Source organism: Leisingera daeponensis DSM 23529, assembly GCF_000473145.1.
Lineage (GTDB): Bacteria > Pseudomonadota > Alphaproteobacteria > Rhodobacterales > Rhodobacteraceae > Leisingera > Leisingera daeponensis.
Genome location: NZ_KI421500.1, coordinates 1,338,632 through 1,393,375, shown reverse-complemented (window position 1 = coordinate 1,393,375; position 54,744 = coordinate 1,338,632). Strand labels below are relative to the sequence as shown.

At 65.2% G+C, this 54,744-nt stretch carries 55 protein-coding genes (2 of these 55 only partly in view); 21 read left to right on the top strand and 34 right to left on the bottom strand.

Annotated features, from left to right (window positions below; all coding sequences use genetic code 11):
- On the top strand, positions 1-1,332 hold the 3' portion of the coding sequence (locus tag DAEP_RS0107115) for a bifunctional metallophosphatase/5'-nucleotidase (protein ID WP_027244178.1). It extends 249 nt beyond the left edge of the window; only the last 1,332 of its 1,581 coding nucleotides appear in the window; its start codon lies off the left edge, out of view; the stop codon is at positions 1,330-1,332.
- A gap of 164 nt (positions 1,333-1,496) precedes the next feature.
- Entirely contained in the window at positions 1,497-1,805 is a 309-nt protein-coding gene (locus DAEP_RS0107110; RefSeq protein WP_027244177.1) for a DnaJ family domain-containing protein, read from the top strand.
- A gap of 6 nt (positions 1,806-1,811) precedes the next feature.
- Here the strand turns inward: DAEP_RS0107110 and DAEP_RS0107105 are convergent, their stop codons facing one another.
- Positions 1,812-3,560 carry a tetratricopeptide repeat-containing sulfotransferase family protein gene (locus DAEP_RS0107105; protein WP_027244176.1) on the bottom strand — a complete coding sequence of 583 codons (1,749 nt, stop codon included), beginning with the start codon at positions 3,558-3,560 and terminating at the stop codon, positions 1,812-1,814.
- A gap of 89 nt (positions 3,561-3,649) precedes the next feature.
- Here DAEP_RS0107105 and DAEP_RS0107100 point away from each other — a divergent pair, with 89 nt between their 5' ends.
- The gene (locus DAEP_RS0107100) at positions 3,650-4,339 is read left to right on the top strand and encodes an SOS response-associated peptidase (protein WP_036760499.1); all 690 of its coding nucleotides are present in this window, start codon (positions 3,650-3,652) and stop codon (positions 4,337-4,339) included.
- A 4-nt stretch (positions 4,340-4,343) separates the two neighbouring features.
- On the opposite strand, the gene DAEP_RS0107095 is transcribed toward DAEP_RS0107100, so the two are convergent.
- Entirely contained in the window at positions 4,344-4,835 is a 492-nt protein-coding gene (locus tag DAEP_RS0107095) for a MarR family winged helix-turn-helix transcriptional regulator (protein ID WP_027244174.1), read from the bottom strand.
- 164 nt (positions 4,836-4,999) lie between these two features.
- On the opposite strand from DAEP_RS0107095, the gene mnmH reads away from it, so the two are divergent.
- On the top strand, positions 5,000-6,052 hold the full coding sequence (mnmH, locus tag DAEP_RS0107090) for a tRNA 2-selenouridine(34) synthase MnmH (RefSeq protein WP_027244173.1): 1,053 nt from the start codon (positions 5,000-5,002) through the stop codon (positions 6,050-6,052).
- 81 nt (positions 6,053-6,133) lie between these two features.
- Here mnmH and selD read toward each other — a convergent pair whose 3' ends face one another.
- The 7 genes from selD to DAEP_RS0107055 are packed head-to-tail and all read right to left on the bottom strand — an operon-like array spanning position 6,134 to position 14,268.
- Positions 6,134-8,296 carry a selenide, water dikinase SelD gene (selD, locus tag DAEP_RS0107085; protein ID WP_027244172.1) on the bottom strand — a complete coding sequence of 721 codons (2,163 nt, stop codon included), beginning with the start codon at positions 8,294-8,296 and terminating at the stop codon, positions 6,134-6,136.
- Positions 8,297-8,344: 48 nt separating this feature from the next.
- A complete protein-coding gene (locus DAEP_RS0107080) occupies positions 8,345-8,743 on the bottom strand; it encodes a Na+/H+ antiporter subunit G (RefSeq protein ID WP_027244171.1) in 399 nt (132 codons plus the stop codon).
- 9 nt (positions 8,744-8,752) lie between these two features.
- On the bottom strand, positions 8,753-9,022 hold the full coding sequence (locus tag DAEP_RS0107075) for a K+/H+ antiporter subunit F (protein WP_008555504.1): 270 nt from the start codon (positions 9,020-9,022) through the stop codon (positions 8,753-8,755).
- Positions 9,019-9,516, bottom strand: coding sequence for a Na+/H+ antiporter subunit E (locus DAEP_RS0107070; protein ID WP_008556500.1), 498 nt, complete (start codon positions 9,514-9,516; stop codon positions 9,019-9,021). Before DAEP_RS0107070 ends, DAEP_RS0107075 begins: the two co-directional genes overlap by 4 nt.
- Positions 9,513-11,051: a monovalent cation/H+ antiporter subunit D gene (locus tag DAEP_RS0107065; RefSeq protein ID WP_027244170.1), complete on the bottom strand. Its 1,539-nt coding sequence runs from the start codon at positions 11,049-11,051 to the stop codon at positions 9,513-9,515. Before DAEP_RS0107065 ends, DAEP_RS0107070 begins: the two co-directional genes overlap by 4 nt.
- Complete coding sequence (locus DAEP_RS0107060; RefSeq protein WP_027244169.1) at positions 11,051-11,404, bottom strand: Na+/H+ antiporter subunit C; 354 nt, start codon at positions 11,402-11,404, stop codon at positions 11,051-11,053. The genes DAEP_RS0107065 and DAEP_RS0107060 overlap by 1 nt, the downstream gene beginning before the upstream one ends.
- 2 nt (positions 11,405-11,406) lie before the next feature.
- Positions 11,407-14,268 carry a monovalent cation/H+ antiporter subunit A gene (locus tag DAEP_RS0107055; RefSeq protein ID WP_008557966.1) on the bottom strand — a complete coding sequence of 954 codons (2,862 nt, stop codon included), beginning with the start codon at positions 14,266-14,268 and terminating at the stop codon, positions 11,407-11,409.
- Between the two features lie 281 nt (positions 14,269-14,549).
- Between DAEP_RS0107055 and DAEP_RS0107050 the strand changes: the two genes are divergently transcribed.
- Positions 14,550-15,023, top strand: a complete 474-nt coding sequence (locus DAEP_RS0107050) for a rhodanese-like domain-containing protein (RefSeq protein ID WP_027244168.1) — start codon at positions 14,550-14,552, stop codon at positions 15,021-15,023.
- Between the two features lie 194 nt (positions 15,024-15,217).
- Here DAEP_RS0107050 and mdoH read toward each other — a convergent pair whose 3' ends face one another.
- The 11 genes from mdoH to DAEP_RS0106995 form a co-directional block, all read right to left on the bottom strand.
- Positions 15,218-17,095: a glucans biosynthesis glucosyltransferase MdoH gene (mdoH, locus tag DAEP_RS0107045; RefSeq protein ID WP_008553298.1), complete on the bottom strand. Its 1,878-nt coding sequence runs from the start codon at positions 17,093-17,095 to the stop codon at positions 15,218-15,220.
- Positions 17,092-18,600: an OpgD/OpgG family glucan biosynthesis protein gene (locus DAEP_RS0107040; RefSeq protein ID WP_027244167.1), complete on the bottom strand. Its 1,509-nt coding sequence runs from the start codon at positions 18,598-18,600 to the stop codon at positions 17,092-17,094. The genes mdoH and DAEP_RS0107040 overlap by 4 nt, the downstream gene beginning before the upstream one ends.
- Positions 18,597-19,859, bottom strand: a complete 1,263-nt coding sequence (locus DAEP_RS0107035) for an OpgC family protein (RefSeq protein WP_027244166.1) — start codon at positions 19,857-19,859, stop codon at positions 18,597-18,599. The genes DAEP_RS0107040 and DAEP_RS0107035 overlap by 4 nt, the downstream gene beginning before the upstream one ends.
- A 25-nt stretch (positions 19,860-19,884) precedes the next feature.
- On the bottom strand, positions 19,885-21,246 hold the full coding sequence (locus tag DAEP_RS0107030) for a tetratricopeptide repeat protein (protein WP_027244165.1): 1,362 nt from the start codon (positions 21,244-21,246) through the stop codon (positions 19,885-19,887).
- Between the two features lie 261 nt (positions 21,247-21,507).
- A complete protein-coding gene (locus tag DAEP_RS0107025; RefSeq protein WP_027244164.1) occupies positions 21,508-22,707 on the bottom strand; it encodes a CaiB/BaiF CoA transferase family protein in 1,200 nt (399 codons plus the stop codon).
- Positions 22,694-24,307 carry a thiamine pyrophosphate-binding protein gene (locus DAEP_RS0107020; RefSeq protein WP_027244163.1) on the bottom strand — a complete coding sequence of 538 codons (1,614 nt, stop codon included), beginning with the start codon at positions 24,305-24,307 and terminating at the stop codon, positions 22,694-22,696. Before DAEP_RS0107020 ends, DAEP_RS0107025 begins: the two co-directional genes overlap by 14 nt.
- 157 nt (positions 24,308-24,464) lie before the next feature.
- Positions 24,465-24,935, bottom strand: a complete 471-nt coding sequence (locus tag DAEP_RS0107015) for a DUF302 domain-containing protein (protein WP_008555142.1) — start codon at positions 24,933-24,935, stop codon at positions 24,465-24,467.
- Between the two features lie 154 nt (positions 24,936-25,089).
- Positions 25,090-27,123, bottom strand: coding sequence for a PhoX family protein (locus DAEP_RS0107010; protein ID WP_027244161.1), 2,034 nt, complete (start codon positions 27,121-27,123; stop codon positions 25,090-25,092).
- A 171-nt stretch (positions 27,124-27,294) separates the two neighbouring features.
- Entirely contained in the window at positions 27,295-28,353 is a 1,059-nt protein-coding gene (locus tag DAEP_RS0107005; protein ID WP_027244160.1) for a YeeE/YedE family protein, read from the bottom strand.
- 20 nt (positions 28,354-28,373) lie between these two features.
- Positions 28,374-28,712: an ArsR/SmtB family transcription factor gene (locus tag DAEP_RS0107000; protein ID WP_008557810.1), complete on the bottom strand. Its 339-nt coding sequence runs from the start codon at positions 28,710-28,712 to the stop codon at positions 28,374-28,376.
- Positions 28,713-28,772: 60 nt separating this feature from the next.
- Complete coding sequence (locus DAEP_RS0106995; RefSeq protein WP_027244159.1) at positions 28,773-29,156, bottom strand: thioredoxin domain-containing protein; 384 nt, start codon at positions 29,154-29,156, stop codon at positions 28,773-28,775.
- Between the two features lie 110 nt (positions 29,157-29,266).
- On the opposite strand from DAEP_RS0106995, the gene DAEP_RS0106990 reads away from it, so the two are divergent.
- The 9 genes from DAEP_RS0106990 (at position 29,267) to DAEP_RS0106950 (ending at position 37,210) form a co-directional block, all read left to right on the top strand.
- Complete coding sequence (locus DAEP_RS0106990; protein ID WP_027244158.1) at positions 29,267-30,004, top strand: cytochrome c biogenesis CcdA family protein; 738 nt, start codon at positions 29,267-29,269, stop codon at positions 30,002-30,004.
- Between the two features lie 46 nt (positions 30,005-30,050).
- The gene (locus DAEP_RS0106985; protein ID WP_154665036.1) at positions 30,051-30,605 is read left to right on the top strand and encodes a thioredoxin family protein; all 555 of its coding nucleotides are present in this window, start codon (positions 30,051-30,053) and stop codon (positions 30,603-30,605) included.
- 127 nt (positions 30,606-30,732) lie between these two features.
- On the top strand, positions 30,733-31,209 hold the full coding sequence (gene soxX / locus DAEP_RS0106980; protein ID WP_008555216.1) for a sulfur oxidation c-type cytochrome SoxX: 477 nt from the start codon (positions 30,733-30,735) through the stop codon (positions 31,207-31,209).
- 57 nt (positions 31,210-31,266) lie between these two features.
- A complete protein-coding gene (gene soxY, locus DAEP_RS0106975; RefSeq protein ID WP_027237976.1) occupies positions 31,267-31,683 on the top strand; it encodes a thiosulfate oxidation carrier protein SoxY in 417 nt (138 codons plus the stop codon).
- Positions 31,684-31,727: 44 nt separating this feature from the next.
- Entirely contained in the window at positions 31,728-32,057 is a 330-nt protein-coding gene (soxZ, locus tag DAEP_RS0106970; protein ID WP_008553802.1) for a thiosulfate oxidation carrier complex protein SoxZ, read from the top strand.
- Between the two features lie 75 nt (positions 32,058-32,132).
- Positions 32,133-32,984, top strand: a complete 852-nt coding sequence (gene soxA, locus DAEP_RS0106965) for a sulfur oxidation c-type cytochrome SoxA (protein WP_008557182.1) — start codon at positions 32,133-32,135, stop codon at positions 32,982-32,984.
- A 99-nt stretch (positions 32,985-33,083) separates the two neighbouring features.
- Positions 33,084-34,781 (top strand): thiosulfohydrolase SoxB, encoded by a 1,698-nt coding sequence (gene soxB / locus DAEP_RS0106960; protein WP_027244156.1) that lies wholly within the window; start codon positions 33,084-33,086, stop codon positions 34,779-34,781.
- A gap of 115 nt (positions 34,782-34,896) precedes the next feature.
- Positions 34,897-36,168 (top strand): sulfite dehydrogenase, encoded by a 1,272-nt coding sequence (soxC, locus tag DAEP_RS0106955; protein WP_027244155.1) that lies wholly within the window; start codon positions 34,897-34,899, stop codon positions 36,166-36,168.
- Positions 36,152-37,210 (top strand): c-type cytochrome, encoded by a 1,059-nt coding sequence (locus DAEP_RS0106950; RefSeq protein ID WP_027244154.1) that lies wholly within the window; start codon positions 36,152-36,154, stop codon positions 37,208-37,210. The genes soxC and DAEP_RS0106950 overlap by 17 nt, the downstream gene beginning before the upstream one ends.
- A 67-nt stretch (positions 37,211-37,277) precedes the next feature.
- Here DAEP_RS0106950 and DAEP_RS22495 read toward each other — a convergent pair whose 3' ends face one another.
- Both DAEP_RS22495 and DAEP_RS0106940 read right to left on the bottom strand, forming a co-directional pair.
- A complete protein-coding gene (locus tag DAEP_RS22495) occupies positions 37,278-38,717 on the bottom strand; it encodes a hypothetical protein (protein WP_051337330.1) in 1,440 nt (479 codons plus the stop codon).
- Positions 38,718-38,934: 217 nt separating this feature from the next.
- Positions 38,935-39,942: a GlxA family transcriptional regulator gene (locus tag DAEP_RS0106940; protein WP_008556481.1), complete on the bottom strand. Its 1,008-nt coding sequence runs from the start codon at positions 39,940-39,942 to the stop codon at positions 38,935-38,937.
- 246 nt (positions 39,943-40,188) lie between these two features.
- Here DAEP_RS0106940 and DAEP_RS0106935 point away from each other — a divergent pair, with 246 nt between their 5' ends.
- The 6 genes from DAEP_RS0106935 (at position 40,189) to DAEP_RS0106910 (ending at position 44,118) form a co-directional block, all read left to right on the top strand.
- Positions 40,189-40,821 (top strand): ATP-dependent Clp protease proteolytic subunit, encoded by a 633-nt coding sequence (locus DAEP_RS0106935; protein ID WP_027244153.1) that lies wholly within the window; start codon positions 40,189-40,191, stop codon positions 40,819-40,821.
- Positions 40,822-40,970: 149 nt separating this feature from the next.
- Positions 40,971-42,239, top strand: coding sequence for an ATP-dependent Clp protease ATP-binding subunit ClpX (clpX, locus tag DAEP_RS0106930; protein ID WP_008553562.1), 1,269 nt, complete (start codon positions 40,971-40,973; stop codon positions 42,237-42,239).
- A gap of 141 nt (positions 42,240-42,380) precedes the next feature.
- Positions 42,381-42,746, top strand: coding sequence for a RidA family protein (locus tag DAEP_RS0106925; protein ID WP_027244152.1), 366 nt, complete (start codon positions 42,381-42,383; stop codon positions 42,744-42,746).
- Positions 42,747-42,881: 135 nt separating this feature from the next.
- Complete coding sequence (locus DAEP_RS0106920; protein WP_008556089.1) at positions 42,882-43,268, top strand: NADH:ubiquinone oxidoreductase subunit NDUFA12; 387 nt, start codon at positions 42,882-42,884, stop codon at positions 43,266-43,268.
- A 23-nt stretch (positions 43,269-43,291) separates the two neighbouring features.
- The gene (mlaD, locus tag DAEP_RS0106915) at positions 43,292-43,744 is read left to right on the top strand and encodes an outer membrane lipid asymmetry maintenance protein MlaD (RefSeq protein WP_008557477.1); all 453 of its coding nucleotides are present in this window, start codon (positions 43,292-43,294) and stop codon (positions 43,742-43,744) included.
- On the top strand, positions 43,741-44,118 hold the full coding sequence (locus tag DAEP_RS0106910) for a DUF2155 domain-containing protein (RefSeq protein WP_008554851.1): 378 nt from the start codon (positions 43,741-43,743) through the stop codon (positions 44,116-44,118). Before mlaD ends, DAEP_RS0106910 begins: the two co-directional genes overlap by 4 nt.
- Here the strand turns inward: DAEP_RS0106910 and aat are convergent.
- From aat to DAEP_RS0106890, 4 genes are all read right to left on the bottom strand, one after another.
- Entirely contained in the window at positions 44,082-44,714 is a 633-nt protein-coding gene (gene aat / locus DAEP_RS0106905; RefSeq protein ID WP_027244151.1) for a leucyl/phenylalanyl-tRNA--protein transferase, read from the bottom strand. The two genes, DAEP_RS0106910 and aat, sit on opposite strands and share 37 nt — an antisense overlap.
- A 74-nt stretch (positions 44,715-44,788) precedes the next feature.
- The gene (gene accC / locus DAEP_RS0106900; RefSeq protein WP_008555244.1) at positions 44,789-46,138 is read right to left on the bottom strand and encodes an acetyl-CoA carboxylase biotin carboxylase subunit; all 1,350 of its coding nucleotides are present in this window, start codon (positions 46,136-46,138) and stop codon (positions 44,789-44,791) included.
- A gap of 9 nt (positions 46,139-46,147) precedes the next feature.
- A complete protein-coding gene (gene accB / locus DAEP_RS0106895; RefSeq protein ID WP_027244150.1) occupies positions 46,148-46,642 on the bottom strand; it encodes an acetyl-CoA carboxylase biotin carboxyl carrier protein in 495 nt (164 codons plus the stop codon).
- Positions 46,643-46,821: 179 nt separating this feature from the next.
- Positions 46,822-47,358: a LuxR C-terminal-related transcriptional regulator gene (locus DAEP_RS0106890; RefSeq protein WP_027244149.1), complete on the bottom strand. Its 537-nt coding sequence runs from the start codon at positions 47,356-47,358 to the stop codon at positions 46,822-46,824.
- A gap of 95 nt (positions 47,359-47,453) precedes the next feature.
- Between DAEP_RS0106890 and DAEP_RS0106885 the strand changes: the two genes are divergently transcribed.
- Positions 47,454-48,950, top strand: coding sequence for a class I adenylate-forming enzyme family protein (locus tag DAEP_RS0106885; RefSeq protein WP_027244148.1), 1,497 nt, complete (start codon positions 47,454-47,456; stop codon positions 48,948-48,950).
- 10 nt (positions 48,951-48,960) lie between these two features.
- Here the strand turns inward: DAEP_RS0106885 and DAEP_RS0106880 are convergent, their stop codons facing one another.
- The 8 genes from DAEP_RS0106880 to DAEP_RS0106845 form a co-directional block, all read right to left on the bottom strand.
- The gene (locus DAEP_RS0106880; RefSeq protein WP_027244147.1) at positions 48,961-49,509 is read right to left on the bottom strand and encodes a helix-turn-helix transcriptional regulator; all 549 of its coding nucleotides are present in this window, start codon (positions 49,507-49,509) and stop codon (positions 48,961-48,963) included.
- On the bottom strand, positions 49,509-50,048 hold the full coding sequence (locus DAEP_RS0106875; RefSeq protein WP_027244146.1) for a cytochrome b/b6 domain-containing protein: 540 nt from the start codon (positions 50,046-50,048) through the stop codon (positions 49,509-49,511). The genes DAEP_RS0106880 and DAEP_RS0106875 overlap by 1 nt, the downstream gene beginning before the upstream one ends.
- 60 nt (positions 50,049-50,108) lie before the next feature.
- The gene (locus tag DAEP_RS0106870) at positions 50,109-50,360 is read right to left on the bottom strand and encodes a PepSY domain-containing protein (RefSeq protein WP_027244145.1); all 252 of its coding nucleotides are present in this window, start codon (positions 50,358-50,360) and stop codon (positions 50,109-50,111) included.
- Positions 50,361-50,639: 279 nt separating this feature from the next.
- A complete protein-coding gene (locus tag DAEP_RS0106865; RefSeq protein ID WP_008554892.1) occupies positions 50,640-51,395 on the bottom strand; it encodes an ABC transporter ATP-binding protein in 756 nt (251 codons plus the stop codon).
- Positions 51,396-51,407: 12 nt separating this feature from the next.
- Positions 51,408-52,163, bottom strand: coding sequence for an ABC transporter ATP-binding protein (locus DAEP_RS0106860; RefSeq protein ID WP_008557057.1), 756 nt, complete (start codon positions 52,161-52,163; stop codon positions 51,408-51,410).
- A gap of 12 nt (positions 52,164-52,175) precedes the next feature.
- Positions 52,176-53,381: a branched-chain amino acid ABC transporter permease gene (locus tag DAEP_RS0106855; protein WP_027244144.1), complete on the bottom strand. Its 1,206-nt coding sequence runs from the start codon at positions 53,379-53,381 to the stop codon at positions 52,176-52,178.
- 3 nt (positions 53,382-53,384) lie between these two features.
- Positions 53,385-54,407: a branched-chain amino acid ABC transporter permease gene (locus DAEP_RS0106850; RefSeq protein ID WP_027244143.1), complete on the bottom strand. Its 1,023-nt coding sequence runs from the start codon at positions 54,405-54,407 to the stop codon at positions 53,385-53,387.
- A gap of 130 nt (positions 54,408-54,537) precedes the next feature.
- Positions 54,538-54,744, bottom strand: the 3' end of a protein-coding gene (locus DAEP_RS0106845) for a substrate-binding protein (RefSeq protein WP_027244142.1). 1,140 nt of this gene lie beyond the right edge of the window; the window shows 207 of its 1,347 coding nt (coding positions 1,141-1,347); its start codon lies off the right edge, out of view — the gene reads right to left on this strand; the stop codon is at positions 54,538-54,540.

Here is a 54,744-nt window from a genome sequence, read left to right as displayed (position 1 = left end):
GGCGACCAGTTCCAGGGCTCGCTGTTTTATACCTACTACAAGGGCAAGGCCGCGGCGGAGTTCATGACCAAGCTGGGCTATGACGGGATGACCGTCGGCAACCACGAGTTCGACGACGGCCCGGAGGTGCTGCGCGGGTTCATGGATGCGGTGGGCTTTCCGGTCCTGATGTCCAATGCGGATGTGTCCGCGGAACCGGCGCTGGCGGATGTGCTGAAGAAATCCACGGTGATCGAGCGCGGCGGCGAGAAGATCGGCCTCATCGGCCTGACGCCGGAGGACACGCATGAGCTGGCAAGCCCCGGCAAGAACGTGCAGTTCTCCGACCCGGTCGCGGCGGTGCAGGCAGAGGTTGACAGGCTGACTGCCGAGGGCGTGAACAAGATCGTGGTTCTCAGCCACTCCGGCTATGGCGTGGATCAGCGGGTGGCGGCGGAGACCACCGGGGTGGATGTGATCGTCGGCGGGCATTCGAACACCTACCTGTCCAACACCTCCGAGAAGGCCGCAGGCCCGTATCCGACCGTGGTGAACGGGGTGCAGATCGTGCAGGCCTATGCCTATGGCAAGTTCCTGGGCGAGCTGACCGTGACCTTCGACGATGCGGGCAATGTGATCCGCGCGGAAGGCGAGCCGCTGATCATGGATGCCGCTGTCAGTGAGGATGCGGCAACGCTGGACCGGATCGCGGAACTGGCGCAGCCGCTGGATGAGATCCGCAACAAGGTGGTGGCGGAGGCCGCTGAACCCATCGAAGGCAGCCGCGATGTCTGCCGGGTGCAGGAGTGCCAGATGGGCAATCTGGTGGCCGATGCGATGCTGGACCGGGTCAAGGATCAGGGCGTGACCATCGCCATCGCCAACTCCGGCGGGATCCGCGCGAGCCTGGATGCAGGCGAAGTCACCATGGGCGAGGTGCTGACCATCCTGCCGTTCCAGAACACGCTGTCGACCTTTGAGATTGACGGCAAGACGCTGGTCGAGGCGCTGGAGAACGGTGTCAGCCAGGTGGAGGACGTCAAGGGCCGCTTCCCGCAGGTGGCGGGGCTGACGTTCAGCTGGGATGCTTCCGTGGCTCCGAACGAGGGCCGGGTCAAGGATGTGATGGTGGCGGAGGGCGCGGGCTTTGTGCCCATTGATCCGGCCAAGACCTATGTGGTGGTCACCAACGATTACGTCCGCAACGGCGGCGACGGCTATGCGATGTTCGAAGGCGACGACAAGAACGCCTACGACTTCGGCCCGGATCTGGCGGATGTGCTGGCGGAATATCTGGCGGCGCAAGGCCCCTATACGCCCTATACCGACGGGCGGATTGCGCGGGTGAAATAAGCCGCGGCGCATAGGTCCGGACCGGACCCAATGTTTCGCGCGCGAAACATTCGGGCAGGAGGGCTGCCGCATTATTTTCAGGCATTCTTAACCTTCGCCACCCCTTTGTTAACGGAGTGGCGGGGGGCTTTCCCACCGCGGGCGCGCATGGCAGAATGCGGGTCATGGACCACCCGCTGATCGACCTCATCAACGCCCGGATCGAAGCCGCTGAGAAGGACGGCGCCTTTGACAACCTGCAAGGCGCGGGCAAGCCGCTGCCGCAGTGCGATGACCCGGAAAACGCGCTGCTGAACCGGCTGGTGCGCGAAAGCGGCGGGGTGCCGGAGTTCGTCAGCCTGTCGCGCGAGTTGCAGCGGCTGCGGGCGGAGCTGCACGAGACCGGCGACCGCAGCCGCCGGCAGGAGATCCTGAAAGAAATGTCGATGATGGATGCGCGGATCGAGATCGCGCGCAAAGCCTACACCAAGTAGCCCCTGTTACCCTTTGATTTCCGGCCAGATTTCCGGGTCCAGCCCGTCGATGAAGGGCGTCAGAAGGTCGGCGTATTGCTCCCACTTGCCGATCGAGCGGGTGTGCGCCGTCTGCCTTACCTGGGTGTTCGACAGCGTCAGCACCTGGCCCTCGTGCCGTTCCGGGTGGGCCATGTCCTCGACCCACTCCAGCCCGCAAAACTCCGCCAGCTTGCGGCTTTCGCCGCCGATATCCGCAACGAAGTCTTCATAGCGCAGATCATAGATCCGCCCCGGCATCACCTGGCGCCAGTGCTGCATCAGCCGGCCATAAAGGTTGAAGCGGTGCGCCATCGCCCTCAGGTCGTAGGCATAGGTGAGCGAGCTGCCGGAGAAATAGCCGCGCCAGATCGACAGCGCCACGTCGCGCGGGTCGCGGCAAAGATGAACAAACCGTGCATCCGGGTAGGCGGTGCCAAGGTGGCCCAGCAGGCGGTAGTTGTCGGGCATCTTGTCGACATAGGCCGCCGTGCCTTCGGGCATATCGGGCAGGCGGCTGATGTCCTCGGCCACGAAAGTGCGGGCGGCCTCGGGCGTGAAGTCCTGATCCTTGTCCAGATAGGGGTGCAGCAGGAAGGCCGGCACGCCGCGTTCACCCAGCGGGAACACATCCGGGTGCAGGCCGATCACGGTTTCGGTCAGGGTGGTGCCGGAGCGCGGCATCCCCACCACATAGATCGGGCGGGGGCCTTCGGGCGCGGTGTCCGCCGGGGTGACCGCCTCCGGGAAGGCCGCCATGATGCGGGTGAACTGGCGCTCGCTCTCTTCGTAGTCGTAGGGGGTCTGCGCCGCCATGCAGGCGTTCGCCTCGTCATTATGGGCGGCGAAGGCCTCCTTGTCGCCGGCCTGATCGGCAATCCGGGCGAGGGCGAAACTGGCGTTGGCGCGGTCGAGCGAGCGGGGCGCGGCGGTTTTCAGTGCCTTCTGCGCGACGGGCAGCAGCTCCGCGTTCTGCTCGCGGCTGCTGATCCGGGCCAGCATCTCCAGCACCTGTGTGTCCTTGGGGTCCAGCTCCATCAGCGCCAGGCACTGCTCGCGCGCGGCGGCCGTCTCGCCGTTGGAGATCAGCTGGCTGGCCAGGCGGCGGCGCGCCTCGGCGTTCTGGGGGGCCACGGCGACGGCCTTCTCAGCGGCCTCGGTGGCCTCGTCCTGCCGCATCAGGCGCGCCAGCAGCAGGCTGGCGTTCTGGAGCGCGTCGGCGTCGTTGGGGTTCACCTTGAGCGCCGCCTGATAGTCCGCCAGCGTTGCCTTTTCATCGCCCAGCGTGTTCCAGGCGGTGGCGCGCAGCCGCAGCATCCGCGGCTGGCGCGGGTCGCGGGCCAGCGCGGCGGTGGCGGTCTCGATCGCGGCCTCGGGCGCGTTCATCACCAGATGCGCCTGCGCCTGAAGATACAGCGCCGCCTGATCGCCGGGCTGGTCCTTCAGCACCCGCTCCAGCAGCTTCATCGCGGGTTCACCCTGCTGCAGGAACAGAAGCGTCTGCGCCAGGTTCTTGCGCGCGTCGTGAAAGCCGGGGGCGAGCGCCAGCGCTTTCTTGAAGTAGGGCACGGCATCGCGGTGCTTGCCGAGGCCCGACAGGGAGATGCCCGCAATGTTGGGAAAATCCGGGTGGCTCTTGTGCCGCTTCATGCCGCCCTTGGACTGTTTCAGCGCCTGTTTGAACTTGCCCTGGTTGAGAAAACCCAGGGCGGACTGGAGATCGTTCTGGAGAGTCATGAGGCCTATCTATCATCCTGTCGGGCGGCTGAAAATCCGGGGCCGCGGGAGGCTTTGCAAATGCGCCGCGGCCTGGGTTAGAAATCAGCATGTGCGGACGATTTGCCATAACCCTGCCCAGTGATGCAATGGCGCAGCTGTTTGCGGCGAAGCCTGCCAATGATCTGCCCAAGGTGCCGAACTTCAATGTCTGCCCGACCAATCCGGTGCATGTGGTGCAGGCGGGCGCGGGCGGGCGGCAGCTGGTTGCCATGCGCTGGGGGTTCCTGCCGCATTGGTACAAGACGCAAACCGCCGGCCCGCTGCTGATCAATGCGCGGGCGGAGACGATTGCGGAAAAGCCCGCCTTTGCCGCCGCGGCCCGTGAGCGGCGGTGCCTGATCCCGGCCAGCGGGTTCTATGAATGGACCAAGTCGGAGGGCGGCGCCCGGCTGCCCTGGTACATCCACCGCAGCAACGGTGCGCCGATTGCCTTTGCCGCGGTGTGGCAAAGCTGGGGCGCGGACGATCCGGTCAAGACTTGCGCGATCGTGACCACCGCCGCCAATCAGGGGATGTCGGCGATCCACCACCGGATGCCGCTGATCCTGGAGCCGCAGGACTGGGGGAAATGGCTGGGCGAGGAGGGCCATGGCGCCGCAACGCTGATGCAGCCGGGGGCGGAGGGCGTGCTGGTCTATCACCGGGCCGATCCGGCGGTGAACTCCAACCGGGCTGAGGGGCCGGAGCTGATCGAGCCGTTTGAGCCGGGCGATACCCCGCGCGGCCGCCTGATCTGAGCGCTTATTCGGCGGCCTGGCTGCTGGGCAGGTCGCGCTGCGGTGCCCGGCTCAGCTCATTGGCGGCGAGTGTTGCCTTGCGCAGCAGGGCCACGAAGGTTTCCTGCTCCGCCGCGGTGAGGCCGGTGAAGATCGCGGGCTGGGCGGCCCGGACGACCGGCAGGATCCGCTCCAGCAGCGCCTCGCCGTCGCGGGTCAGGCTGACCTCGCGGGCGCGGCGGTCGGCAGCGGACACCCGGCGTGCCACCAATCCCTTGTCCACCAGCCGGTCCACCACCTTGCCCAGCGTTGCGCGGTCATAGGCGATCAGACCCGCGACAGAGGCCTGATCGATGCCCGGATGGCGGCGGATGGCGGCCATGGCGGAGAACTGCACGGGGGTGAGGTCGATGCCTTCGGCCGCCATCCGCTCCATGAACTGGGCGACGGAGATCTGGTGCAGCCGCCGGATCAGGTGGCCGGGCAGCGCGTGAATGTCCAAAGGGTCGGTGTCCATCGGTCCTGGTCCTTGCCGCTGTGGCAGCGCCGGGGCTTCTGCCCGGGCCGGTCTGTTCGCTCCGGTTTGCCTTACTGCCCCGTGCGCAGTGCGCGCAAGTATTATTGCCGCAGGCCGGCCGTTTGCGGCTTTTCCTTGCGCATGGGCCGCGGTAGGCATGGGCCATGGCGCTGACATTCACATCCCTGCAAGAGTTCTATGCCCACGGGTTCGACACCGTGATCGACGTGCGCAGCCCGGCGGAATACGCCGAGGACCATGTGCCGGGCGCGATCAGCCTGCCGGTGCTGGACAACGAGGAACGGGCTGAGGTCGGCACCATCTACGTGCAAGAGAGCCCCTTCAAGGCGCGCAAGCTGGGGGCGGCGATGGTGTTCCGCAATGCCGCCAGCCACATCGAGCAGAGCCTGAGCCACCATGAGGGCAGCTGGAAACCGCTGGTCTATTGCTGGCGCGGCGGCCAGCGGTCGGGGTCGTTCACCTGGATGCTGCAGCAGATCGGCTGGCGCGCCGAGGTGGTGCAGGGCGGCTATCAGAGCTACCGCCGGCTGGTGAATGCGGCGCTCTACCAGACCGCGCTGCCGCACCGCTTGGTGGCGCTGGACGGCTATACCGGATCGGCCAAGACCGAGGTGCTGAAACGCGCCGGCGGCTTGGGCGTGCAGGTGCTGGACCTGGAGGGGCTGGCCAATCACCGCGGCTCCCTGCTGGGCGATATGCCCACGCCGCAGCCCTCGCAGAAGGGGTTCGAGTCCGCTGTGGCGGGCGCTCTGATGAAACTGGACCCGGCCCGGCCGGTGCTGGTGGAGGCGGAGTCGAGCAAGATCGGCCAGCGGATCATTCCGCCCGCGGTCTGGGATGCGATGAAGCAGGCCCCCAGGATCGAACTGCAGGTGCCGGTGGCGGCGCGCTGCCGCTATCTGGTTGAGGCCTACGACGACATCCTGTCAGACGCGGAGCGGCTGCGCGAAAAGCTGGGGCCGCTGCGCGCCCACCGCTCCGGCGCGGTGGTGGACGGCTGGTTTGCCAGCATTGAGGCCGGGGACAAGGCCGCTTTGACCGAAGCGCTGATGGTGGAGCATTACGATCCCGCCTACCGCAAATCCCGGACCGCGATCGGGGCGGAGGTCGCTGCCACGGTGGCGGCTGACACGCTGGATGACGCGGGGCTGGATGCCGCTGCCGCGCAGGTGGCGGAGGCCATGTCCGGTCTTTGACAGGGGGGCTCCCGCCCGTCGCCGGGGCCGCTGCGAGGCCCCGCTCCCGTTGGGCGCGGCGCTGCGCTGGCGCGCAGCGGGTCAGGCGCTGAGAGTGATGGCCCCGGCCCCTTCTGTGATCTTCCCGATGAGGGCGGCCGGGTATCCGGCGTCGCGCAGCTGCTTCAGCAGGGCGTCGGCCTGATCTGCGGCCACCGCTGCCAAGAGACCGCCCGCGGTTTGCGGGTCAAACAGCAGATCCTGCCAGCCGGTGGTTTTCAGCTCCGGCAGCGCCGCTTGGTTCGCGGCCAGCAGCGAGGAGCGGACGCCGCGGTCTGCCAGATCCGCGGCGCCTTGCATCAGGGGCACATGGCCAGTGAACACCTCCGCGCCCGTTCGGGACGCCTCGCAGATGCCGAGCAGGTGGCCGAGAAGGCCGAAGCCGGTCACGTCGGTCATCGCATGGGCGTCCTGCAGGATACGGGCAGCCTCGCCCTGCGGCTGGCTCATCTGATCCAGTGCCGCGGCCACCCTGCCGCCATCGGCTTCGCCTGCCATTTCGGCGGCCATCAGCACGCCGGAGCCGAGGGGCTTGGTCAGGATCAGCGCATCGCCCGGTTTGGCGCCGGCAAGGGTGATCGGCAGGCGGGGGCAGAGGCCGGTGACGGTGAAGCCCACGGTCAGCTCATCCCCGAGCGAGGTGTGGCCGCCGATGATGGCGGCACCGGCCTGTTGCATGACTTCGGCGGCGGTGGCCATGATTTCCTGCAGGGTGCGGCTTTGCAGCTCCGGCGACATGCGCGGCAGGATCAGGCTGGCGGTGGCCGCCTGCGGCTCTGCGCCCATTGCCCAGATGTCCCCCAGCGCGTGCACGGCGGCGATGCGGGCCATCATCACCGGGTCGTTGGTGAAGCTGCGCAGGTGGTCGGTGCTGATCACTTGTTGCGCGCCGCCGGTGGTCAGCAGGGCGGCGTCGTCGCCGGGCAGCGGCGTGATGTCCGCGCGCTCCGCCGTGCCAAGCCCCGCGAGCGTGCCGAGCAGCGCGCCGCGCCCGACCTTGGCGCCGCAGCCGCCGCACAGGGGCTTGTCGCCCAGCGCCTCCTCCATGCCGATCGTGTGTTCGGCGGGCAGCGGTGGCGGGTCCATCGCGGGCAGGTCGCGGAATTTCTCCATGAAGGCCTGGTCGATGCGGTCCTTCCAGCTCCACATCACCGGCCCCGCCAGCGTCGTGCCGAAGCGCTCCCCCAGGGCTTCCTTGGCGCCCATGGAGATCAGTTTCAGGTAGTCCTTCTGCGGGCGGTATTTGCGCAGCGGATCGCCGGTCAGGGTGCTGCGCAGATTGTGGGCGAGCACAGGCGCCTGGCGCACCGCATAGACGCCGGCCTTGGGGCGCGGGGCAAAATCCATATGGGCGCAGTCGCCCGCGGCAAAGACATTCGGCACGGAGCTTTGCAGGGTTTCACTGACCCGGATGAAGCCGTCCTGCAGGTCAAGCCCGCTGTCCGCGAGCCAACCGTAGGGGCGGGCGCCGGCGGCGCCGGTGGTGAAGTCCGACAGCACCTCGCGCCCGTCCTGCAGGACGAGATAGCCGTCTTCGACCCGCTCGACCGGCGCGTTTTCCTCCAGCCGGACGCCGTGTTCGACCAGGGCGCGCAGGAGCTTGCGGCGGGCGGTCTCTCCGATCGCGCGCAAGGCCTGATCGCTGTCGATCAGCGTCGCCTGAGACAGGCGGCCGCGGGATTTGAGGGCATAGGCCATGGCCAGGATCAGCTCTGCTCCGGCGCCCCCGCCGCCGATCACGGCGGCATGGGCGGGGCCGCTGCCATCGCGGAAGGCGGCCCACTGCGCGGCGAACCGGCCGAGCGGCTTGGCCGGGATGCCGTGTTCGGCAAAGCCCGGCAGGTCCGGCATGGCGGAGGTGATGCCGATGTCGACCGAGGCCACGTCATAGGCAACCGGCGGGCGGCCCGGCACATGCACCCGCTGGGCAGCGGTGTCGATATGCTCAGCCGCACCCAGCACCACACGGGCACCGGCGAAGCGGGCGAGGCGCACCAGGTCGATGTCCAGCTCTTCGCGCGCGTAATGGCCTGCGACGAAACCGGGCAGCATCCCGGAATAGGGCGCGGAAGGTCCGGGGTTGATGACCGTCAGCCGGGCGCCGGGCAGGGGGCGCATGCCCCATTTGCGCAGCACCAGCGCGTGGGTGTGGCCGCCGCCGATCAGCACCAGATCGCGGGTGAGCGGCAATCGGGAGGAGTCCATATGCTGTCCTGTCTTTGCAGCGGGCCGGTTTCCGGCTGGGGCCTGCGCTTATTGCGCGGCGTCCGGGCGGCCTGCGCTTCTGCGTTCCTCGTCCTCCGGCTTGTCATGGGTGGCCCAATGGTCATCCTCGCCCGCCGGGGGCATGGTTTCGCGGGTTTCTTGCCGGTGAATATGCACCTTGGCAATGAAATTCGCGGTGATCGGCGCGGTCAGGAACAGGAACAGGGTGATCATCAGCTCATGGATCGAGACATGTTCTTCGAACACCGCCGCATGCAGGAGCGAGGCCAGCAGCACGCCGCCGACCCCCAGGGTGGTGGCCTTGGTCGGCGCGTGCAGCCGCGACATCGGGTCGTTGAGCTTGATCAGCCCGTAGGAGCCGACAATGCCGAAGATCCCGGCCATCACCAGAAACGCGGCAACAAGGAATTCAAACAGGCTTGCCATCTTGTCCCCTCACTCGATGATGTTGCCGCGCAGGATGAAGCGCGCATAGGCCACGGTGGAGACAAAGCCGAGCATGGCGATGATCATCGCGGCCTCAAAGAACATCTCGGTCCCCAGCGCGAGGCCGTAGAGGACCATCAGGGCGATGGCGTTGATGAACATGGTATCGAGCGCCAGGATGCGGTCGGCGATATCCGGGGCGGTGACGATCTTCCACAGGTTCATCAGCATCGCCAGGGCGAAGCAGGCAAAGGCGAAGTAGGCAGCGTTTTCGATCATTCGAAGATCTCCATCAGCCGGCGCTCATAGCGCTGTTTGATCTCGTCGCGCACCGCGTCCGGGTCGGGCGCGTCCAGGCAGTGAACCAGCAGGGCGTGGCCCGCGTCCGAGATATCCGCCGACAGGGTGCCCGGCGTCATGGTGATGGTGCCGGCCAGGGCGGTGATCGCCTCGGGCGTTTTCAGGTCCAGCGGGATGGTGATCCAGTTGGGGCGGCGGTCGGCATTGGGTTTGAACAGAACGATGCGGGCGACGATGATATTGGCCTGCACGATGTCCATCAGCACGACAAGGATGTATTCCGCGATCTTCAGCGGTTTGCTGAGCCGCGGCCGGTTGGGCCAGTAGGGCTGGGTGAAAAACGGGATCAGAACCCCCAGCATGAAGCCGAAGAGCAGCGAGTTCAGCGACCAACCGTTGACCAGCAGCAGCCAGGTGAGGGTCAGCAGCAGCGTGAGATAGGGGTGCGGCAGCAGCCGCTGGAACAGTTTCATTTCGCCTCCTCCCCAAGCACGGTACCGATATAGGCCTCAGGCGCAAAGAGCTGCGCTGCGGTTGCCTCGGCATAGCGGGTGGCAGGTCCCGCAAACACTGTGAGCGCCACCAGCCCCGCCAGCAGCCCGAAGCAGGCCACAAACGGCAGATGCGCGGGCCGGGCTGCAAGGGACTCCTGCGGCGGTTCGGCGCTGGTGCCGGTGTTCTCCTTCGGCAGGCCGTGGCCCTTCCAGAACAGCAGCGAGCCTGCGCGCGCCATGCCGATGATGGTGATCAGCGAGCCGGTCAGGATCACCGCCCAGATCCAGGTGGCAAGCTCAGAGCCGCGGGTGGCATCCAGCACCAGCAGCTTGCCCAGGAATCCCGACAGCGGCGGCATCCCCGCCAGCGCGATGGCGGCAGCAAAGAAAAGCGCCGAGATCAGCCCGGTCTGCGGCATCGGCAGCTGCGGCATGATCCAGCCGCCCTGCCGCTCCATCACCAGGTCGGCGACCAGGAACAGCAGCGCCGCGGCCAGGGTGGAATGCACCAGGTAGTAGAGCGCGGCGGCGGTGGCGGTCTGGGTGAACAGCGACACCGCGATCAGCAGCGTGCCCATCGAGGCAATGGCGCCAAAGGCGGCCAGGCGGCCGATCTTGTTGGATCCCAGCACACCGACCGCGCCGGCAATCAGCGTCAGCAGCGCGGCGGGCAGCAGCCAGTATTCGGTCAGCCCGGCGGTGGCCTCGACCTCGGGGCCGAACACCAGCGTGTACATGCGCAGGATCGAATAGGCGCCGACCTTGGTCATGATGGCAAACAGCGCCGCCACCGGCATCGGCGCGTTGGCATAGGCCGAGGGCAGCCAGAAATGCAGCGGCAGCAGCGCCGCCTTGATGGCAAAGACCAGCAACAGCATCACCGCGCCCGCCCGCAGCAGGGCGGTATCCTCCGCCGGGATCTGCGCGACCTTCACGGCGAGGTCGGCCATGTTCAGCGTGCCGGTCACCGCATAAAGCGTGCCAAGCGCGAACAGGAACAAAGTGGAGCCAAGAAGGTTGAACACCACGTACTGGACGCCGGCCTGAAACCGGCGGGTGCCGCCGGAGTGGATCATCAGCCCGTAGGAGGCGATCAGCAGCACCTCGAAGAAAACGAAAAGGTTGAAGGCGTCGCCGGTCAGGAAGGCGCCCATGATGCCCATCAGCTGGAACTGGAACAGCGCGTGGAAGTTGCTGCCGCGGGTGTCCCAGCCCGACCCGATGGCGTAAAGCAGCACCGGCAGCGCCAAGAGCGAGGTGAGCACGATCATCATGCCCGACAGCCGGTCCAGCACCAGCACGATGCCGAATGGCGCGGGCCAGTCGCCGAGTTCATAGACCTTGACGGTTCCGTCCGCCGCCTGGGCGGCCAGGGCCAGGGTCACGCCGGCCAGCAGCACCGCACTGGCGACCGAGAAAATCCGCTGCAGGTCCAGGTGGTGGCGCAGCACCATGATGATGAACGGCGCAACCAGGGCAGGCAGCACCACCGGCGCGATCAGAAGGTGCTGCATCATGCGTCCTCTCCTGCGCCTTCTGCCTCAGCGGGCAGAGCGGTGCGGTCATCGCGCGAGGACAGGAAGGCCCCCAGCGCGATCATCACCACCACCGCGGTCATGCCGAAGGAGATCACGATGGCGGTCAGCACCAGCGCCTGCGGCAGCGGATCGGTATAGGCGACCTCCTCGTATTTGTTGAGGATCGGGGGGGCGGCGGTCATCAGCCGCCCGGAGGCAAACAGGAAGACGTTCACCGCATAGGTGATCAGCGACAGGCCGAGGATCACCGGGAAGCTGCGGCGGCGCAGGATCAGATAGATGCCGGCCGCAGTCAGGATGCCCACGGCCGAGGCGACGAGAAGTTCCATGCTTATCCCTCCGTCCCGGTCTTGGCCGCGTCCTCGCGGGCCGGGTTGATGTCCATCGCGTGTTCAGAGCTGATGCCCGGCTGCCAGGCAAAGCGCGACAGGCTTTCCAGCGCCAAGAGCACCGCGCCGACCACCGCCAGGAAGACGCCAAGGTCAAAGAGCGCGGCGGTGGCCCATTCGAACTCCTCCAGCGGCGGCCAGTGGATGTAGCCGAAGGCGCTGGTCAGGAACGGCATCCCGTTGAACCAGGCGCCCATGCCGGTGGCGGCGGCGATCAGCACGCCGGAGCCGATGATGGCGTGGTAGGGGTAGCGCTGCCGCTCGGTCGCCCACGCAAAGCCCGAGGCCATGTATTGCATGATGATCGCAATTGCCGCGACCAGCCCCGCGATGAAGCCGCCGCCCGGCAGGTTGTGGCCGCGGAAGAAGATATAGGCGGCCACCATCAGCGCCAGCGGCATCATCACCCGGGTTGCCACCACCATCATCAGCGGGTGGCTGTCGCCCGCCCGCGGCGAATCCGGCTCGCGGTTCAGAAGGTAGGCGCGCACGCGGGAGCCCAGCACCGCCTCGGTCAGGGCAAAGATCACCATGGCGGCGATCCCCAGCACGATGATCTCGCCAAAGGTGTCATAACCGCGGAAGTCGACCAGGATCACGTTCACCACGTTGGTGCCGCCGCCGCCCTTGTAGGAGTTGGCGAGATGGAAGTCCGATATCGTCGGGAAGGCAAAGTCGCGCATCAGGAGCGCATAGATCAGCCCGCCCGCGCCAAGCCCCGCGACCACCGAAATCGCGCCGTCGCGCACACGGGTCAGCACCGGGGTTTCGGCCGGGGTTTCCTTGGGCATGAAGTTCAGTGCCAGCAGCATCAGGATGATGGTCACCACCTCGACCGAGATCTGGGTCAGCGCCAGGTCCGGTGCTGAGAGGTAGTTGAACGACATCGACACCACCAGGCCCACCACGCCGATCAGCACCAGCGCCAGCAGCCGGTTGCGGTGCTTCACCACGATGAACAGCGTGGCCACCACCAGAGCGAACCAGCCGGTCACGGGCAGCAGGCCGGGCTGTTGCAAGGCGCGCGTCGGCGCGCCCAGGGTGCCGCCGCGATAGGCCAGGTAGGCGATCACCACGGTGAAGGCGACCATCACCGCGGAATACCGGGTGAGGGCGCCGTTGTGCAGGCCGCCGGTCACTGCCTGGCTGAGGCGGGTGAAGGCGCCGATAAGGCCCTCGAAGATCACCTTGGCCTCGGGCCGCGGGGCCGCGTCCCAGGCGCGGGCCAGCGGCTTGTGCAGCGCCAGCAGCACCGCACCGCCGATCACCGCAGCGATCGACATATAAAGCGCCGGGGTCAGCCCGTGCCACAGCTTGAGCGAGTAATAGGGCAGTTTCTCTCCGCCGATCACCGCGCTGGCGGCGGTGGCCACCATCGGGCCAGCGATCTTGGCAGAGGCAAGGCCGATCAGCACCACCAGCAGCACCAGGAAGGCAGGGCCTACCCACATGCCGGTGTTGGGGTCATGCGGGTGGCCGGGGTAATCCTCGCGCTTGGGTCCAAGGAAGACATGGGCGATGAAGCGGAAGGAATAGGCCGCCGAGAACACAGCCGCCGCGGTCACCAGCGCGGGCACGATCAGGTGCGAGCCGTTCCAGAGGGTGTGCGAGGCCTCCTCCAGCATCATCTCCTTGGACAGGAAGCCGTTCAGCGGGGGGACGCCCGCCATCGACAGCGCCGCCACCGTGCCGATGGTGAAGGTGACGGGCATCAGGTGGCGCAACCCGCCGAGCCGTTTGATATCGCGGGTGCCTGCCTCATGGTCGACAATGCCCGCGGTCATGAACAGCGCCGCCTTGAAGGTCGCGTGGTTGATGATGTGAAAGACAGCCGCCACCGCGGCGAATTTGGTCCCGAACCCCAGGAGCATGGTGATGAGGCCGAGGTGGCTGACGGTGGAAAACGCCAAGAGCGCCTTGAGGTCGTCCTTGAACAGCGCAATCACAGCGCCCAGCAGCATGGTGACAAGGCCGGTGGTGGCAACGATGTAGAACCATTCAGGCGTGCCGGCCAGAACCGGCCAGAGGCGGGCCATCAGGAACAGGCCGGCCTTCACCATGGTGGCGGAGTGCAGATAGGCCGACACCGGCGTCGGCGCTGCCATCGCGTGCGGCAGCCAGAAGTGGAAGGGGAACTGCGCCGATTTGGTGAAGGCTCCGATCAGGATCAGGATCAGCGCGGGCAGATACAGGGGCGAGGCCTGAATAGCCTCCTTGTTTTGCAGGATCACGCTGAGGTCATAGGACCCTGCGATATGGCCCAGCAGCAGCATCCCCGCGATCATCGCCAGCCCGCCGGAGCCGGTCACGGCCAGCGCCATGCGGGCGCCCTGGCGGCCTTCTGGCAGGTGCTTCCAATAGCCGATCAGCAGGAAGGAGCTGAGCGAGGTAAGCTCCCAGAATACCAGCAGAAGCAGGATGTTGTCGGACAGAACGATGCCAACCATAGCGCCCTGGAACAGCAGCAGGTAGCTGTAGAACTGGCCCATCGGGTCTTCGCGCGACAGGTAGAAACGGGCGTAGAGGATGATCAGGAGGCCGATGCCAAGGATCATCGCCGCAAACAGGAATCCCAGCCCGTCGAGGAAGAAATGGGCGTTGAGGCCAAGGGCGGGCAGCCAGTCCACGGCGGCAAAGACCGTCTCGCCGCGGAAGATGGCGGGGATATGCAGCATCAGCCCGGTAAAGGCGAGGAACGTGGTCAGCCCGGCGGCCGAAGCAGCGGCATTGCGTCCGGCGCGGATTAACAGCGCTGGAAAGACGGCTCCGAGAAAGGGCAGGGCCGCAATCAGGAATAGGGACACGTGCAGGTCTCCTGTCGGGTTGGCGCGTCGATATTTTTTTAGTCCAGTGCTAAGCAATTTTTCAGCACAGAACCACCCCCGCCGCCCCGGATACTGTAAGAATGCCGCAGCTCCGGGGCAGAATTGGTACGATTGTTGCGCCTATATTTGGGCGGCTTGCGCGCAATAACAAGAACTTGACTGGCCTAAGCTGGCCATTTCTGGTGATTGGCGGCTGCCAAGCTGCTAAATCTGGGGCAGGAGTGCAGTTCAGCGGTGGCAAACCCAACAGCGGAGGCGAGATGCCCGGTACAGAGGCGGACAAACCAAACCTGACGCGGCGGCTGATGCTGCTGGGCGGGGCCGCGGCGGCCGGCGGCTTTGGCTACTGGTGGCACCGCCGCCAGCCGCCCGCGCATGATCAGCCGCGGCTGACGGCGGCAGAGGCGTTTGCGGCGGCCCGGGACGGCGGCATCATCCTGGTGGATATCCGCACCCCGCAGGAATGGCGCGCGTCGGGGGTGCCGGCGGGCAGCCATCAGATCGACATGCGGCGCGCGGATTTCATCGCGGCCCTGCAGGCGGTGGCGGGGCCGGACCGCACGGTGCCGGTGGCGCTGATTTGCGCCCGCGGGGTGCGTTCGGCGCGGCTGACGCTGGCGCTGGCAGAGGCGGGTTTCACGAATGTGATCGATGTGCCCGAAGGTATGCTGGGCTCTGCCGCGGGGCCGGGCTGGATCGCGGGCAACCTGCCGGTGGCGCGGTGGCAAGGATGACAGCAGCCCTGAAGGCGCGCGCGCTGACGCCCTGGCGGCGGCAGGTCTGCTGATGCGGGGGCGGGGTCCAGATCCGCCCTGGCGAGGGTCGCAGGCCGCACCGCGCATCAGCGCGGTGCCGGGCCCAAGGCTGCCAAGGGTGTCCCGGCGCAGCCGGGGCACCCTGCGGGCGCGGGAGCCGCTTGGCCGCGGGCTTACTCTGCCGGGGTGCCGCGGACGGTGCTGCCGTCCAGCAGCGCCTTCAGCTCGGCGCGGGCGGCACGGGCGGCGCGGGTGATCTGGGGTTCGGTGAACTCCTCCCGCGTGGCCATCCAGTGGCGGATGCGGTTCACCGTCTTGACGCCCGACAGCGCCGACAGCGGCACCGCCAGCACCAGCGACAGCGCGATCGGCGCCAGCCACAGCGACACGGTGCCGGTCAGGATCCCGGCCCAGAGCGCGACGCCGCTGACGGTTTCCAGCGCGTGGCAGGTGATCAGCGTGCGCAGGGAGTAGCTGCCGCCGTCGCGCGCTTGGGGCGCCCAGCCGCGCTGCAGGCCAAGGGCGGTGCGGAACACCGCGATCATCTGCTGCACCATCAGGATCGGCGCATAGAGAATGGCCAGAACCACCTCGGACAGGAAGGACAGCGCGAAATGCACCGGGCCGCCGTATTCGGAAAACCGGCTGCCAGTGAGCGGCAGCGCTGCCGCGGCCAGCAGCTTGGGGGCCAGCAGCATGGCGTAGATCAGGATGATCACCAGCACGTGCTTAGGCTCGGACATGTCGGGCCAGTTGGGGCGGAAGGGGTTGGCCTCGCTGAAGTAGCTGATCACTGAGGCTTCCTCGCTGCGGCCGATGACGGCCCAAAGGACCAGCAGCGCAAACCAAACCGGTGCCATCAGATAGCCGATGGCGCCCGCAAACAGGTGGAAGCGGGAGATCGCGCGGAAGCCCTTGGCGTGCAGCAGGTTGAGATGCTGCAGGTTGCCCTGGCACCAGCGGCGGTCGCGCAGGATGTGGTCGATCAGGGTGGCGGGGGTTTCCTCATACGACCCGCGGATGCGGGGCAGGAAGCGCACGGACCAGCCGGCCCGGCGCAACAGGCCTGCCTCGACGAAATCATGGCTCATGATCAGCTTGTCGCCGCCGCCAAAGCGTGAGCGCAGCAGCGGCAGGCCCGCGCAGGCGGCAAAGGCGCGGGTGCGGATGATCGCGTTATGGCCCCAGTAGTTGCCCTCGTGCCCGGCCCAGCGGGCCAGGCCCTCGGCCAGGGCGAGGCCGTAGACGCCGTTCGCGAACTGCTGCATGCGGCCAAAGACCGATTGTGCGCCGATGAGCTGCGGATAGCTCTGGATCAGGCCGGCGCCCGGGTCGCGGGCCAGCGCGTCGGCCAGCCGGGCAATGGCGCGGCCGGTCATCAGGCTGTCGGCGTCCAGCACCAGCATCGCCTCGTAGCCCGCGCCCCAGCGGCGCACCCAGTCGGAGATATTGCCGACCTTGCGGCCCTCGTTGTCGGCGCGGCGGCGGTAGTAGAGTTCGGTGCCTTCCGGCAGCATGGTGCGCAGCGCCTCGACGCTGGCGCGCTCCTGTTCGGCAATCGCGTCGTCGCGGGTGTCCGAGAGGATGAACATCGCGTATTCATGCAGGCCGCCGCGGCCGTGCAGTTCCTGCAGCATGGTCTGGGCGTTGCCCAGCACATACCAAGGCACCTCGTTGTAGACCGGCATCAGCAGCGCGACCTTCATCGGGCGGGCGGCGCCGCGGGCGGCGGTGCGCTCGCGGCGGGACAGGCCATAGAGGCCCAGCAGCACCGTGGAGACGGTGAAGGCGATCCAGAAGAAGTTGAAGGCGATCAGCGCCAGCAGAATCATCTCCAGCACCGAAAAACCGCCGTCGGCGAACCAGCCCTGCATCACCCAGGTCAGAACGCCGGTGGCTGCCATTGCGGGCGAGAACGCCAGCAGCCGCCACAGCGCCACCTGGCGCGGCGCGGCATCGCCGGGGGCGGCGGCGTCGCGGAAGTCCTTGCTGAAGTCCTGCTCCGGCATCGCCAGGGGCTGTTCCGGAGGCATCAGATCACTTGCAGTCATGCGGTCCACCTGTAAAGCCAGACCTCGGAAGCGGGGCTGCCGTCTTTCCTGAGCTGGGCGCGAAGTTCGATGTGATCCTGATCGCCAGGATCAAAGTTGAAGGCCAGCCGCAGTCCGCCGGTTTCCGGGTTGCGCTGCAGCACGCCTTCGCTGGTCGCGACATGGGGAGAGTGGATGTAGACGTCAAGGGCCTCCGGATCGCCATCGAGCAGCGGGTGCGACTCAAAGTCGATGGTGATGATCCGGCCCGGGCCGCCGAAGATCCGCGCGCCCTCGGCGGTGGACAGCGCCCGCGGCAGCGGCAGCGCCGGTTCGCTGCCCCAGGTGAGCCGGTAGGTGAGATTGACCTCGCTTCCGGCGGCGTAGGGTTCACGCGGGCGCCAGTAGGCCACGATGTTGTCGTAGATTTCCTTGTCCGCCGGAATTTCCACCAGCGTGACGGCCCCCTTGCCCCAGTCCTCCTGGGGTTCGACCCAAAGGCAGGGACGCTTGTGATAGAAGGCTTCGAGGTCGTTGAAGTCTGACAGCTTGCGGGCGCGCTGCATCAGGCCGAAGCCGCGCGGATTCTCGTCGACGAAAGAAGAAATCTGCAGGCGTTTCGGGTTGGACAGCGGCCGCCACAGGGTCTCGCCATTGCCGTTCTGCACCAGCAGCCCGTCCGTGTCATGCACCGCCGGGCGGAAGTCGTCGAAGTCGTGGCGGTTCTTGGCGTCGAACAGGAACATGGAGGTGAGCGGCGCCAGGCCTGCGTGGCTCAGTTCTTCGCGGGCAAAGAGCGTCGCCTCGACATCCATCACCGTGCTGCTGCCGGGGGTGATGGTGAAGCGGTAGGCGCCGGTGACGGAGGGCGAATCCATCAGCGCATGCACCACCATGTGGTGCTGGCCCGGGGCAGGGGCCTCCAGCCAGAATTCGATGAACTCCGGAAACTCCTCCCCCTCGGGGTCGGCGGTTTTCAGGGCCAGACCGCGCGCGGATTGGCCGTAGGCGTTGCCGATGCCGATCGCGCGGAAGTAGCTGGCGCCCTGAAAGACGCAGAACTCGGTCTTCTTGCCGGGTTCGGACAGTTCGGTGCGCAGCCGCAGGCCGGAATAGCCGAGGTCGCCCTCGGTGGTCAGTTCGGGGGCCTTGTCGGATTTGTCGAACAGCGACAGGTCGAAGGGCACCCGGCTGGACAGCCCGTCAGTCACCGTGTTGATCTGGATGGCGCGCGGGAAATAGAGGCCCGGCAGGAAGAAATCGACGTTGTAGCTGCGATCCGTCCGGGACCACAGCGCGTCTTTTGTGCGGAACCAGCGGGTCTTGTAGTCGTCATAGGACTGATCCAGCCAATCCTGCGGCACGGTGGGGCGTTCGGCGTAGGCCTCCTCGGCGAGCGCGCGGGCCTTGGCCACCACCACATCGCGGCTGAAGGGTTCGGGGTCGCTCGCCAGCCCCGGCAGGGCGGACAGAGCGGTGCTGCCAAGCGCGGCTGCGAGGAAGGAGCGGCGGGAAAAAGAGCTCATTTCTTGGCTCTCCAAGGTTGTGACTTGAACCAGGCTGCGGTGTAAGCGCAGAGTATGATTAGGAAAAAGCCGACCAGGTTGGCGAATGCCGTGGTCATAACCGCGCGGTCGGTCTGGTCAAGCGCAAAGCCGATGAAACGGGCCAGCGCCATCGAAAAAACAAACACGGCAAGCGATTGCTGGCCGACCTTGGTGATCAGTTTCAGCAATACCGCCCAGGTGCGCGCCGCCAGGGAATGGCCGGAGGCAATGAGCCGCTTGCCGCCTTCACCGGCGGCCACCCAGCCGAGGTAAGCCAGCGACAGGAAGTGGGCATAGCGGAGCAGGCCGAAATCGGTTTTTTCGCGCCATTCCGCGGTGATTTCCCAGGTCGGGCGGATCAGGGCGGCCAGATCCTTGTTCGCCGCTTCCACCCAGAGGAAGACCTTCCAGGACCCGAACGGTGCGGACAGAATCACAAAGGCTGCGGCCAGGATCACCAGCGCCTTGGAGACCGGCGGCGCGGGCAGCCAGCCCTTCATGAAGGCAAAGCCGGTGAAGAACAGCAGCTGCCAGCCGAGCGGGTTGAAGAACCACTCCCGCTCCGACCAGGGTTCCGCCGGGAAGGAGATGCCATTGGGGCCGAGGCCGATCATATAGGGGTTCGCGCTGAGCCAGATCAGGACGCTGGCGGCGATCACCGCCCAGACCCCAGCTTTTTCCAGCCCCATCATCAGCGGCAGCAGGACCAGCACGCCGAGGTACATCGGCAGCACGTCGAAGTAGTTCGGCACGTAGGTCAGGGTCATCACCCCGACCAGCTGCTGAACGGTGTTGGTGAAGAACCAGTGCAGGTTCAGGGAGCCGATATAGCTCTTGTCGAAGCCGCCATAGAGATCGAGCGCCGCCATGGAGGCGGTGAGGAAGAAGAACAGCCCGATATGGGCCCAATAGACCTGCCAGCAGCGGAAGACGACCCGGGCGGTGCCGAGCCACCAGCCCTGGCGGGCGAAGGAGCTGCCGAAGGCAATTGCGGACGCCATGCCGGAGCAGAAGACAAAGATTTCGGTTGCGTCGGTAAAGCCGAACCGCCCCGGAATCCAGCCGGCCCAGCGGTTGCCGGGGATATGCGCCACCAGAATGATGAACATTGCGATGCCGCGGTAGAAATCAAGCCGGGGATCGCGCAGCCGCGTCTGCGCCGTTTGCGGCGGGGGCACCGCGCGGTTGGCGGCAGCAGGATCTTTCTGAGGCCCGGGAAAGGGCGCAACGCTGGACATCTGAGGTTTCTGGTCCTTGAAGGTCTTACTCGGCAGGTACGCTTTTGGCACCGGATGGGTTCCGGGCCTCGGAAATCAGGGTGCGGCGGGCCAGGGCGTAGTTGTCCTCTGCGCCGCCTCGCCTGGCGCGGCGGTCATCAAGGATTGTTTCGACTTCGTCAAGCTGGCCTGAGCGGATTCCTGCGTCTATAGTTATGCGTTCAAAAACATCGCGTTGCGCATGGCTGCCGCCGGCCAGCTGCAGGGTGGCGCGGGCCGCGGACAAATGCGCGAAAGCAGCCTTGTATTGACCGTCTCCGAAGGCTTCCAGCCCGTCCGCGGCGGCGCAGCCGGGGTCCGCCATCCGCGCGCGCGCCTCGCTGCCGCCCCGTTCCGCATCGGCGTGAATCCGCTGCACCAGCCGGTGGGCGTCCTCCTTGCGGTGCCCGGTCAGCGCCAGCAGGTAGTGCAGATCGGCAAAAATCAGGCTGCCGTCCTCGGTGCGGGCGGCGCAGAGATTCGCCAGCTCGTCCCAGCGGCCGCCCACGTCAACGCCTTCCAGCTCCAGCCGCATCAGCAGCGAGGTGGCGTTGGAGATGTCGCGGTAATCGTCGGTCTTGTCCTTGCGCACCTCGGTGTCATAGAGCGTGATCGCCTCCTCCATCTGGCCCAGATCGAGGTGCATCAGCGCCTTGTGCCACCAGACGTGATAGCGGAAGTTGTTGCAATGCGCCCAGGCCTCCTCGCGGCCGTGCAGCCAGTCGAGGCCCGCCTTTGCGTTGCCGGTCATGTCATGCACGTGGGCGACAGAGTGCAGGCCCCAGGCATCATCCGGTGCCATCCACAGCGCCTGCCGGCCGGCATTGGCGGCGCGCTCATATTCGCCGGTCTCTTCCAGCGCAAAGGAATGGCAGCCCAGGAGGTAGCCGCGCCCGGCATGGTCCGGGGCATAGGCCGGCAGCACCCGCTCGACCGAGGCGCGCATTCCCGCCGGGTCGCCCATGATAAAGCGGATGCCGTGGCTGAGCTTCATCGCCAGGGTGTCCTCAGGGCAGACGCCCAGCACCTCCTCCATCCGCTGGGTCGCCAGGCTGGGGCGGCCCGCCAGCCAGTTTTCCAGTGCATCCACGTATTTGCGTTCGCGCGGCAGGGCGCCCTCGTAACAGGCCTTGGCATCGCGCAGTGCCTCGTGCGCTGTGGGCACGAGTTCCGAACGCCCCAGCATCAAGAGCGACAACCCCTTGATCGCATGGGCCAGGGCAAACTCCGGCGCGGCCTTCAGCACCGCGCCCAGGTGATCCGCGGTTGCGGCGGCGTGGGACAGAACTCCCATCTGCACGGCATTCCAGTTCTGCTGTGCAGTTGCATCGGTCAGGCTGTTGTCTTGGCCGAAGATATCTTGCGTCATGAGAGTCCAATCTTTGTTCTGATACGAGCGCGGTTTCCGTGTCCTGCTGAAGAGTAGATCATCGGAATGTTCCGGGCGAACCCTGCTCGCGGTTTGGTGATGGCCTGTGTGCGCCTGGATTGAAACTATGGCGGATGTGTAGGATTTCCCGGGAAATTTTGGCAAGATGGCGGAGTAAGCCAGGCTGAAAGCACCGCTGATTTAGCGGTGAATTGCCGGAAACTGTAACACATGGCGGAAAGCCGCCGCGTCCTTGCGGGCTCAGGACGGCTTAAACGGGTGTTCGGCGCTCAGAATCTCCCCGGTGCCTTCGCCGCAGGCAGGCGGCGCGTGCCGGTATGTGACCGGCGTGCGGGAGAATTTCAGCGGGTTGCCCAGCAGCTTGACCGGACCGGCCGCCGTATCCATGCCAATCGCCATGCCGCGGGCCGCGACCTGGCTGGTGGCGAACAGGGTGTCCAGGGTCTGCACCGGGCCAGCCGGCACCTTGCGATCCTCCATCGCTGCCAGCACCGTATCGGTGGTAAAGCGCTGCACTGCGGGGATCAGGATCGCGTTCAGGGCGTCGCGGTTGTGGAGCCGGGCCGGGTTGGTGGCAAAGCGGGCGTCCTCGGCCAGCCCTTCGAGCTTGAGGAATTCCATGAAGCGGCGGAACTGGCTGTCGTTGCCCACCGCCAGGATCACATGGCCGTCCGCGGTTTCATAGACGCCGTAGGGCATGATGCTGGGGTGCTCATTGCCGCGGCGCTTGGGGTTCTGGCCGGTGTTCAGATAGGCGACGCCCTCGTTGATCAGCCAGGCGATCTGGGCATCCACAAGGGCCAGGTCGATCTGCTGGCCTTCGCCGGTTTTCTCGCGGTGGTGCAGGGCGCTGAGGATGCCGATGCAGGCATACATGCCGCACATCACATCGGCGATGCCGACGCCGGCCTTCATCGGCTGGCCCTCCGGTTCGCCGGTCAGCGACATGATGCCGCCGAAGCCTTGCGCCATGATGTCATAGCCGGGTTTGTGGCTGTTGGGGCCGGTTTGGCCGTAGCCGGAAATGGAGCAATAGATCAGGCTGGGGAATTCGTCCTTGAGGCTGGCGTAATCCAGCCCGTATTTGGCCAGCCCGCCAGGTTTGAAATTCTCGATCAGGATGTCGGCCTCAGCCGCCAGGCGGCGGATGGCCTGCTGGCCGTCCTCTGTCGCGATGTCGATGGCGACCGAGCGCTTGTTGCGGTTGGCGGCCATGAAATAGGCTGAAAGGTCCGATTGCTGCCCGTCCGCATCCATCACATAGGGCGGCCCCCATTGCCGGGTGTCGTCGCCGCCGGTCTTGGGGTTTTCCACCTTGATCACCGTCGCACCGAGGTCGCCCAGAAGCTGGGTGCAGGTGGGGCCTGCCAGGATGCGGGACAGGTCGAGGACCTTGACGCCCTTCAGCGCGCCATGGGGGAGCATGTCAGATGCGGCCATCATAGCCTCCGCGGTCGATCACAGCCGAGATGACGGTGAAAGTGTCTGCTGCCAGCGCGTCCTGCAGGGCGGCACGCAGTTCGCTGCGGCTGGTGACCGTGACACCGTTGCCGCCAAACGCCCGGCCCATCGCGGCGAAGTCATGCGCGCCAAAATCCACACCGCCGCTGGCAAGCTGGCGCTGCCGCTGTTTCAGCTCGATCAGCGCCAGGCTGGCGTCGGCAAAGACCACGAAGATTGGCGCAACCTTCAGCTCTGCCGCGGTGGAGAGTTCGCCCGCTACCATCAGGAAACCGGCATCGCCCGAAAAGCTGACCACCGGACGCTCCGGCTGCGCCAGCTTGCGCCCGATCGCCATCGGCACCGCGCAGCCCATGGTGCAGAGTCCGGAAGACTGGATCAGGCCGCGCGGCTCGGAACACTCCCACATCTGGCTGAACAGAATGCGGTGGGCGCCGCTGTCGGCGGTGGCAAGGGTGTCCGCTGGCAGGGTGTCGCGGCATTCGGCGATGATGCCCGCCGGCCCCCAGTCCTCATCCTGCGGGAAGGCATCCGCCAGTGCAGCCTTGACCGCGGCGGGGCGGCCAGTGGGCCATGTGCCGCGCGGTTCGGTGCCTTCCGACAGCGCCGCAAGCGCGGGGGCAATCGCAGTCACGAAGTTCAGGCCCGCCTGATGCATGTAGTGGGTGTTGGCCTCCGGCGCGATGTCGATCACGGACTGGGTGTTCACATCCCAGACATTGCGCCAGCCGGGCCGCATCTCAATCGGGTCATAGCCGATGGAGAGCACCAGATCGGCCTCCCGCACCAAGGGCAGCAGGTGCTTGTCGGCCAGCGGAGACAGGCCTGCGCCGCCGAGGCAGAGCGGGTGGTTCTCGGGGAGGATGCCCTTGGCCTTGTAGCTGGTGATGAAAGGGATCTGATGCTTTTCGAGGAAGGCGCGGAGGGCGGGGCCTGCGTTTTCCTGCAGCGCATCGAGGCCGATCACCGCCACCGGCCGGCTTGCGGCCGCCAGCCAGGACCGCGCCCGCGCCAGTGCCTCGCCGCTTGGCGCGCTGGCGCTTGCAGGCGCGCGGCGGATGCCGCGGTCCCTGGCCGGCGCGTCTGCCACCGAGATCGGAACGTCAATATGCACCGGCCCGTTGCGGGGGTCCGTTGCGATGGCGATCGCCTTGTCGGCGATCAGGTCCGCCGCTTCGGCATCCAGCCGGAAGGTGGCCTTGGTGATCGGGGCGAAGACCGCGCGGTGGTCGAGCACCTGATGGGTGTAGCTTTGCTCCTCTGACGCGTCGACGCAGCCGGTGAGCACCAGCATCGGCACCCGGTCCTGATGGGCGTTGGCCACCACATTGACGCCGTTCAGCGCGCCGGGGCCGAGGGTGGCCACGAGAATGACCGGCGCGCCATCCGCGTGATGCACGCCTTCGCCCATGAAACCAGCGCAGTTTTCATGCTTGGCCAGATGAAAGGCGATGCCTGCCCTGGTCAGCGCATCGACCAGCGTCAGCACCTCGCCGCCGGGCATCCCGAACGCGTGGCGGCAGCCTGCCTCGAAAAGCCGCCGGGCCAGAACATCGGCTGCGCGCAGGGTCTCTGTCATCTTGTCCGTCCAATCCGTTGAATTACCGCCAGATTGCCGAGGCTGCGCCCGTGCGCAAGCCCGTTCACGCCAGTGTGAGAAATACTGCGGCGGAATCCGGCACAAATCGCGCAAGGGGCAACTGGAGCCGGAAAGACGCCAGAGGGTATTCCAGGGGCTATTTCTGCGCCCGTTCCGCAATCAGCGCAAAGCGGCGGTCGAGCTGGCCTGCAAGGGCCGCCAGCCCCGCGCCGCCTTCCCCGGCATAGGGCGCGAAGACGTGGGTGGGCCGCTTGTAAGAGAGGGTGGCGCTGCCGTCTGCCTCCTCGGTCACATACATGCGCACCGGCGCCTCGATCATCGCGGCGGTGGAGAGCGCGAGGATCTTCACCGCGAAGTCATTGTTGAAGAGGCCAATGACCCGGTTGCCGGGAATGGTGATGCCGCGGGCGGCTGCTGCCTCGGTAGGGCCTGCCTGGGTGACAACCCCAAGCCCTTCGGCCTTGGCGGCGGCTTTGACGTCTTCGATCAGCTGCGCATAGGGCTTCGAGGTTTCATGCACCGCCCAGCCGTCACGCGGCGCGATGCTGCCAGCTGAGGCGGCAGAGGCGGCAAGGATCAGGGCGGCCGTCAGGCGTTTGATGGGCATGGCAGGTCTCCGCAGGGTTTCTCCCGGTTGTAGGGCAGGGCGGACGCTTGCGGTTTCACAATCGCGTGCATCCGGCGGCAGCCGGCCCGGCTGGGCTGCAACCTGAGCGCGCCCCGGATGGGGCGCGCTCCGCCTGACAACAGCGGATTTCGGGTCAGCTGGCGATCTTGCCGCCGCCCTGTCTGGTGACCACCACAACCGAGGGGCGCGGCGGCATTTGCGGGTCGAAATCCGGCCAGCGGGTGGCCGGGTCCTCAAACGTCGAGGCGCGCCCGAAGCCTTTCAGGTCTTTGGTGCCGTCGGTGCCAGGATGCTGAACGGCCAGGAACAGCGTCTCGCCGTCCGGGGTGAAATAGGGCCCGCACAGCTCAGCCCCCGCGGGGCAGCGGAAGAACAGCTTGGAATGGCCGCGCAAGGCGCCGCCGGTTTCCACACCGTAAAGCCCGTCCGATTTGCCGGTCCGGCCCCAGTTGCTGCCCTGGTCGGTGGCAACCCACAGCCGCCCGTCTGCATCCATCGCGCTGTTGTCGGGGGAGCCGAACCAGCCGTGCTGCGAGGTGTCCGGGTGCCATTCTGCGCCGACTTCGGCAATCGCCGGGTCGCCGCATTTCACAAGGATCGACCACTGCCCGCGTGCCGCCGCATGGTCGCCGCCGTCCTCCTTGATTTCGATGATATGGCCGAACCGCGACTCCGGGCGCGGGTTGGCGGCATCGGTCTGGCCGGCCTTGCGTCTGGAGTTGTTGGTCAGCATCAAATAGGCGGTGCCGTCGCCGCGGGGTGTGGCATCCTCGGGCCGGTCCATCGGGGTGGCCCCCAGCGCATCCGCCGCCAGCCGCGCATCAATCAGCACATCCGCCTGGCTGGCAAAGCCGTTCTCCGCCGTCAGCGGACCCTGGCCATGCAACAGCGGCAGCCAGTGGACGGTGCCGTCCGCCTCGAACCGGGCCGCGTAGAGGGTGCCATCGCTCAGCAGTTGCGCGTTGGCCGCGCGGTCCTCAGCCACCGCGCCGCGTGAGACGTATTTATAGAGATACTCGAACCGCGCATCGTCCCCCATGTAGATGACCAGGCGGCCGTCCTTGGACAGGGTGGTCTCCGCGCCTTCATGGGCGAAACGGCCCAGGGCGGTGTGCTTCACCGGTTTGGACAGAGGATCCATCGGATCGACCTCAACAACCCAGCCGAAGCGGTTGGCTTCGTTGGGTTCTTTGTCGATATTGAAGCGGGTGTGGTACTTGCCCCAGGCGTACCACATGCCGGGCACGCCGTAGCGCGCCATCTGCGCCGCCTCCGGCTGGCCGGAGAGGTCCGGTTCGCCATCGAAGTCCAGCCTGTCCGTCCAGAAGTAGCCGTGAAAGTTCTCCTCCGCCATCAGCCAGGTGCCCCAGGGGGTCATGCCGCCGGCGCAGTTGTTTAGGGTGCCGATAACCTCACGTCCGCCGGGGTCAGCGCTGGTCTGCATCCGCGGGTGGCCTGCGGCGGGGCCGTCAATGGCCATCGCGGTGGTCAGCGGCGAGATCCGGCGGTTCTGCGCGCCGCTGCGCACTACGGCCCACTTTCCATCCGGGCCGCGGGCGACCTCGACAACTGAGCCGCCATGCGCCGCCATCTCGATCTCCGCCAGTTCCCGGGTCATGCCGGCAAACTCTGCCTTGTCCTGACGGCCAAGGTTCGGGAACATCACCTCCTCGTTGGTGTACTCGTGATTCACGCACAGGAGGCCGCGGGTGCCCTCGGCGTTCAGCGGCAGAAAGCCGACATAGTCGTTGTTGTAGCCGAACTGCTGCAATTGGGCCTCGGCGCTTTGGTTCATAACGTCGAAGCCGGGGGCGTCCGCGAAAATCGGGTCGCCCCAGCGCAGCAGAACATCGGCGTCATAGCCCCGGGCGACATGGTGGGTTTCGTCGATGCCCGAGGCCAGCTCGTCAAAGGCATAGCGGCTTGGCGCTGTGGATGTTGCGGCGCTGGCCTGGCGCGCTGCGGCCAGCGCGGAGGCGCCGAACAGGGCGGTGGCGGCGGAGGTGCCCAGCATCCCCTTCAGCAGCGCGCGGCGGCCATAGCGGGCAGCGATCACATCGCCGATGGTGCGGCTGGGGTCCGGGTTGGCCGGGATGTCGTCAAATGCCTCAAACGCCTCGGCCTTGTTGCCATTTTGCGGGTCTTTGATGATCTGCTTGCGGTTCACGGCGGTCTCCGGAGTGTGTGGACGCGTCAGGTCGGCGATGCGGGGCGGTTCCCCCCGGGCGTTTTAAGAACGGCGTGTAACGTCAGTGTAATCGTTAACGAAAATTTACCAAGACTTCAGGCGTGCGCGGATGGTCCGGATTGCGCAGCCTGTCCCCGCAGGGACAGCGGATTATTCCGCCGGGCGGAATCCCTCGATCAGCTGGCGCAGCCCAATGGCGGCGCCGGCAAAGATCGCCAGCATGGTGACCGGCGCTGAAACCGCCAGCAGCGAAAACGCGCTGAGCCCTTGGCCGACCGTGCAGCCCATGGCGATGACGGCACCGGTGCCCATGATGGCGGCGCCGATGATCTGGCGGCGCAGCTCGCGCGGGTCTTCGCAGGCTTCCCAGCGGAAATGGCCCTTGATCAGCGAGCCGAGGAAGGCACCGGTCCAGACGCCGGCGATGGAGCCGACGGCGAACGACAGGGGGCGCAAGGAACCGGTCATGGTCCACAGGATCGTCTCGCCCAGAGGGGCCGAGAAGGAGTGGGAGACTACCGGCAGCGCCTCGAACCCGGCGGTGTTGACATAGGTGGTTCCGGCCCAGCCGGAGGTCACGGCCAGCCCAACTACAGCAGACCAGAACAGCGCCTGCCTGTCGCGGCGCAGCTCAGCATTGGCGAGAGAGGCGAGCAGGATCAGCAGGCCCGCGGTGAGGCCGATGGCGGCCAGCGGCAGCCCGCTCCAGGCGGCGGCGTAATGGGCGAGGCCCGGCGGGATTTCCGTGGTCACATCCTGCTGTTCGAAGAAGAAATTGCGCAACGGGGCAAGCGGGCCTGCCAGTACCACATAGGTGGATACCCCCATTACCAGCACGATCACGAAACTGCGCAGGTCGCCGCCGCCAAGCCGCGCAATGGCGCCGTAGCCGCAGTTGCCGCTGAGCGCCATGCCGTAGCCGAACATCAGCCCGCCGAGGATCGAGGCGGCGGGCATCCAGCGGATCGACAGGTAAAACGACTGGCCCGCATCCACCAGGCCCAAACCGATCAGCGCAAAGCTGGAGATGACAGCCACGCCGATAGCCACGCCCCACATCCGCATCCGCAGCGATGAGCCGCCGTAAAGCAGGTCTTCGATCGCACCCAAGGTGCAGAACCGCCCCAGCCGGGCGGCAAGCCCCAGAGCCACACCGCCCAGCAGCCCGATGAAGGCGGCCAGCTGGTGTTCTGTCAGGAGTTCAAACATCTTGGGATTTCAATCGGGCCTCAGCCTTCTTCCTTGCAGAACAGGTCATAGACCACTTCCAGCATCCGGCGGGGCTTGTCGTCGGCCAGCCGGTAATAGATCGCCTTGCCCTCGCGGCGGGGGATAACCAGCCCCTCCAGACGCAGGCGCGACAGCTGCTGCGAGACGGCGGCCTGGCGGGCTGACAGCAGGTCCTCCAGCTCGGTCACGGATTTCTCGCCGGAAACCAGGTGGCAGAGGATCATCAGCCGGCCTTCGTGGCTGATCGCCTTCAGAAAATTGGACGCCTTGGTCGCGTTTTCGACCATCCGGTCCATCTCCTCCGGGTCCATGTCAGCGGTGAACTGTGGTAATGCCATGTGCCGTCTCCTGAGCGGCACCGCAGTGCCGCACTCCTCTCTCTTGCCCCATCAGGGCGGTCAGCTGCCGCCCGTGGCGTTCGTATTATCAACAAATCCCGTATGGGCGCTTAGCAAATCCGCGAGCAAAGGCCAAAAAAAATCTTCGCCCGGATAGCCTTCGAGCCGGGCGCGTTCCTCTCCGTCCTCGACCACCAGAAAGGTAGGGGTGAATATGACCCGGCGGGTGACCTGCAGATCATCGGGCAGGGCGCGCAGGTCCACACGGCGCAGGGGGGCGTGTCTGCCCTCAGCCGTTTTCGGGTAGATCGGGGCGATTTCCGCGTTCCAGCGGGCGCACCACTCGCAGCCCGGCTGTTCGACCATCACCAGTTCCGCCGCCCAGGCGGGCAGCGCTGCAAAAGCCGCGGCCGCAGCTGCAGCCAGGTGGCGGAAAGGGCGCATGGGTGTCATTCCATCTGTTGACCGAACGGTAAGAAACAACATAATTCGAATATGTGAATGACACAAGCCGGGCCCGGATAACGTTCGCGTGGGGCCTCTTTGGGGGTGCGATGCTTGAAATTACCCTGTTTGGCGCCTTGATCGCAGGACTGCTGAGCTTTTTCACCCCCTGCATTTTGCCGATGGTGCCGTTTTACCTGTCCTACATGGGCGGTCTGTCGATGGCGGAGCTGCGAGGCGACGGAGCGATTGCTGCTGGTGCGCAGCGGCGGTTGCTGGTGTCGGCAGTCTGTTTCGCCGCCGGGGTCACCACCGTGTTCATGCTGATGGGCATGGGGGCAACTGCGCTGGGGCAGCTGTTCGGCCAGTATCTGGAGGTTCTGTCCTACGGCGCGGCGGCGCTGTTGCTGCTGTTCGGGCTGCACTTTCTGGGCGTGGTGAAAATCCCGCTTTTGTACCGCGAGGCGCGGATGGAAAGCAGCGCCGAGCCCTCCACCGTGCTGGGCGCGTATCTGATGGGGCTGGCGTTCGGGTTCGGCTGGACGCCTTGCGTGGGGCCGGCGCTGGCGTCGATCCTGATGATCGCCTCCGGCATGGGCGACATCTGGCGGGGCGGGGTGCTGCTGCTGGTCTACGGGCTGGGCATGACGGCGCCCTTTGTGGTCGCAGCGCTGTTTGCCAAGCCGTTCCTGGGCTGGGTCGCGCGCCATCGCAGCGCCTTTGCCTGGGTGGAGAAGGGCATGGGCGCGATGCTGGTTCTGTTTGCGGTATTGATCGCCACGGGCGGGGTGCGGCTGATCGCCGAGGCGATGATCCGCTGGGTGCCGGGGTTCAGTGCAATCGGGTGAGTGAGGTTTGGAGGTCAACATGCTGAGAAATATTGCAAAAGTGTTAATGGCTGCGGTTCTTGCCGCGCCCTTGGCAGCGGCGGAGCTGGGCGACGACGGGCTGCACAAGACGCCCTGGATGCGGGACACTTTCAAGGATCTGCGCGAAGACCTGGAGGAAGCCAATGGCGAGGACAAGCGGCTGGTGCTGTTCTTTGAGCAGCGCGGCTGCATCTATTGCACCAAGATGCATGCGGAAGTGTTTCCCCGTCCGGAGATCAGCCAGTATATCGAGGACAACTTCTTCGTCGTGCAGCTGAACCTTCACGGCGACGTGGAGGTGACGGATTTCGACGGCGAAACGCTGCCGGAAAAGGACATGGCGCGCAAATGGCGCGTGCTGTTCACACCGACGATTCTGTTTTTGCCGGAGGACGTGGAGGAAGGTGCCGCCGCACCTGAAGCCGCGGTGGCGGTGATGCCGGGCGCCTTCAGTGCGGATACAACGCTGGACATGTTCACATGGGTCAACGAAAAGCGGTATGGGCCTGAAAACGAGGAGGATTTTCAGCGTTACCATGCGCGCCGCATTCAGGAGCGCAACAATGGGTCGGCAGACTGACGTTTCGCGCACGATCCATAAAAATTCACAATAATGAATTTGTTGTTGCGTACCCGGGGCGCTGTGCCCTACGGTATGCAAAGCTAAGCAAGCCGCCCGGGAACAGCGGCAGCCAATGGGAGGATACATGAAGCTTACATCTCTGACACTGGCGCTAAGCCTGGCCGGGACTGCGGCTTTGGCCGCGGAGGTTGCTCCGCAAGCGGTGCAGTTTGGCGAGTCGGGTGAGGTAGCCGCCTCGCTGACCGGCGTGGCCGGCGATGCGGCCAACGGGGCGATTGTTGCCAGCACAAGGTCCAAGGGCAACTGCGTTGCCTGCCACCAGGTGAGCGCGCTGGCGGATGTGCCGTTCCATGGCGAGATCGGGCCGTCGCTGGATGGCGCCGCCGACCGCTGGACCGTGGAAGAGCTGCGCGGTCTGATCGCCAATGCCAAGATGACATTCGAAGGCACGATGATGCCGGCCTTTTACAAGGTCGAAGGCTTCATCCGCCCGGGCGATGCCTATACCGGCGACGCCGGGGCTGAGCCGCTGCCGCCGATCCTGACGGCGCAGGAGATCGAGGATGTGGTCGCGTTCCTCGCGACGCTGAAAGAAGAGTAAGGCGCGGGCGGGGCGGTTGAGCGCCCCGCACCGATGTGAATTCAAAGGAGAGATATGATGGAGTTCTCACGCCGTGAGACCCTGGCGATGGGCCTGGGCGCTGCCGTGGTTACCGTGCTGCCGTTCCGCGTGACTGCGGCGGCGGATGACCGGATTGCCGCCTTTACCGGCGGTGCCGAAATGGCCGAAGGGGGCGTGACCCTGAACGCGCCGGAAATTGCCGAGAACGGCAACACCGTTCCGATTTCGGTCGAGGCGCCGGGCGCCACCGCAATCCTGGTGCTGGCCGCCGGCAACCCGGAACCGGGTGTGGCAACCTTCAACTTTGGCCCTGGCGCAGCGCAGCAGGCGGCCTCCACCCGGATCCGGCTGGCGGGCACACAGGACGTGGTCGCGGTTGCCAAGCTGGCGGATGGCTCCTTTGCCAAGGCCAGCGCCACCGTCAAAGTCACCATCGGCGGCTGCGGCGGCTGAGGCCGCCCGCTTCCTGAACGGAATTCTTAAGGAGAATTAAAGACATGGCATCCGGTGTTAAACCCCGCGTCAAGGTCCCGAAGTCTGCTGCCGCCGGTGAGGCGGTCACCATCAAGACGCTGATCAGCCACAAGATGGAAAGCGGCCAGCGCAAGGACGAGGACGGCAATCTGATCCCGCGCTCGATCATCAACCGCTTCACCTGCGAGTTCAACGGCACCATGGTGCTGGACGTCGCGATGGAGCCCGCGATCTCCACTAACCCGTATTTCGAATTCGACGCGACCGTGCCGGAAGCGGGCGAGTTCGTCTTTACCTGGTATGACGACGACGGCTCCGTCTACGACACCAAGAATAAAATCGCCATCGGCTGATCCGTTCCGGATCTTCAGGCACGCGTCCTGTCCGGCTGGAGCCGGGCAGGGCAGGCACCCAAGGGAGGAAAAGGAATGAACAGAAAGGCAATCACAGCCATTGCCGCTGTGCTGGCGCTGCCGATGGCGGCGGGCGCAGGCCCCGATGACGACAAGCTTGTGGTCAACGGGGAAATCGAGATGACCACCAAGGCCGCGGCGCCCGCCCATGTGGCGGATGTGCTGGGCGAGGTGATGTCGGGCTGGCACTTCCGCTCGGACGAGACGCAAGCGCTGCAAATGGATGACTTCGAGAACCCTGCGATGGTGTTTGTCGATCAGGCTCAGGAAGCCTGGGACACTGCCGACGGGTCCGAGGGCAAATCCTGCGCGTCGTGCCACGGCGATGCCGCGGAAAGCATGGCAGGCGTGCGCGCGGTCTATCCCAAGTGGAACGAAGAGGCCGGCGAGGTCCGCACCCTGAACATGCAGATCAACGATTGCCGCGAAAACCAGATGGGCGCGGAGAAGTGGAAATACTCCGGCGGCGAAATGGCCGCGATGGAGGCGCTGATCTCTGTCCAGTCCCGCGGAATGCCGGTGAACGTGGCCATCGACGGCCCGGTCCAGGCGACCTGGGAAATGGGCAAGGAGCTGTATTACACGCGCACCGGCCAGCTGGAGCTGTCCTGCGCGAACTGCCATGAGGACAATTATGGCAACATGATCCGCGCCGACCACCTGAGCCAGGGCCAGATCAACGGCTTCCCGGTGTACCGACTGAAGAACACCAAGCTGAACACCGCCCACGCGCGCTTCAAGGGCTGCGTGCGCGACACCCGCGCCGAGACCTACAAGCCGGGTTCTGCGGAGTTCGTCGCGCTGGAACTCTATGTCGCCTCGCGCGGCAACGGCCTGTCGGTCGAAGCACCCTCCGTCCGCAACTGATCTTTGCGCCCCGCGCCTGTTTCCAGGTGCGGGGCGTATCTCTTTTGAAACATTCATTCACGTGAATATATCGCGTGAACATACAGGATACCGGTACTCATGATCTCGCGCCGCGATTTTCTGCAGGTTTCCATGGCCGCCTCGGCCATGGTGGGGGCGTCAGGCTTTGGCAATTGGGCGCGGCTGGCTGCGCAGCAGCGGCTGAGCCAGGACCAGCTGCTGGAGTTTGACACCTTTGGCAATATCAGCCTGATCCATGTGACCGATATTCACGGCCAGCTGAAGCCGATCTATTTCCGCGAGCCCTCGGTCAACCTGGGCGTCGGAGAGAACAAGGGCCACGTGCCCCACATCACCGGCGCCGACTTCCGCAAGGTGTACGGCATCGCCGACGGCAGCCCTTCGGCCTATGCGCTGACCTACAATGACTTCTCTGCGCTCGCCAAGGCCTATGGCCGTGTCGGCGGGCTGGACCGGGTGTCGACCATCATCAACGCGATCCGCGCCGACCGCCCCGATGCGCTGCTGCTGGACGGCGGCGACACCTGGCACGGCTCCTATACCTGCCATCACACCCAGGGCCAGGACATGGTCAACGTGATGAACGCGCTGAAGCCGGATGCGATGACGTTCCACTGGGAGTTCACGCTGGGCAGCAGCCGGGTGAACGAGATCGTCGAGAACCTGCCCTTTGCGGCGCTTGGCCAGAATATCTTTGACTCGGAATGGGATGAGCCGGCGGAGCTGTTCAAGCCTTACAAGTTCTTCGAGCGCGGCGGCGCCAATGTGGCGGTGATCGGCCAGGCCTTCCCCTATATGCCGATTGCCAACCCGGGCTGGATGTTCCCGGAATACTCCTTTGGCATCCGCGACGAGCATATGCAGGCCATGGTGGACGAGGTCCGCGCCGCAGGCGCCGATGTTGTGGTCGTGCTGAGCCACAACGGTTTTGACGTCGACAAGAAGATGGCTAGCAGGGTGCAGGGCATCGATGTGATCCTGTCGGGCCACACTCACGACGCGCTGCCGGAACCGGTGCTGGCGGGCAAGACCCATATCATCGCCTCTGGCTCGAACGGAAAATTCGTCTCTCGTGTCGATCTGGATGTGCGCGACGGCCAGCTGATGGGGCTGCGGCACAAGCTGATCCCGGTGTTCTCGGATGTGATTGCGCCGGACCCGGCGGTGGCGCAGCTGATCGAGGCGGAGCGCGCGCCCTTCAAGGCGCAGCTGGAGGAGGTGATCGGCCAGACCGATACGCTGCTGTACCGCCGCGGCAACTTCAACGGCACCTGGGACGACCTGATCTGCGACGCGCTGCTGAGCGAGCGGGAAGCGGATATCGCCATGTCGCCCGGCGTGCGCTGGGGGCCGTCGCTGGTGCCGGGGGATGACATCACCCGCGAGGATATCTGGAACGTGACCTCGATGTCCTATGGCGAGGCCTACCGGAGTGAGATGACCGGAGAGTTCATCAAGGTGATCCTGGAGGATGTGGCCGATAACATCTTCAACCCCGACCCCTATTACCAGCAGGGCGGCGACATGGTGCGGATCGGCGGCATGGGCTACCGCATCGACATCACCAAGCCGCAGGGCGCGCGGATCAGCGAGATGACCCTGCTGAAGACCGGCGAGGCGATCGACCCGGCGAAGTCCTATGTGGTGGCGGGCTGGGCCAGCGTGAACGAGGGCACCGAGGGGCCGATGATCTGGGATGTGGTGGAGGATCACATCCGCAAGCTTGGCACCGTGACCCTGGACCCGAACAACTCTGTGCAGGTGGCGGGCGCATAATCAGCGCCCGCCCCGGCAGGGGAAGAACGCACCCGCCCTGACGGCGGGCACATCGAAAAAATTTTGCGCAGTTGAATTCACGAACGTGAATTTATCTATGTAAGGAGGCAAAGAAATGAGTGATGACGCCAACAGCCTGGCACCTTCGCGCCGTCAGTTCCTGACCGGTGCGGCAGCTGCCGGCGCAGGGGCGGTGGCGGCCGGAGCTGCCAAGGCGGCCGCACCTGATCCGCTGATTACCGAGGTGCAGGACTGGGCCAGCGGTCTGGGCGAGGGTGTGGATGCCACGCCCTATGGCCTGCCGATCAAATACGAAAGCGACGTGGTGCGCCGCAATGTGGGGTGGCTGACGGCGGACACCATCAGCTCGATCAACTTCACCCCGATCCACGCCCTGGACGGCACGATCACGCCGCAGGGCTGCGCGTTCGAACGCCATCACTCGGGCGCCATCGAGCTGCGCAAGGAAGACTACCGGCTGATGATCAACGGCCTGGTCGATACGCCGCTGGTTTTCACCTACGCGGATCTGGAGCGCTTCCCGCGCGAGAACCGTGTTTATTTCTGCGAATGCGCGGCGAACTCCGGGATGGAGTGGGCCGGCGCGCAGCTGAACGGCGCGCAGTTCACCCATGGCATGATCCACAACATGGAATACTCCGGCGTCTCCCTGCGGACACTGCTGGAGGAAGCCGGGGTCAAGCCGGAGGGCAAATGGGTCTATGTGGAAGGCGCGGATGCGTCCTCCAACGGCCGCTCGATCCCGCTGGAGAAGGCGATGGATGACGTGCTGGTTGCCTTCAAGGCCAATGGCGAGGCGCTGCGCAAGGAGCATGGCTATCCCGTGCGGCTGGTGGTGCCGGGCTGGGAGGGCAACATGTGGATCAAATGGCTGCGCCGGGTCGAGGTGATGGACCAGCCTGTCGAGAGCCGCGAGGAGACCTCTAAATACACCGACACGCTGGCCAATGGCATCAGCCGCAAGTGGACCTGGGAGATGGACGCGAAATCCGTCGTCACCAGCCCCAGCCCGCAGGCGCCCATCACCCATGGCGCGGGGCCGCTGGTGATCACCGGTCTGGCCTGGTCTGGCCGCGGCGCGATTACCGGGGTGGATGTGACCCTGGATGGCGGCAAGACCTGGACCGAGGCGCGGCTGGCGGCACCGGGCACGGACAAGGCGCTGACCCGGTTCTACCTGGATATCAACTGGGACGGCTCCGAAATGCTGCTGCAAAGCCGGGCCAAGGATTCCACCGGGTACGTCCAGCCCACTAAAGCGCAGCTGCGCGAGGTGCGGGGCTTGAATTCGATCTATCACAACAACGCCATCCAGACCTGGTGGGTCAAGGCAAACGGGGAGGCGGAAAATGTCGAGGTTTCCTAAGCTGATTGCAGCATCCGCTGTGGCCGCAACGCTGGCCGTGCCCGCTTTTGCGGAAAAATTCGGCCTCGGCCGTCCCGCCTTGCCGGAGGAAATCGCGGCCTGGGATCTGGACGTGGCCCCCGACGGCACCGGCCTGCCCGCAGGCTCGGGCGATGTGTATACCGGCGAGGAGATCTTTGCGGAAAAATGCGCGGTCTGCCATGGCGATTTTGCCGAGGGCGTGGGCAACTGGCCCAAGCTGGCAGGCGGGCAGGGCACGCTGGACCATGACGACCCGCTGAAGACGGTGGGCAGCTACTGGCCGTATCTGTCGACCACCTGGGACTACGTGAACCGCTCGATGCCCTTTGGCAATGCGCAGTCGCTGACGCCGGACGAGGTTTATGCCATCGTGGCCTATATCCTCTATTCCAACGATCTGGTGGATGAGGAGTTCGTTCTGTCGGACGAGACATTCCTGGAGGTCGAGCTGCCGAATGCGGACGGTTTTATCCTGGATGACCGGCTGGAGGCGGAGAAGCACTTCTGGAACCCGGAGCCTTGCATGGAGAACTGCAAGGACAGCGTCGAGATCACCATGCGTGCCATGGTGCTGGATGTGACGCCGGAAGAGGAAAGCGCCGAGGCGCCTGCCGAAGCCGAACCGGCGCAGGAAGCTGCGGTGGAAGCGGCAGCAGAAAAAGCGGTTGAAGAACCCGTGGAAACTGCTGCGGTGCTGGACCCGGAACTGGTGGCCCAGGGCGAGAAGACCTTCAAGAAATGCCAAGCCTGCCACCAGGTGGGCGAGGGCGCCAAGTCCAAGACCGGTCCGGTTTTGAACGGCATTGTCGGCGCGCCTGCGGGCCACGTCGACGGCTTCCGGTACTCCAAGGCGATGACGGCCGCGGCGGACGAGGGGCTGGTCTGGACCGAAGCTGAGCTGGCGGCCTTTCTCGCCAAGCCCAAGTCCTACATGAAGGGCACCAAGATGTCCTTTGCCGGGCTGAAGAAGGACAGCGATATCGAGGCGGTGATCGCCTATCTCCAGTCCTATTCCCAGTAGCAGCAGCCCTGAAGGCTGGTGGAAGAGGGCGCCAGAGGCGCCCTTTTTTGCTTGGGAGCCGGGCTTTCTATTGCCGCGGCGGGAAAACAAGGACGTTTGCGCCCTCGAAACGTTCCAGACGGGCTTGCGGCTGCGGCTCCGGCGCGGGGCTGCTCAGGCGCGGCGGCAGATGGGCGCAGGCTTCGGGAACGGCCCCGCACAGGGAGATTTGGCGCCCGGTCAACAGCTCCAGGCGGCTGGCCAGGCTGCTGGCCCGGTGAAGGCCTGCCTTGCGCGCTGCCGGGTGGTCCAGAATGCTGCCAGTGGCATAGACCGGCCCCGGTTGCGCTGAAATGGCGGCTGCCATCGCGCGGGTCTCGTGCTGCCAGTCGCGGAAACGGGTGAACTGCACCGCGGTCTGCACCAGGTAACTGAGCGCAACCAGCAGCACCGCATTGCGCGCCAGACGCCCGGGCAGGCCGGGGCTGCGGCTGAGCTCTTGCGCGGCCCGCACGATCAGCACCGCATAGAGGATCCAGGTGAAATGAAAGGCCCGCACCGGGATCGTCACGCCCAGTCTCAGCACTTGCAGCGTCATCAACGCCATCCCGGCCCAAAGCGCGGTCCAGAGGTAAAGGGCCTCCAGCGGCTGGCGGCGCAGCAGAACGGCCGTGGCGGCGATCAGCAGGCCCAGGTGAAACAGCAGAACCGGCGTTGACTGGAAGCTCAGCTTGCCGAGCAGGACCGAAAGCGTCTCCTGCAGCAGCGGCAGGTGCGACCACAGCTCTGCAAGATCCTGCGCCGGGTCCGGGCTGCGGGCCGCGTCCAGCGGGATGCCAAAGACGCCATGCACCTGCCAGTTCAGCGCATAGACCGCCAGAACCGCGCCCGCGAAACTGGCCCCGAACAGGACCAGCAGACCGGCCAGGTCCGGCAGCGAGCGCTGCCGCGTGCTGATCAGGCAGACCGCAAGCAGGATCAGAGGGAACGTGGTATAGGCGGTGAAGGCGAGCAGCGTGAAAACCGGCAGCAGCAGGCGCAGGGCGCGCTGAGACAGCACCAGCGCCAGGACGCCAAACAGCGCCAGCACCGCAAACCCGGGGATGAGGGTGCTGGACCAGGGCGCCATCAGAAACACCGGCGGCGCGGGCAGCAGGGTGAGGGCCAGAACCGCAGCGAACCATTTGCGGTCGCCGGGTGGGATTGCGGCGGCTGCAATGGCGGCAGCGGTCACGCCCCAAAGGATTTGGAACAGAACGAAATTCAGCCAGGCCGGCGTAACCACGCCGCGCAAGTGCCACAAGTAGTTGAGCCAGCGGCCCTCGGTCAGGGTTTTCTGCCAGAACCCTTCTGGCTGGGCGAGAAGGGCGGGGTAATCGTCGTAGCGGACAATCGGATCCGCGATATTTCCAGCCGAAACGGCCAGCAGGACCGGAACGGCCACGGCGCAGGCCGCAAGGAAGGCAGGCAGGTTGCCGGCCGCCGCGCGGGTGGCTTGCGGCCGATGAAGGTCCGGAGAACGGCGCATGGAATAATTCCGTTTGGTTTTAGAATGCTGCCCTGACCGGCAGCCGCTTTTGAAATCAGCGCGGCACAGGTGCAGGGGGTTGAAAAATGAGTGTCTGAATTTGCCCGCCGCCGAGGCAGCCGCGGCACCGGTGCAGTGAAACAGCTGGGCGGGCAGATTTCAAGGTCTCAGCCGAGCGCTTGGCTGGCGCGGCGGCCTTTGCAGGGCCTGCCGGGCGTCAGCTCCAGCCCTTGCGGAAGAAATGCGGGGAGGCGCCGAACTTGCGCTTGAACTGGCGCGAGAAATGGGTGGCCGAGTTGAAGCCCGAGGCCAGCGCGATTTCGGTAACGCTCATCGAGGTTTCGTTCATCAGCGCAAAGGCATGGCTGAGGCGCATGTCGAAATAGACGTGCATCGGGCTTTGGTTCAGATAGCGCGAGAACAGCCGTTCCAGCTGGCGGCGGGAGATGTCGAGGCGGTCGCACAGCTCGCCGATGGACAGCGGTTCCTCGATCGATTCCTGCATCAGCTGCAGCGCATTCAGCAAGCGCTGGTTGCGGCTGCCGATGGCCACCGCGTAATTCGATTTCTGCGGCGCCGCTTGGCCGCCGGAGCGCACGTGCAGGCACATGTCGGCGACGATAATCGCCAGTTGCTTGCCGTGCCGCTCCTCGATCAGGTGCAGCATCATGTCGGTCGCGGCATTGCCGCCGCCGCAGGTCATCAGCGGCCCTGAGATTTCAAAGATATTGGGGGAGGGCTCCAGGTTCGGATAACTCTCCAGAAAACCCGGCTGGTTCTCCCAGTGCAGGGTGAACTTGTGATTCTTGATCAGCCCGGCCTGGGCCAGCGCAAAGGCGCCGGTGCAGATGCCGCCGATGGCGCGGCCAAAGCGGCTTTCGCGGCGCAGCCAGTTCAGGGTGATCTCGCTGGCGGCGCTGTGCGGCTCGACCCCTGCGCAGACAAAGCCGAGTGACTCCGAGGGCAGCGGTTGCAGCGGCGTGTCCGGCGTCACCACCATGCCGTTGGAGCAGCGCACCGGCTGGCCGTTTTCCGTCATGATGTACCAGCGGTACAGCCGGGTGCCGGTTACCTGATTGGCAATCCGCAGCGGTTCAATGGCGGCGGCCACGGGCAGCATCGTCGCCTTGGGCAGCAGCAGGAAATAGAAATCCTGCGGCTCGCCCTCGAACGGGATGGCGAGATTGGCGGCGGCGCCTTTCTGAACGAAGCTGTCATCGGACATGGCGGGACCCCAGCGCGGCACCCGGGCAGCCGGGCGGAATTCGGACTTGATTTTGCTTCCTAAGGCGCTGACGCAGGCCGCAGCCCTAGAATAGCGACAGCGTTCCTGCGGATTGCGACACCGCATGCAGGTTTGCGGCACCGTAAAATGCCCGCCGCCCCTTGCAGGTCAAAAGGGGCGATACTAAGACTCGGGTAACACACTGTCGGGTATGGTGCCGGACATAAACAACGCAGGCAGGTCGAAATGATTGATCCCAGAGAAACGTACATGAACACCCTGGTCCCGATGGTGGTTGAGCAGACCAGCCGGGGCGAGCGGGCCTATGACATCTTTTCCCGCCTGCTGAAGGAGCGGATCATCTTCGTGAACGGTCCGGTGCATGACGGGATGAGCTCTCTGATCGTGGCGCAGCTCTTGCACCTTGAGGCGGAAAACCCGTCTAAGGAAATCTCGATGTACATCAACTCGCCCGGCGGCGTGGTGACCTCCGGTCTGTCGATCTATGACACCATGCAGTACATCAAGCCCAAGGTTTCGACCCTGGTGATCGGCCAGGCGGCGTCGATGGGGTCGCTGCTGCTGACCGCGGGGGAAAAAGGCATGCGCTTCTCGCTGCCGAACTCCCGCGTGATGGTGCACCAGCCCTCCGGCGGATTCCAGGGCCAGGCGACCGATATCATGATCCACGCCGAGGAAACCCTGAAGCTGAAGAAGCGCCTGAACGAGATCTACGTCAAGCACACCGGCCAGGACTACGAAACCGTTGTCAACGCGCTGGAGCGTGACAACTTCATGTCGCCGGAAGAGGCCAAGGCGTTCGGCCTGATCGACGAAATCGTTGAAAACAGAGCCAAAGGCGATGACGAGCAGGCGTGACGCCTGCACTTGTGATCGGCCGTGCGCCCCGCGATTAATTTGGGGCGCACTTTCACATTGTGGCGGCCTAAGCAGTGGCTTAAGCTGGCAGAAAGTTGACTTGCCCCGCAGCGCGGGCGCATCGGACCGGGCGGACTGAAAGGTAGACCATGGCGACGAATTCAGGCGGCGACAGCAAAAACACCCTCTATTGCAGCTTCTGCGGGAAGAGCCAGCATGAAGTGCGCAAGCTGATCGCAGGCCCCACCGTATTCATTTGCGATGAATGCGTTGAGCTGTGCATGGACATCATCCGGGAAGAGACCAAGGCCTCCGGGCTGAAGGCGACCGACGGGGTGCCGACACCCAAGGATATCTGCCAGGTGCTGGATGACTATGTGATCGGTCAGGCCACCGCCAAGCGGGTGCTGTCAGTTGCGGTGCACAACCATTACAAGCGTCTGAACCACGCCCAGAAGGCGGGCTCGGACATCGAACTGGCAAAATCCAACATCCTGCTGATCGGCCCGACCGGCTGCGGCAAAACGCTGCTGGCGCAGACGCTGGCGCGGATTCTGGATGTGCCGTTCACCATGGCGGATGCCACCACGCTGACCGAGGCCGGTTACGTGGGCGAGGATGTCGAAAACATCATCCTGAAGCTGCTGCAGTCGTCGGAATACAACGTCGAGCGCGCACAGCGCGGCATCGTCTATATCGACGAGGTCGACAAGATCACCCGCAAGTCGGAAAACCCCTCGATCACCCGCGACGTGTCGGGCGAGGGCGTGCAGCAGGCGCTGCTGAAGCTGATGGAGGGCACCGTGGCCTCCGTGCCGCCGCAGGGCGGGCGCAAGCATCCGCAGCAGGAGTTCCTGCAGGTGGACACCACCAACATCCTGTTCATCTGCGGCGGCGCCTTTGCCGGGCTGGACAAGATCATCTCGGCCCGCGGCAAGGGCTCGGCGATGGGCTTTGGCGCTGATGTGCGCGACAACGATGAGCGCGGTGTCGGCGAGGTGTTCAAGGACCTGGAGCCGGAAGATCTTCTGAAATTCGGCCTGATCCCGGAATTTGTCGGCCGTCTGCCGGTTCTGGCAACGCTGGAGGATCTGGACGAGGAGGCGCTGGTCACCATCCTGACCGAGCCGAAGAACGCCCTGGTCAAACAGTACCAGCGCTTGTTCGAGCTGGAAGACACCGAACTGGACTTCACCGACGAGGCGCTGAAGGCGATTGCCCGCAAGGCGATCCAGCGCAAGACCGGCGCCCGCGGCCTGCGCTCGATCATGGAGGACATCCTGCTGAATACCATGTTCGACCTGCCGGGCATGGACAGCGTGACCAAGGTGGTCGTGAACGAAGAGGCGGTGACCTCGGACGCGCAGCCGCTGATGATCCACGCGGATGCCGAGAAAGAACCCGCAACGGCCGGGTAAACGGATAGGACTTAATTCAGACGGCGCGGTTCTTTCCGCGCCGTTTGCCTATTGGGGCGCGGCTAGCCAGGGGGCGCTGCCCCCGCAGCGGCAGGCCGCTGCTCCCCCAGGATGTTTTCAGCCAGAAGAAGGTGAAAGGCTATGATCAAACGGATTTCCTCCGGCGGCGAATTCGAAGCCAAGATCGGCTATTGCCGCGCCGTGGTTGCGGGCGGGTTCGTGCATGTGGCGGGAACGGTCGGCCAGGGCGACGATGTGGTGGCGCAGTGCCGGTCGGCGCTGGCCACCATCGGCGCGGCGCTGGAAAACGCGGGCGCCAGCTTTGCGGATGCGGTGCGGGTCAACTACTACCTGCCGGACGCGGCGGAGTTTGAGCCCTGCTGGCCGGTTCTGGCGGAAACCTTTGGCGCCAACCCGCCGGCGGCGACGATGATCGAGTGCAATCTGATTGATGCGAAGTACCGCATCGAGATCGAATTGACCGCGCTGGCACCGGCGGACGGCTGAGCCGGCGGATGCCCCGCAGGCGGGGCTGAGGCAAAACTGCCCCTTCCCGCCGGCAGGCCCCCAGCGAGGGCGCAAGCCACTGGACCTTGGCGGGAAATTGGGCCATATCAAGATCGGAAAACTCCGGAGGCATCCATGGGAATCCTGAACACTCTTCTGCGCGCTGTGACCTGGTGGAACGGCTCCACCCTGAACACCCGGATCTTCACCGCCCGCAAGGGCATCAAGGTGGGTGAGGATGATCAGGGCAATGTGTTTTACCACAATGCCGATGACAGCAAACGCTGGGTGATGTTCAACGGAGAAGTGGAAGCCTCCCGCATCAGCCCGGATTGGCACGGCTGGCTGCACCGCACCTTTGACGAGGTGCCGAGCGAGAAGCCGCTGAAGCATAAGCCCTGGGAAAAACCGCACCAGGAAAACCTGACCGGCACCATGATGGCCTATGCGCCTGCGGGCTCCATCCGCGCCGGCGGCGAGCCCAAGGAGCGCCGCGACTACGAGGCCTGGGTGCCCGAATAAACATCTGCCAGAAGGCTGATTTCATGTCCCACAATCCTACTGAAGTATTGGCCGGCGGCGTCGTGCTGGCCGCCGCGATCGCGTTTGCCGTCTATGCCGGGCAGGCAGCGGGCCTGTCGCGGGCCGGCGCGACCTATGATCTGAGCGCGTCTTTCCGGTCGCTGGAGGGCGTCAGCGTCGGCACCGATGTGCGGCTTGCGGGCGTCAAGATCGGCACCGTGACCGGTGTTGACCTGAACCCGGAAACCTTCCGCGCCGACACCCGGTTTTCGGTGAAGCAAGGGATCGAAATCCCGGATGACAGCGCCGTGGTGATCTCCTCCGAGGGGCTGCTGGGCGGCAATTTCGTGGAAATCATGCCGGGTGGTTCTGCCTTCGCGTTCGAGCCGGGGGATGAGATCGAGGATACCCAGGGCGCGGTCAGCCTGATTTCGCTGCTGGTGAAATTCGTGGCAGGCGGCGGAGAAGACTCGTGAAGCGGCTGGCCGCTGCCTTGGCCGCAGGCCTGCTGGCCCTGCCTGCATGGGGGCAGGAGCAGGTGGCGCAAAGCAGTGCGGCACAGGGCACTGCGGCGGTGCTTCGGGCGTTGGACAAGGTCAACGGCCACAGCATGGATGCTGAGATCGCGGTCGGCAGCAGTGCGGAGATGTTCGGACTGCTGGTCACCGTATCGGACTGCCGCTATCCGGCGGAGAACCCGACCGGGGATGCCTACGCCTTTCTCACCGTGCGCAATCCCGGTGACAGCGCGGTGCAGTTCGAGGGCTGGATGATCGCGTCCAGCCCGGCGCTGAATCCGCTGGATCACAGCCGTTATGACGTCTGGGTCATCCGCTGCAGCAGCAGCTGAGGCGCGGGCACGGCGGGTCGGGTGAAATCGGCATCTTTTGACAGGGCGTCACGCAGCAGCGCCCGGTAGCGGGCGCGGCTGACCTCGATGCCGCCGAGCGAGGCCAGGTGCGGCGTCAGGAACTGGGTGTCGCACAGGGAGAACCCCGCCTGCACCAGCCGGTCAATCAGATAGGCCAGCGCCACCTTGGAGGCGTCGCGGCGGCGGGAGAACATGCTTTCGCCGAAAAACGCGCCGCCCAGTGACACCCCATAGGTTCCTCCTGCCAGAACGCCTTGGTGCCAAACCTCCAGCGAATGGGCGTTGCCCATCGTGTGCAGTTCCAGATAGCGGTCGCGGATCCCGGCGCTGATCCAGGTTTCCGACCGGTCGGCGCAGCCCTCCACCACGCCGGCAAAGTCGCGGTTCACGGTGATCTCAAAGCCGCCGTTGCGGATGCGCTTAGCGAGTGAACGGGTGATGCGGAAACCGTCCAGCGGCAGTATCCCGCGCCGCTTGGGGTCGACCCAGAACACTTCCGGGTCGTCGCGGTGTTCGGCCATCGGGAAAACACCGGCGGAATAGGCGTGCAGCAGGAGATCAGCAGTCAGGCTCATGGTGCCGCCAGTATAAAGGGCAAAGGCAGGGAAAAGTAAAACGGGGCGCAGCCGGATGGCGCGCCCCGCGGGTTTTAAGCCGGTGTGTTTTTCTCCAGCCAGCGTTCCAGCCAGTGGATGCCGTAATCGCCGGTGTGGATGTCCTGCTCCTCCAAGAGGGCGTGGAACAGCGGCACGGTGGTGTCGATGCCGTCGATGATCAGCTCGCCCAGGGCGCGGTGCAGGCGCGCCAGCGCCTCGGTCCGGTCGCGGCCGTGCACGATCAGCTTTCCGATCAGAGAGTCATAGTAGGGCGGGATCGAATAGCCGTCATAGAGCGCCGAATCCATCCGCACACCCAGGCCGCCGGGGGCGTGGAACGCGGTGATCTTGCCCGGGCAGGGCGAGAAGTTCGGCAGTTTCTCGGCGTTGATCCGCACCTCGATCGCGTGGCCGTTGATCTCCAGATCGTCCTGGGTGAACGACATTGGCAGGCCTTCGGCCACCCGGATCTGCTCGCGCACCAGGTCGACGCCAAAGATGGCTTCGGTCACCGGATGCTCCACCTGCAGGCGGGTGTTCATCTCGATGAAGTAGAACTCGCCGTCTTCATAGAGAAACTCCACGGTGCCGGCGCCGGAATAGCCCATCTTGCCAATCGCGTCGGCGCAGATTTTGCCGATGCGGGCGCGCTCTTCCGGGGTGATGCAGGGGCCGGGGGCTTCCTCGAAAACCTTCTGGTGGCGGCGCTGCAGCGAGCAGTCGCGTTCCGCCAGATGCACACCGGTGCCCTTGCCGTCGCCGAAGACCTGAACCTCGATATGACGCGGCTTCTGGAGGTATTTCTCCATGTAGACTTCGTCATTGCCGAAGGCGGCCTTGGCTTCCGAGCGGGCGGTGGAGAAGGCCGAGACCAGCTCTTTCTCATCCTTGGCGACCTTCATGCCGCGGCCGCCGCCGCCGGCGGTCGCCTTGATGATCACCGGGTAGCCCATGTCCTTTGCCGCCTTTTTGGCAGCAGCAATGTCGGGCACGCCGCCTTCGGAGCCTGGGACAACCGGAATGCCAAGGTTTTTGGCGGTTTCCTTTGCGGTGATCTTGTCACCCATGATGCGGATGTGTTCGGCCGAGGGGCCGATGAAGGTCAGCCCGTGGTCCTCGATGATCTGCACGAAATTGGCGTTTTCCGACAGGAAGCCATAGCCCGGGTGAATCGCCTGGGCGCCGGTGATCTCGCAAGCGGAAATGATGGCCGGAATCGACAGGTAGCTTTGGGCGCCGGAGGGCGGCCCGATGCAGACCGATTCATCGGCCATGCGGACGTGCATCGCGTCGGAGTCGGCGGTGGAGTGCACCGCAACCGACTTGATGCCCATTTCCCGGCAGGCCCGGATCACGCGCAGGGCGATCTCGCCGCGGTTGGCAATAAGGATCTTGTCAAACATGGCAGATCCTTATTCGATGATGACCAGGGGAGACCCGAATTCAACGGCTGCGCCGTCTTCGACCAGGATGCGCTTCACGGTGCCGGATTTCGGCGCCGGAATGTGGTTCATGGTCTTCATGGCTTCGACGATCAGCAGGGTGTCGCCTTCGCTGACCTGCGCGCCCACGGAAATGAAAGACGGCGAGCCAGGTTCCGGCTGCAGGTACACGGTGCCAACCATCGGAGAGGTCACGGCGCCGGGGTGGCTGGCCGGATCGTCGTTGGCGGCTGCGGGGGCGGCAGCGGCAGGCGCGGCGGCGGCAGCAACCGGCGCCGGCGCGGCAGGCACCTGAACCTGCATCGGCGCTGCGGCCATCATGGTCTGGCGGGAGACGCGCACGTTCAGGCTGTCGTCATCGCCGTATTCCCGTTTGACCTGCAGCTCGGTCAGATCGTTTTCGCGCAGCAGCTCCGCCAGCGCCTTGATGAATGCCACATCCGCTTCGTGAGTTTTGTTTGTCATATTGTCCTCAAGCCGGTTCCGACATGCCTGTCCGGGCCCGGAAGGCCCGGCAGGCAGGAAATTAGCGCGCTTATAGGGCAAGGATTACCGCAAGGAAAGCGCTGTCGATGCTTGCCGTAACATGGCGCTGAATTGATAAATTTGCAATTGCCTGCCGCATTCAGACTCCGGTTGCCGGGTCACAGCGGCATTCCCGTCAGCTTGGCCACCAGTTCCGGCAGTTTGCGGGCGCTGAACTTTTGCAGCAGATGCGCCCGGTGGCTTTCGACCGTGCGGTAGGACAGGTCCAGCTGCTTGCCGATCTCCTTGGCTGACAGCCCCTTGCAGGTGAGGATCGCCACTTCGCGCTCGCGCGGGGTGAGGGAGACCACAGGGCGGTCGTCGGAAATGTCCGCAAAAGACCAGATGCCGGTCTGAAACGGAGCCTCAGGCGTCACCGACCGGCCGCGCACCCGGCACCAGAACAATCCGCCCGCCCGGCGGCGCATGATGCGCTCGTCGCTGTAGCTGCCGCGTTGCGCCGCCGGCTGCTGCAGCAGGGCGCCGATGCGGTTGAAATCCTCCTGGCTGGGGTAAAGCTCGGCCACCAGCATGCCGGTATAGTCGCCCGGCGCACCGCCAAAGGTCGCCGCGAATTGAAGGTTGCACCGCGTGATGACGCGGCGTTCCAGGACGGCGAGGCCCACAGGGGCATGGTCAAAGGCAAGATCGCTCATATGCTACTTTTACCCCGGTATTTTTGCGGAATTGAAGGGGGCAGCCGCTGCGTGCCACGTTGCGCGCTGCGGGGCAAGCGGGAGAGGACAATCGAATGAACATAGCGGTGTGGCTGCAGCGGACAGCGGCGGCAGAGGGCGCGCAGCCTGCTTTGTATCTGGGGCAGGATCTGGTGGCGGATTACGCCGGGTTTCATGCGCGGGCGGCCTCGGTTGCGGGCTGGCTGCTGGCGCAGGGGGTCTCACAGGGCGACCGGGTCGGCATCTTCATGAAGAACTGCCCGGATTACCTGATTGCGCTTTATGCCATCTGGTATGCCGGCGCGGCGGCAGTTCCCATAAATGCCAAGCTGCACGGCAAGGAGGCGGAGTATATCCTGCAAAATTCCGGCACCGGCCTGCTGTTCACCTCGCCCGGGCTGACAGAGGCGATTGCAGACACCGGGGCCGCGGTGCGCTGCGTGGATATCACCGGCGCGGATTACGCGGCGGCGTTGCAGGCGGAGCCGGTGGCGGCGCCCGCCTCCCGCGCGCCCGGGGATCTCGCTTGGCTGTTTTACACCTCCGGCACCACCGGGCGGCCCAAGGGGGTTATGATCACCCACCGGATGCTGATGACCATGGCCATCGCCTATTGCGCTGACGTGGATCAGGTGAGCGCCGCCGACCACGCGCTTTATGCCGCGCCGATGAGCCATGGCGCGGGCATCTATGCGATTCAGCACGTGCTGGCGGGCGCGCGCCACGTCTGCCCGGCCTCCGGCGGTTTTGACGAGGCGGAGATCTTCGGCCTTGCCGCGCATTTCGGGCGGGTGCACATGTTTGCCGCGCCGACCATGGTGACAAGAATGACGTCCGAGGCCAAGCGGCTGGGCTGCAAGGGGGAAGGGCTGCGCACGGTCGTCTATGCCGGCGGGCCGATGTATGCCGCCGATATCATCGAGGCGGTTGAGCATTTCGGCCCGGTCTTCGTCCAGATTTACGGCCAGGGCGAATGCCCGATGGCAATCACTGCGCTGCCGCGCCACGACGTGCAGGACCGCACGCATCCGCGCTGGCGCGAGCGGCTGGCCAGCGTCGGCCGGGCGCAAAGCGTGGTGGAGGTGCAGATCGGCACGCCGGAGGGGGAGTTCCTGCCTGCAGGCAGCCATGGCGAGATCATGGTGCGCGGCGATGCGGTGATGCCGGGGTATTGGGACAATCCCGAAGCGACGTCCAAGACCTTGCTCAACGGCTGGCTGATGACCGGCGACATGGGGGTGCTGGACGCGGACGGCTACCTGACGCTGCAGGACCGCTCCAAGGACATGATCATCACCGGCGGCTCCAATGTTTACCCGCGCGAGGTGGAGGAGGTGCTGCTGATGCATCCGCAGGTGCGCGAGGTCTCGGTGGTGGGCCGGCCGCATGCGGATTGGGGCGAGGAGGTGGTGGCCTTTGTCGTGGGGGATGCGCCGGAGGCGGAGCTGGACGCGCTGTGCAACAGCCGGATTGCCCGGTTCAAGCGGCCCAAGGCCTATCTGCGGATCAATGCGCTGCCCAAGAACAACTACGGCAAGGTGCTGAAGACCGAGCTGCGGAAGATGGTCTGATAACGGCAGCTCAGGCCGGGCGGGCGGCGGTGCCTTCGCTGCGGTCGGGCTGGCGCTGTCCCATCATCGTGTCGATCAGGAGGCTCATCAGTTCGGCCCGGCTGGCGGTGCCGGATTTGCGGTAGATCGCATTCAGCTGCGCCTTGACGGTGCCTTCGGCACTGCCGCGCATGGCGGCGATTTCGGCCGTGCTGAGGCCCTTGACCAGGAAATTGGCCACATCCAGCTCGGCAGGTGTCAGGCCCCAGGCGGCAAACTCCGTGTTGATCACGTCCTGCACCGCGGCCTGGGCGGCGCTCAGGCTTTCCTCCAGATGCGCCTTGCGGCGCAGCAGCCACATCAGGATGCGGGTTTCAATGACGATGGCCGCGGTCAGCGCCAGCGCGGCAAGCCCTTCGATATAGGTGTGGCCGCGTTCCCCGGCTTCAGCCTCTCCGGCCTCCAGGCCGCTGAGGTCCGCAATCACATCCCCGAGAAACACCGCCGCGCAAATGGCTTGCACGGCGATGACGGCGATCAGGACCCAAGGCTGGGCAGGGCCGTTCGGGGCGTGGCGCATCAGGGGCTCTCTCTGCTGGCTTCCGGCCCCTCCTTGTAGCCAGTGACCATCGCGCGCGCCAGATTGACTTTGGTGCGGCGGCTTTCGAACAGCACCGCCGCCACATGCAGCACAATGGAAATCTCCGCCCAGGAGACCAGCGCCTCATGCAGTTCTTCCGGCCATTCGATGCCCCAGAACATGTTTGTGGTCATCAGATAGCCGGTAAGGGCGATGCCGGTGATCGTCAGCAGCAGATTGTAGATCATCAGCGCGCCCAGCGGAGAGTGGCCGGGATGCCGCCGGATCCGGCCCGTGGCGATATCGCTCAGCTGCCCGGCCGCGGCGCTGGCATCGGGCGGAAAGCTGGCAAATCGCGCATGACGGCTGCCGATGAGGCCCCAGATCACCCGGATGCCGATCAGCGCGGCAACGGCGTAGCCGATGTATTCGTGAAGATTGCCCTCCGGATCGGTGACCAGCGCATTAGCGGCAAATCCCGCCGCCAGCGACCAGTGGAACAGCCGGACCACAGGGTCCCAGACGTATGTGCGGTGCATGTCAGCCCTCCTGCCGTGGCCGGGCGCCGGCAGGCGCCCGGCAGATGATGCCTGAGCCGGTCAGTCGTCTTCCTTGACCTTCACCACCTCAAGCTTGCCGTTCAGGTAGACCTCGTACTTCTTGCCGTCCTTCACGGCGTAGGCCTCGTACTGGCCGTCTTCGGCTTCGATCTTGCGCACCTCGTATCCTTGGCCTGTCAGCAGATCGCGGATCTTGGCCTGGGTTTCGGCGCTGGGGGCGCTGTCGGAGGCAAAGGCCGCTGCCGCAGGCAGGGTGAGAGCAAGGGCGAGGAGTTTCAGTGAATGGCGCATCGGGTGTCCTTTCGTTTGTCCTGTCCGGCGCCGCACCGGATTGGCGCGGTCCGTGTCAGAGACGTCGGGGCAGGAGCAGCCGAGGGAAATAGGCGCCAGGTTGGAATGGCGCAGAAACCGGGGCCGTATAACCCGGGTTTATTGCGGCAAAAACTGATGTTTAGAGGACAGGCGCAGCGGTTGCCGAAAAAGAGGCCAGCCCTTGAACAGAGCCGGCTTCAGTCTGCCACTGCCGGCACGCGGGCGGCCGGCAAGACGGAGATAATTTTGCACCTCGCTTCAGATCGCGAGGTATTCGGCGCGCAGTTCCTCGTTTTCCAGAACCTCGGCGGCGGTGCCGTCAAAAACGATGCCGCCGGTATCGAGGATCACCGCACGGTCTGCAAGTTCCAGGGCACGGACTGCGTTCTGCTCGACAATGATCGTTGTCATGCCCTGTTCCTTGATGTGGATGAGGGTCTTTTCAATCTCGTCCACGATCACCGGGGCGAGGCCTTCATAAGGTTCGTCCAGCAGAAGCACCTTGATGTCGCGGGCCAGCGCGCGGGCGATTGCCAGCATCTGCTGTTCGCCGCCCGACAGGGTCACACCCTCCTGCTTGCGGCGTTCTCCAAGGCGCGGGAACAGGTCATAAAGGCGCTCCAGCGACCAGCCGATGGGCGGGGCGATCTGCGCCAGTTGCAGGTTTTCCTCTACCGTCAGGCCGGGGATGATGCGCCGGTCTTCGGGCACCAGGCCCAGGCCCACGGCAGCGGCCTCATAAGATTCCATATTGTGCAGCGGCTTGTGGTCCAGCCAGATCTCGCCTCGTGTGACCAAAGGCGAGCCGGTGCGCGCGATCGAGCGCAGGGTCGAGGTCTTGCCCGCGCCGTTGCGGCCCAGCAGCGCCAGGATCTCGCCCTCGTGGACGTTGAAGCTGATGCCCTGCACGATGTAGCTCTCGCCGTAATAAGCATGCACATCCCAGACCGACAGGAAGGCCGGGGCGGTCGTGGCCATATTGGCGTTCTTGGAGAAATCGGGTTTCACATTCATGGTGTTTCTCCTTTACGCGCTCTCGCCCAGGTACGCTTCGCGCACCTTCGGGTTGCCGCGGATGTTTTGGGGATCGTCCTCGACCAGCGGCGTGCCCTGAGCCAGAACGGTGATCCGGTTCGCAAGGCTGAACACCACGTGCATGTCGTGCTCGATGATGGCGATGGTGATGTCACGCTCGTCGCTGATCTGTTTTAACAGGTCGATGGTGTTGTTGGTATCGGCCCGCGCCATCCCCGCAGTGGGTTCGTCCAAGAGCAGCAAGCGCGGTTCTTGTGACAAGCACATGCCGATCTCCAGCCGCCGCTTGTCGCCGCGGGACATGGCGGCGGCGTGCATGTGCCGTTTGTCCGCCATGTTCATCTCTTCCAGCATGTGTTCTGCCTTTTGCAGGATGTCCTTCTGCTTCAGCACCGCAGACAGGGCATTCAGTTCAAACGCACCGTCGCGTTTGGCGAAGCAGGGGATCATCATGTTTTCCAGCACCGTCAGATCGCCGAAAATCTCCGGCGTCTGGAACACGCGGCTGATCCCCATCTGGTTGATTTCATAGGGCGCGCGGCCCAGTACCGACTGGCCGTCGAACATGACGGAGCCGGTGTCGGGGATCAGCTTGCCCACCAGGCAATTGAGCAGGGTGGACTTGCCCGCGCCGTTCGGCCCGATGATCGCGTGGACCGAGTTTTCCTGCACGCTGAGGTTCACGTTGGACAGCGCCTGCAGGCCGCCGAACCGCTTCCCCACGTCTTTGACTTCAAGGATACCCATTTCTTTGTCTCCTTATTCCGCGGGGTTGGTTTCGCCGGCAGCCTTGCTGCCATCCTTGGCCTTGCGGCCGTTAAGCCAGCCCTTGATCCGCTGGCCGCCTTCGACCAGACCGCCGGGCAGGAAGATCACCACCAGCATGAACAGGATGCCCAAGGTCAGGTGCCAGCCCTTGCCGATGAAGGGGTGGATCAGGAACACCACCGCGTCCTCCATCCCGTCGGGCAGGAAGCTGAACCAGCTGTGAAGCACGTTGTCGTTGATCTTGGAGAAGATGTTCTCGAAGTACTTGATGAAGCCTGCGCCCAGAACCGGGCCGATCAGCGTGCCGGCACCGCCGAGGATGGTCATCAGAACCACCTCGCCGGAGGCGGTCCACTGCATCCGCTCAGCCCCGGCCAGCGGGTCCATCGAGGCCATCAGCCCGCCTGCAAGGCCCGCGTACATGCCGGAGATCACAAAGGCCGCCAGGGTGTAGGGCCGGGTGTTGAGGCCGGTGTAGTTCATCCGCTGCTGGTTCGATTTGACCGCCCGCAGCATCATCCCGAAGGGCGAGCGGAAGATGCGGATCGCCAGGTAGAAGGCGGCCAGCATGATCAGCGCGCAGAGGTAATAACCCGCGTTGAACTGGAAGGCCCAGGGGCCGACGGCGAGTTCGAAAGTGGAGCGCATCTCAAGCCCGAAAAGGTTGGTCACTGGGATCGAGCCGTCCGCCGTGGCGGAGACGCCCAGGATGCGGGGGTCTTCCAGCGTCAGTTGCAGGCCGGTCTCGCCGTTGGTGACCGGCGTCAGCACCGAATAGGCAAGGTTGAAGGACATCTGCGCAAAAGCCAGCGTCAGGATCGAGAAGTAGATGCCGGAGCGGCGCAGGCTGATAAAACCGATGAGCAGCGCAAACAGGCCCGCGACGATCACCGACAGCACAATCGCAGGGATCACGTTCATCCCGATAAGCTTGAACATCCAGACCGCGGAGTAGGAGCCGACCCCCAGAAAGGCCGCGTGGCCGAAGGACAGGTAACCGGTGAGGCCGAACAGGATGTTGAAGCCGATGGCGAAGATCCCGAAGATCACAAAACGCTGCATCAGGTCCGGATATCCCGCATTGAACTGCGCCATGGCGCTGCCGGTAGGGAAGGGGTTCAGGATGAAGGGAGCAAACAGCGTCAGGATGGCGACGATGATCAGCAGGGAAGTGTCTCTTTTGTCCAGTCCGAACATGTCTTAGTCCTCCATCACGCCTTTGCGGCCCATCAGGCCCCGCGGACGGGTCAGCAGAATGATGATTGCGACCACGTAGATGATGATCTGGTCGATGCCGGGGATCAGCGACTTGATCTCGTTCATCGAGGCAAAGCTTTCCAGAACACCCAGCAGGAACCCCGCCAGTACCGCACCGGGCAGGGAGCCCATGCCGCCGACAACCACCACCACGAAGCTGAGGACCAGGAAGTCCATGCCCATGTGGTAGTTGGGGGAGTTGATCGGCGTGTACATGACGCCAGCCAGGCCCGCGACCGCGGCCGCGATGCCGAACATGATGGTGAAGCGGCGGTCGATGTTGATGCCCAGCAGGCCCACGGTCTCGCGGTCGGCCATGCCGGCCCGCACCACCATGCCGAAGGTGGTGAACTGCAGGAAGCTGAAGATGCCGCCGATGATCAGCACGGCAAAGAAGAAATACACCACACGCCAGACCGGATAGATGATGTCCATACCGATCACGGCACCCAGGTTCACGACGCCGTTCAGCGCGTCCGGCGCCGGGGTCTGGATCGGGTTGGCGCCGTAGAAGTACTTGACCACCTCCTGCAGCACGATGGCGAGGCCGAAGGTCACCAGGATCTGGTCCGCGTGGGGGCGCTTGTAGAAATGCTTGATCAGCCCGCGCTCCATCACATAGCCGACGCCGATCATGATCGGGATCGCAAAGAGGATCGCCAGCGGCACTGCCCAGTCGATGAGGGCTCCGCCGAACTCGGGGCCGAACCACGCCTCGGCATAGGGAGTTTTCACCTTGAGCGGGTTGCCGAGGAAGTCGGTCTGGGTCTCGTCGACCACCTCGAAGCTGAGGTTTAGAATGCGTTGCAGGGTCACGGCGCAGAAGGCGCCGATCATGAACAGGGCCCCATGGGCAAAGTTCACCACGCCCAGCGTGCCGAAGATAAGTGTCAATCCCAGCGCGATGAGCGCATAGGCCGAGCCCTTGTCGAGCCCGTTCAGGATTTGCAGGAGAATGGCGTCCATGGGTCCCACCGTGCGTCAGGTTCGGGATGGCCCGCCCGGCGGGGGAGCGGACGGGCCGGTTGGGGCAGCCGGAGTCCGGTGCGGACTCCGGCCCGGATACTTCTTAGAGCTCCGGTGCCCTGTGGCTGGCTTATGCGCCCGGGTTGCAGGCGCCCAGGTTGCCGCCAGCGAACATCGGATGATCGGGGGCATATTCCACCTGTGCCCGCGGGGTGACCTCGACCACTTCAAGCAGGTCGAACTCCGACGTCGGGTTTTCCTTTCCGCGCACCACCAGGACGTCCTTGAAGCACTGATGGTCTTCGGCGCGGTAGAGGGTCGGACCGTTGCCCAGACC

Bases quoted from the DNA above. Each gene is read 5' to 3' on its own strand.
- DAEP_RS0107110 (WP_027244177.1), top strand. From the start codon at position 1,497: ATGGACCACCCGCTGATCGACCTCATCAACGCCCGGATCGAAGCCGCT.
- DAEP_RS0107105 (WP_027244176.1), bottom strand. From the start codon at position 3,560: ATGACTCTCCAGAACGATCTCCAGTCCGCCCTGGGTTTTCTCAACCAG.
- DAEP_RS0107100 (WP_036760499.1), top strand. From the start codon at position 3,650: ATGTGCGGACGATTTGCCATAACCCTGCCCAGTGATGCAATGGCGCAG.
- DAEP_RS0107095 (WP_027244174.1), bottom strand. From the start codon at position 4,835: ATGGACACCGACCCTTTGGACATTCACGCGCTGCCCGGCCACCTGATC.
- mnmH (WP_027244173.1), top strand. From the start codon at position 5,000: ATGGCGCTGACATTCACATCCCTGCAAGAGTTCTATGCCCACGGGTTC.
- selD (WP_027244172.1), bottom strand. From the start codon at position 8,296: ATGGACTCCTCCCGATTGCCGCTCACCCGCGATCTGGTGCTGATCGGC.
- DAEP_RS0107080 (WP_027244171.1), bottom strand. From the start codon at position 8,743: ATGGCAAGCCTGTTTGAATTCCTTGTTGCCGCGTTTCTGGTGATGGCC.
- DAEP_RS0107075 (WP_008555504.1), bottom strand. From the start codon at position 9,022: ATGATCGAAAACGCTGCCTACTTCGCCTTTGCCTGCTTCGCCCTGGCG.
- DAEP_RS0107070 (WP_008556500.1), bottom strand. From the start codon at position 9,516: ATGAAACTGTTCCAGCGGCTGCTGCCGCACCCCTATCTCACGCTGCTG.
- DAEP_RS0107065 (WP_027244170.1), bottom strand. From the start codon at position 11,051: ATGCAGCACCTTCTGATCGCGCCGGTGGTGCTGCCTGCCCTGGTTGCG.
- DAEP_RS0107060 (WP_027244169.1), bottom strand. From the start codon at position 11,404: ATGGAACTTCTCGTCGCCTCGGCCGTGGGCATCCTGACTGCGGCCGGC.
- DAEP_RS0107050 (WP_027244168.1), top strand. From the start codon at position 14,550: ATGCCCGGTACAGAGGCGGACAAACCAAACCTGACGCGGCGGCTGATG.
- mdoH (WP_008553298.1), bottom strand. From the start codon at position 17,095: ATGACTGCAAGTGATCTGATGCCTCCGGAACAGCCCCTGGCGATGCCG.
- DAEP_RS0107040 (WP_027244167.1), bottom strand. From the start codon at position 18,600: ATGAGCTCTTTTTCCCGCCGCTCCTTCCTCGCAGCCGCGCTTGGCAGC.
- DAEP_RS0107035 (WP_027244166.1), bottom strand. From the start codon at position 19,859: ATGTCCAGCGTTGCGCCCTTTCCCGGGCCTCAGAAAGATCCTGCTGCC.
- DAEP_RS0107030 (WP_027244165.1), bottom strand. From the start codon at position 21,246: ATGACGCAAGATATCTTCGGCCAAGACAACAGCCTGACCGATGCAACT.
- DAEP_RS0107025 (WP_027244164.1), bottom strand. From the start codon at position 22,707: ATGGCCGCATCTGACATGCTCCCCCATGGCGCGCTGAAGGGCGTCAAG.
- DAEP_RS0107020 (WP_027244163.1), bottom strand. From the start codon at position 24,307: ATGACAGAGACCCTGCGCGCAGCCGATGTTCTGGCCCGGCGGCTTTTC.
- DAEP_RS0107015 (WP_008555142.1), bottom strand. From the start codon at position 24,935: ATGCCCATCAAACGCCTGACGGCCGCCCTGATCCTTGCCGCCTCTGCC.
- DAEP_RS0107005 (WP_027244160.1), bottom strand. From the start codon at position 28,353: ATGTTTGAACTCCTGACAGAACACCAGCTGGCCGCCTTCATCGGGCTG.
- DAEP_RS0107000 (WP_008557810.1), bottom strand. From the start codon at position 28,712: ATGGCATTACCACAGTTCACCGCTGACATGGACCCGGAGGAGATGGAC.
- DAEP_RS0106995 (WP_027244159.1), bottom strand. From the start codon at position 29,156: ATGCGCCCTTTCCGCCACCTGGCTGCAGCTGCGGCCGCGGCTTTTGCA.
- DAEP_RS0106990 (WP_027244158.1), top strand. From the start codon at position 29,267: ATGCTTGAAATTACCCTGTTTGGCGCCTTGATCGCAGGACTGCTGAGC.
- DAEP_RS0106985 (WP_154665036.1), top strand. From the start codon at position 30,051: ATGGCTGCGGTTCTTGCCGCGCCCTTGGCAGCGGCGGAGCTGGGCGAC.
- soxX (WP_008555216.1), top strand. From the start codon at position 30,733: ATGAAGCTTACATCTCTGACACTGGCGCTAAGCCTGGCCGGGACTGCG.
- soxY (WP_027237976.1), top strand. From the start codon at position 31,267: ATGGAGTTCTCACGCCGTGAGACCCTGGCGATGGGCCTGGGCGCTGCC.
- soxZ (WP_008553802.1), top strand. From the start codon at position 31,728: ATGGCATCCGGTGTTAAACCCCGCGTCAAGGTCCCGAAGTCTGCTGCC.
- soxA (WP_008557182.1), top strand. From the start codon at position 32,133: ATGAACAGAAAGGCAATCACAGCCATTGCCGCTGTGCTGGCGCTGCCG.
- soxB (WP_027244156.1), top strand. From the start codon at position 33,084: ATGATCTCGCGCCGCGATTTTCTGCAGGTTTCCATGGCCGCCTCGGCC.
- soxC (WP_027244155.1), top strand. From the start codon at position 34,897: ATGAGTGATGACGCCAACAGCCTGGCACCTTCGCGCCGTCAGTTCCTG.
- DAEP_RS0106950 (WP_027244154.1), top strand. From the start codon at position 36,152: ATGTCGAGGTTTCCTAAGCTGATTGCAGCATCCGCTGTGGCCGCAACG.
- DAEP_RS22495 (WP_051337330.1), bottom strand. From the start codon at position 38,717: ATGCGCCGTTCTCCGGACCTTCATCGGCCGCAAGCCACCCGCGCGGCG.
- DAEP_RS0106940 (WP_008556481.1), bottom strand. From the start codon at position 39,942: ATGTCCGATGACAGCTTCGTTCAGAAAGGCGCCGCCGCCAATCTCGCC.
- DAEP_RS0106935 (WP_027244153.1), top strand. From the start codon at position 40,189: ATGATTGATCCCAGAGAAACGTACATGAACACCCTGGTCCCGATGGTG.
- clpX (WP_008553562.1), top strand. From the start codon at position 40,971: ATGGCGACGAATTCAGGCGGCGACAGCAAAAACACCCTCTATTGCAGC.
- DAEP_RS0106925 (WP_027244152.1), top strand. From the start codon at position 42,381: ATGATCAAACGGATTTCCTCCGGCGGCGAATTCGAAGCCAAGATCGGC.
- DAEP_RS0106920 (WP_008556089.1), top strand. From the start codon at position 42,882: ATGGGAATCCTGAACACTCTTCTGCGCGCTGTGACCTGGTGGAACGGC.
- mlaD (WP_008557477.1), top strand. From the start codon at position 43,292: ATGTCCCACAATCCTACTGAAGTATTGGCCGGCGGCGTCGTGCTGGCC.
- aat (WP_027244151.1), bottom strand. From the start codon at position 44,714: ATGAGCCTGACTGCTGATCTCCTGCTGCACGCCTATTCCGCCGGTGTT.
- accC (WP_008555244.1), bottom strand. From the start codon at position 46,138: ATGTTTGACAAGATCCTTATTGCCAACCGCGGCGAGATCGCCCTGCGC.
- accB (WP_027244150.1), bottom strand. From the start codon at position 46,642: ATGACAAACAAAACTCACGAAGCGGATGTGGCATTCATCAAGGCGCTG.
- DAEP_RS0106890 (WP_027244149.1), bottom strand. From the start codon at position 47,358: ATGAGCGATCTTGCCTTTGACCATGCCCCTGTGGGCCTCGCCGTCCTG.
- DAEP_RS0106885 (WP_027244148.1), top strand. From the start codon at position 47,454: ATGAACATAGCGGTGTGGCTGCAGCGGACAGCGGCGGCAGAGGGCGCG.
- DAEP_RS0106880 (WP_027244147.1), bottom strand. From the start codon at position 49,509: ATGCGCCACGCCCCGAACGGCCCTGCCCAGCCTTGGGTCCTGATCGCC.
- DAEP_RS0106875 (WP_027244146.1), bottom strand. From the start codon at position 50,048: ATGCACCGCACATACGTCTGGGACCCTGTGGTCCGGCTGTTCCACTGG.
- DAEP_RS0106870 (WP_027244145.1), bottom strand. From the start codon at position 50,360: ATGCGCCATTCACTGAAACTCCTCGCCCTTGCTCTCACCCTGCCTGCG.
- DAEP_RS0106865 (WP_008554892.1), bottom strand. From the start codon at position 51,395: ATGAATGTGAAACCCGATTTCTCCAAGAACGCCAATATGGCCACGACC.
- DAEP_RS0106860 (WP_008557057.1), bottom strand. From the start codon at position 52,163: ATGGGTATCCTTGAAGTCAAAGACGTGGGGAAGCGGTTCGGCGGCCTG.
- DAEP_RS0106855 (WP_027244144.1), bottom strand. From the start codon at position 53,381: ATGTTCGGACTGGACAAAAGAGACACTTCCCTGCTGATCATCGTCGCC.
- DAEP_RS0106850 (WP_027244143.1), bottom strand. From the start codon at position 54,407: ATGGACGCCATTCTCCTGCAAATCCTGAACGGGCTCGACAAGGGCTCG.